Genomic DNA, 56639 nt, shown 5'->3' on the forward strand with positions numbered 1-56639 from the left:
ATGGTCGGGACGGAGTGATTCGAACACTCGACCCCTAGCACCCCATGCTAGTGCGCTACCGGACTGCGCTACGCCCCGACTAGGCGTGAAACTCGCTCTTCGTCTCGAAGAACGCTCAAGAATATATCGCAAGCTTTTGAAAACTGGAAGTATTTAAAAGCAGGAAATTATTTCTTGAGAACCACCAGAACGTCTTCGAGCTCGGCGATCATCTGGCGGATCATTTGCTTGTATTGGGTGGTGTCGTCTTTGGCTTCATCGCCGGACAGACGCAGACGTGCGCCGCCGATGGTGAACCCCTGATCGTAAAGGAGCGCGCGGATCTGCCGGATCATCAGCACGTCCTGTCGCTGATAATACCGGCGGTTTCCGCGGCGTTTGACGGGGTTGAGCTGAGGAAACTCCTGCTCCCAATAGCGCAGCACGTGTGGTTTTACCGCACACAGCTCGCTGACTTCACCGATGGTGAAGTAGCGTTTGCCCGGGATGACGGGTAGTTCGTCGTTATGACTTGGTTCCAGCATAAGCCTCAACTCGGGCCTTCAACTTCTGCCCTGGACGAAAGGTGACCACACGGCGAGCCGTGATCGGGATTTCTTCCCCCGTTTTCGGGTTGCGGCCAGGCCGCTGGCGTTTGTCCCGAAGGTCGAAATTGCCGAAACCCGACAATTTGACCTGCTCGTTGTCTTCGAGAGCGTGCCTGATTTCCTCGAAAAACAGCTCCACCAATTCCTTGGCTTCCCGCTTGTTCAGGCCCAGCTCTTCATACAGACGTTCCGCCATCTCAGCTTTCGTCAAAGCCCCCATACGTCACTTCCTTAACGTGGCGTTCAACCTTTGTTCGAGCGAGGTGAGGATATTTTGCGTCGTCGAATTCACCTCATCGTCATTAAGAGTGCGCGATGGATGCTGCCAGGTCAAGCCGACTGCAAGGCTTTTTCTATCAGGATCAATGCCTTTACCCTGATACACGTCAAATAGCCTGAGGTCTGTCAGCCATTCGCCTGCATTTTCACGGATTACGTCCAGTACAGCCGAGGCTGCGACGTCTTTGTGCGCAATCAGTGCCAGGTCACGACGCACTTCAGGAAAGCGCGACAACTCATGGAATTTCGGCATTTTACCCAAAGCGACTTCAGCCAGAATCAGCTCGAAGACGAAGACCGGACGGTCGAGACCCAGGGATTTCGACAACTCAGGATGAATCGCGCCGATAAAGCCGACTTCACGCCCTTCCCGCTCGATGCGTGCGGTCTGACCAGGATGCAGTGCAGGATGTTTACCCGGTGCAAAAGTGAACTGATCCAGCGCACCAGCAAAGCCCAGCACCGCTTCTACGTCAGCCTTGACGTCGAAGAAGTCAACGGTGTCGCGACCTTGCGCCCAGCCTTCCGGCAGACGGCTGCCGCACACCACACCGGCGATCATCGGCTCTTGTTTCAGACCTTCCAGCTGACCTACAAAGCGCAGACCGCTCTCGAACAGACGAACGCGATCCTGCTGACGGTTGAGGTTGTGCTGCAGCGCCTTGACCAGACCCGGCCACAGCGACGAACGCATGGCGGCCATGTCATTGGAGATCGGGTTCGCCAACAACAGCGGCTCAACGCCCGGGTTGAACAGCTCGAACTGCTTCGGATCGATGAAACTGTAAGTGATTGCTTCCTGATAACCACGAGCGACCAGCAGACGACGCAGTTCCGGCAGATCGCTGCGCGCTTCGGCCTTGGCCTGTGGCGCCAGACGAGCTTGCGGGTAACGAACCGGCAGGCGGTTGTAACCGTACAGACGTGCCAGCTCTTCGATCAGATCGACTTCCAGGCTGATATCGAAGCGATGGCTCGGCACTTCTACGCGCCACTGCCCTGCTCCGTCGGCGGAAACCTTCAGACCCAAAGCGCTGAGCAGACGCTCGACTTCGGCGGAATCCATTTCCATGCCCAGCATCTGGGTAATGCGCTGCGCACGCAGAGTGATCGGCGCGATCGACGGCAGGTGCTGCTCGCTGACGGTCTCGATGATCGGGCCGGCTTCGCCACCGGTGATTTCCAGCAGCAGGCCAGTGGCGCGTTCCATGGCTTCACGGGCCAGTTGCCAGTCCACACCGCGCTCGTAGCGGTGCGAAGCATCGGTGTGCAGACCGTAGGAACGAGCCTTGCCCGCCACAGCGATCTGGTCGAAGAACGCACTCTCAAGGAATACATCGCGAGTGGTCGCGGATACGCCGCTGTGCTCGCCACCCATCACGCCGGCAATCGCCAGAGCGCGAGTGTGGTCGGCGATCACCAGCGTATCGCTGCGCAGGCTGACTTCCTGACCGTCGAGCAGCACGAGCTTCTCACCCTCTTCCGCCATGCGCACCCGGATGCCGCCATTGATTTCGGCGAGATCGAAGGCGTGCAGCGGCTGACCCAGCTCGAGCATTACGTAGTTGGTGATGTCGACTGCGGCATCGATGCTGCGCACTTCAGAGCGACGCAGACGCTCAACCATCCACAGCGGCGTCGGCTTGGACAGGTCAACGTTGCGAATGACACGACCCAGATAACGCGGGCACGCGGCAGGTGCCAGGACCTCTACCGAGCGCACTTCATCGTGCACCGCCGGAACGGTCATCACCACCGGGCGAGTGACCGGAGCGTCGTACAGCGCGCCGACTTCACGAGCCAGACCGGCCAGAGACAGGCAGTCGCCACGGTTCGGAGTCAGATCGACTTCGATGCTGGCGTCTTCCAGGTCCAGATAAACACGGAAATCTTCGCCCACCGGCGCATCAGCCGGCAGCTCCATCAGACCGTCATTGCCTTCGCCGATCTGAAGTTCGGCTTGCGAGCACAGCATGCCGTTGGACTCGACGCCGCGCAGCTTGGCCTTCTTGATCTTGAAGTCACCCGGCAGCTCGGCACCGATCATCGCGAACGGAATCTTCAGGCCCGGACGCACGTTTGGCGCACCGCACACGACCTGGAAAGTTTCCGCGCCATTGCTGACCTGGCAAACGCGCAATTTGTCGGCATCGGGGTGCTGCTCGGTGCTCAGCACCTCGCCCACCACCACGCCACTGAAAACACCGGCGGCCGGCGTAACGCTATCGACCTCAAGACCGGCCATCGACAGACGGGCAACCAGCGCGTCGCGATCTACCTGCGGGCTGACCCAGCCACGCAGCCATTGTTCACTGAATTTCATCCTGCTCTCCTAAGAATTCGTTACGACTAGCGAAATTGCGCGAGGAACCGCAAGTCGTTGTCGAAGAACAGACGCAAGTCGTTCACGCCGTAACGCAGCATGGCCAGACGCTCAACGCCCATGCCGAAGGCAAAGCCCGAGAACTCTTCCGGATCGATCCCGGACATGCGCAACACGTTCGGGTGAACCATGCCGCAGCCCATCACTTCCAGCCAGCCGGTCTGCTTGCAGACGCGGCAGCCTTTACCGCTGCACATCACGCATTCCATGTCGACTTCGGCGGAAGGCTCGGTGAACGGGAAGTACGAAGGACGGAAACGCACGGCCAGTTCTTTTTCGAAGAACACCCGCAGGAACTCTTCGATCGTGCCTTTGAGGTCGGCGAAGTTGATATCGCGATCGACCAGCAAGCCTTCGACCTGGTGGAACATCGGCGAGTGGGTGATATCGGAGTCGCTGCGGTACACACGACCTGGGCAGACGATGCGGATCGGCGGCTTTTTCGATTCCATGGTGCGGACCTGTACCGGCGAGGTATGGGTGCGCAGCAACATGTTGGCGTTGAAATAGAAGGTGTCATGCATCGACCGGGCCGGGTGGTGGCCTGGGATGTTGAGCGCCTCGAAGTTGTGATAGTCGTCTTCGACCTCAGGGCCTTCGGCGATGCCGTAGCCGATATGGGTGAAGAACTGTTCGATACGTTCCAGAGTCCGGGTTACCGGATGCAGACCACCGGAGGTCTGACCACGGCCCGGCAGGGTCACGTCAATGGATTCGGCAGACAGTTTGGCAGCCAGTTCGGCTTCCTCAAACAAAGCCATGCGCGCATTGAGAACGCCTGTAACACGCTCCTTGGCAACGTTGATCAGGGCGCCGACTTGCGGACGCTCTTCTGCCGGCAAATTCCCCAGGGTCTTCATCACCTGAGTCAATTCACCTTTTTTGCCAAGGTATTGAACCCGGATTTGCTCCAGGGCATTGATATCTTCAGCGCTTTGCACAGCCTCTAGTGCTTGAGAGACCAGCGCATCCAGGTTTTCCATGTACAGACTCCAGATACAAAATAGGGGAAGAGCTTGAAGGCTCTTCCCCTATTTATGACGTTTAACACCTGACCCCACAGAGGTGAGGCCGGGTGACTGTCGGGGGTACTTAAGCCAAGGTGGCTTTAGCTTTCTCGACAATCGCAGCAAACGCCGCTTTTTCGTTCACTGCCAGATCAGCCAGAACCTTACGGTCGATCTCGATGGACGCTTTTTTCAGGCCGGCGATGAATCGGCTGTAGGACAGACCGTTAACACGAGCACCAGCGTTGATACGAGCGATCCACAGAGCGCGGAACTGACGTTTTTTCTGACGACGGTCACGGTAGGCGTATTGGCCTGCCTTGATTACCGCTTGCTTGGCAACACGGAATACGCGGGAGCGTGCGCCGTAGTAGCCTTTAGCAAGTTTCAGAATTTTTTTGTGACGTTTACGGGCAATGACGCCACGCTTTACACGAGCCATGAGTTACTTCCTCTATTCTTGATCCAAAAATTAACGAAGGCGCAGCATGCGCTCGACTTTTGCCACGTCAGACGGATGCAGCAAGCTGCTACCGCGCAGTTGACGCTTACGCTTGGTCGACATTTTGGTCAGGATGTGGCTCTTGAAAGCGTGCTTGTGCTTGATACCGTTAGCAGTTTTCAGAAACCGCTTAGCAGCACCACTTTTGGTTTTCATCTTTGGCATGTTCGGATACTCCGCATTCAGTTGATAAACATAATCAGAAGGCCTGCCGTGCCCTGTTGATTACTTCTTCTTTTTCGGGGCGATGACCATGATCAGCTGGCGTCCTTCCATCTTAGGATGCTGTTCGACCGAACCGTACTCGAGCAGGTCTTGTTCAACCCGCTTGAGGAGTTCCATCCCCAGCTCCTGGTGGGCCATCTCACGGCCGCGGAATCGCAAGGATACCTTGGCCCTGTCCCCGTCACTCAGGAAACGTACCAGGTTGCGCAGTTTTACCTGGTAATCCCCTTCCTCCGTCCCTGGACGAAACTTGATTTCTTTTACCTGAATCTGCTTCTGGTTCTTCTTCGCCGCAGCAATCTGCTTCTTCTTTTCGAAGATCGATTTGCCGTAGTCCATCACCCGGCAAACCGGTGGGACTGCGTCGGCAGAGATTTCTACCAGATCAAGCTTGGCTTCTTCAGCAATACGAAGCGCTTCATCAATCGAGACGATGCCAATCTGCTCGCCATCAGCGCCAATTAACCGAACCTCGCGTGCCGAGATATTCTCGTTGATCGGGGCTTTCGGTGCAGCTCGTTTATCTTGTCTCATTTCACGCTTAATAATAATTACTCCGAATCTGGGCGACCACGCCGGGAAACCGCTTGCGCGAGAAACTCAGCGAACTGGGCGACGGGCATCGAGCCCAGGTCAGCACCTTCACGAGTACGCACAGCGACAGTCTGCATCTCGACTTCCTTATCCCCAATAACCAAGAGATATGGAACCTTGAGCAAAGTATGCTCGCGGATTTTAAAGCCGATCTTTTCATTTCTCAAGTCGGACTTGGCACGAAACCCGCTTTCGTTGAGAGTTTTTTCGACCTGAGCGACGAAATCTGCCTGTTTATCAGTGATATTCATGATCACTGCCTGGGTTGGCGCCAGCCACGCAGGGAATGCACCTTCGTAGTGCTCGATCAGAATCCCGACGAAACGCTCGAACGAACCGAGGATCGCACGGTGCAACATCACCGGGTGCTTGCGGCTATTGTCTTCGGAGACGTATTCGGCTCCCAGACGCACAGGCAGGTTGAAATCGAGCTGCAAGGTACCACACTGCCACACGCGGCCGAGGCAATCTTTCAGCGAGAATTCAATCTTCGGACCGTAGAACGCACCCTCACCCGGCTGCAGATCGTATGGCAGGCCAGCGCTATCAAGGGCTGCAGCGAGGGCTGCTTCGGCGCGATCCCACAGCTCGTCGGAACCAACGCGCTTTTCCGGACGAGTGGACAGCTTCATCTCGACATCGGTGAAGCCGAAGTCACGGTAAACATCCATGGTCAGCTTGATGAACGCAGCGGATTCAGCCTGCATCTGCTCTTCGGTGCAGAAGATGTGGGCGTCATCCTGGGTAAACGCACGCACACGCATGATGCCGTGCAGCGCACCCGATGGCTCGTTACGGTGGCAGGCACCGAATTCGGCCAAGCGCATCGGCAACTCGCGGTAGCTCTTCAGGCCCTGATTGAACACCTGCACGTGGCACGGGCAGTTCATCGGTTTGATGGCGTAGTCGCGGCTTTCCGACTCGGTAGTGAACATGTTGTCAGCGTAGTTGGCCCAGTGCCCGGACTTTTCCCACAGGCTACGGTCAACGACTTGCGGCGTCTTGATTTCAAGATAGCCATTGTCGCGCTGCACCTTGCGCATGTACTGCTCGAGTACCTGGTACAACGTCCAGCCATTCGGGTGCCAGAACACCATGCCCGGCGCTTCTTCCTGTGTATGGAACAGGCCCAGGCGCTTGCCGATCTTGCGGTGATCGCGCTTTTCAGCTTCTTCGATACGCTGGATGTAAGCAGCCAGTTGCTTCTTGTCTGCCCACGCGGTGCCATAAACGCGCTGCAATTGCTCGTTCTTGGCATCACCGCGCCAGTAGGCGCCGGACAGCTTGGTCAGCTTGAAGGATTTCAGGAAGCGGGTGTTCGGCACGTGCGGACCGCGGCACATGTCGACGTATTCTTCGTGGTAGTACAGGCCCATGGCCTGCTCGTTCGGCATGTCTTCGACCAGGCGCAGCTTGTAGTCTTCGCCACGGGCCTTGAACACTTCGATCACTTCGGCACGCGGAGTGACTTTCTTGATCACGTCATATTCTGTATCGATAAGCTGCTGCATGCGCTGTTCGATGGCCGCCATGTCGTCCGGAGTAAAAGGACGCTCGAAGGCGATGTCGTAATAGAAACCTTCGTCGATGACCGGCCCGATGACCATTTTTGCAGTCGGATACAGCTGCTTGACCGCATGGCCGACCAGGTGGGCGCAAGAGTGGCGAATGATCTCCAGCCCCTCTTCATCCTTTGGCGTGATGATTTGCAGCGTTGCGTCGCTGTCGATGATGTCGCTAGCGTCAACCAGCTTGCCGTTCACCTTGCCGGCCAGGGTGGCCTTGGCCAGGCCTGCACCGATGGATGCGGCGACCTCGGCTACGGAAACCGGGTGATCGAATGAACGTTGACTGCCGTCGGGAAGAGTAATAGTTGGCATGGCGCCTCCTCTCCTAGTGGTGACCCCTACCAAAGGTCACGTGGGTTGGGATGAGCCAGTACAAGATCCGGTCCAGGCCATTCAATGACGAACGCCTGCCTTACAGCGGCAGGAGCCTTGCGGCCAACCGGAAAACCGAACCAGAGTGACTGGGATTCAAATCAGAAAATTCGTGCGCGGCCGCAACCGGGACTGAAGGTCATCCGGAGCCTGCGAACGCCCGAGCCAGGCATGCTAGCACAGATGAATGGTCACCGATGCACTCTGGTTTTTACCAAGAGGCAAATCGTCTGTTTTATGCCAGAGTGCTGAACTTGATCGGCCTTTGGGCCCTCAGATAACAAGACATTGACCCACAAGGAGCATCCTCGCATGCGTCTTAATACCCTGCTTGCTGCAGTCGCCCCCCTCGTTTTGCTGCTGCCGCTGAGCGCCCACGCCGACTGGCCAAAGGGCGAGCGTGAGAAATACATGGCTCAGTGCACCCAGGCGGCCACTCCGCAAATCGGTGCCGCTGCCGCAAAATCCCACTGCGCGTGCGGTGCCGATGCCATCAAGTCTTATCCGGCCAGCGACATTCAGTCATTGATGGACAACAAGGCCACGCCTGAGCTGCAACAAAAAGCTCTGGGGCAAATTGCCAAATGCAAGGCCAACGTCCCGGCGAAAAAATGATGAAACAGGCCTTTTCACTGCCCCCAGCCCCGCTGAAAGGCATCTGATTCAGGCCTTTTCGTACGATTTATGCAGGTTTTACAGGTTTTTTTATTGTCTTTACTTTTCGCGAAAAGCCTTTTAAACCGGGGCCTCCAGCCGAAACAGGCAGTAAAGAAAACACGACTGATTGGCAAACAGCACGTCCGGGGGGCTACCAAAGCGAACATTTCGACTATGATACCCCGGTGTGCCCAGTTGGCCTGAGCAGCACAGTACTACTGAAAATATATGTTTCTTGGAGATACACCATGTCTAATCGCCAAACCGGCACCGTTAAATGGTTCAACGATGAAAAAGGCTTCGGCTTCATCACTCCTCAAGGTGGCGGTGACGACCTGTTCGTACACTTCAAAGCTATCGAAACTGACGGTTTCAAAAGCCTGAAAGAAGGCCAAACCGTCTCCTTCGTGGCTGAGAAAGGCCAAAAGGGTATGCAAGCTGCACAAGTTCGCCCAGAGTAATTTCCCGGCGCACTAAAAAAACCCCGTCCATGTGACGGGGTTTTTTATGGGTGATACAAAAGCTCGACAGATTCAGCCGCAGTTGACGCGGGTGACCACCAGGTTCTGATCGGTATTCAGGTTGAGGCGATCAGAGCGGTACTCCAAAGTAATCATGTCATTGGGCTTGAGGAACCGGGCGTTCTGCGCACCGGCTTTTTTGCGTGCCTGCTCCAACAGCTCCGGCGAAGCTTTCTTGCCGAGAGCGAATTCCGCTGCCGACGCCTCACAACGACCAAGGCCGGCCTCAGTCGTCACTGGATCCTTTTGCGACTCACTGGAGGTTGTGCTGCAACCCGCCAGCACAGCAACGGTCATCAGTGCACCCAGCGACGCGAACTTCCAAGGCATGAAGCCTCCTTATTTCAATTTTGAGCAGAGATCGTGCGACCGCCAATACGGCGTTTGGTTTCACGGTGAGAGCCATCCCCCTGCCCCACGATCGGAAAAACGCCGAGTGTGCCTGAGCAACGCCTGAAATCTCACCCCGTAAAACGTCACTGAATATTAATAAGGCTCAATAGACATCAATGTAGTCGTAAGGCGGATTCGGCCAATTGTCTTTGAGCGCATTGAAAATCTGCATGACCCAGACTTCGTCGCTGGCCGCGACATTTCCCACATACCCCGAGCCTTTTGCCCAGGTCTCCAAGCGAAACATCAGGCCATCGATGTCCTGGCCGCCAGTGACACCCGAAGAGATATAGGCAATCCCGCCCTTGGTCACGCGCAGTTGGGTATGTTCGTCATCACTGGCCGACGCCAGCATCCGGCGGACAGCATCAAGGGTCAGGCCATCGGGGCTATTCAGATCGATCTGCACAGCGCAATCCTTGTTTTCTGCGGAAACGACCAAGTGTCGCATAGCCCTGCGCTCATGCCTAAGTCGCAGTGCCAAACGCTCGACAAAATGGTTAACTCAAAAATCCGATCTCGCGACCGAGCCTTGCCATGACCACCGTAAGCATTAGCGCCGACATAAAGGCCACCTGGCCACAAGGGCACAGTTCCTATAGTCCGGGCAGTCCGGAGGAATTGGCATTGATCACTATCGATTTGCTGGTGAAGTCGCTGGGAACCCAGGGCGCGCAGTCATTCATTGCCCAGCTGTTCGAGAAATATCCCGATGACATCAAAGGGGCATCGGACACCGAGAGGGAGTAAAAGCCCGCAAGCTGGCACCTGCGGGCGTATCGCTTACTTCAGACGCTTGAGACGCTCGGTCAGCAGGTCGAAGAAGCCCTGGGCGTCACCGCTCTCCACCCAGAAAGCGTTCTTCGGCGCCTTCAGGCCGTCATACCAGTCGACAATGGTCTGGCCGAAGGTCGGGCCTTCACGGCTGTCGACCACCACATTCACCGAACGCCCCGTGAACAGCTCAGGCTTGAGCAGGTAAGCCACGACAGTGGCGTCATGCACCGGGCCACCCGGAATGCCGTAGTGCTCCATATCCCCTTTGATGTACTCGTTGAGGATGTCGCCAACAATCTTGCTCGCATTGTTGTTCAGCGCCGCGATCTGCTTCAGGCGCGCGTCACTGGTCAGGATCTTGTGGGTCACGTCCAGCGGCAGGTAAGTCAGTTTCACGCCGCTTTTGAGCACCACCTCCGCGGCTTGCGGGTCGGCGTACAGATTGAACTCGGCCACTGGCGTGATATTGCCGCCATTGAAGTGGGCGCCCCCCATGATCACTACTTCCTTGATTCCCTGAACAATCTCCGGCTCCTGGATCAGCGCCAGGGCCAGGTTGGTCTGCGGGCCGAGCATCGCAATAGTGATACTGTGCGGCTTGGCTTTTTTCAGGGTGTCGATCAGGTAGTTGACAGCATTGCCCTCGGCCAGGCCTTTTTTCGGTTCGTGCACCGTGACACCCGACAGGCCTTCCTTGCCATGGATGTTTTCGGCGTAGATCGGCGTGCGCATCAACGGTTTTGGCGCGCCGGCGTACACCGGAATCTCTTCCCGCCCTGCCCACTCACGGGCCAACCGCGCATTGCGCGAAGTCTTGTCCAGACGCACGTTGCCAGCGACGGTGGTCAACGCACGAATGTTCAAATCCTCCGGGGAGGCCAGGGCAAACAACAGGGCGACCACGTCGTCGGCGCCAGGGTCGGTGTCGATGATCAGGTCGATCTTTTCCGCCGCCTGGGCGCCGGTCGCGGTTATCACGGACAAAAGCAGCAGACTCCGAATCAATTGATGCATTTTTTGAGCATAGCGGTGCATGGCGCATTCCTTGTGCAGATGAAATCAAAAGGGGCGAACCCTGTTTAGAACGTAACACCGGCCACAAGCACGATGTTGCAGTACGGCTGACATTCACCCGTACGAACAATCGCTCGTGCCTGTCGGCTGAGTACCTTGAACTGCTCGTGACTGAGCAGGTCACGCCGCCCCAGCGAGCCTTCGTCATTCAGTTCGTCCAGCGTGGGCAGCGCAGTCGGTTGCTTGTCGAAAATCTCCTTGGCCAGTGCGTGGCTTTCCACCTGCATCTCGCTGAGCACGACTTTCAGGGTGCTGACGAAATCCGGCACGCCGTGCGTCAACGCCAAGTCGATCAACTCGACACCCGGCGGTACCGGCAGGCCGGCATCGCCGATCACGACCATGTCGCCGTGGCCGAGGGAAGCAATCAGCCGCGAAAGGGCGACATTGAGCAAAGGAGTCTTTTTCATGCGGGTTTGAATGCCTGTACGTCGGAGGTGGTAGGAATGGAGGGCTGGGCACCTGCCCGGGTGACCGACAGGGCTGCAGCGACTTGTCCGAAACGAATGGCCTCGTCCTCGGTTTTGCCGGTCGCCAGTGCAGCCGCAAATCCGCCGACAAACGTATCCCCGGCGGCAGTGGTATCGACAGCCTTCACTTTGGGTGCAGGAAAATGCCGGTAACCCGTGCCGTTGGCGAACAATGAGCCTTGAGCCCCAAGCGTGATGATGACCTTGCCGGCGCCCAGTGACATCAGGTGCGCTGCTGCTTTTTCAGCGGTCTCCAATGAGTCCACCGGCAAACCGCTGAGGGCGGCGGCCTCGCTCTCGTTGGGAATCAGGTAATCGATGGCGGCAAACCAGTCCGCCGGCAGCGGGCGACTGGCCGGCGCCGGGTTTAGGATGACCGTCTTGCCCAGTTCACGTCCGCGCTTCAGCGCATGGCCTACCGTGGCATCGGGGATTTCCAGCTGGCAGATGATCACGTCCGCCGCTTGCAGCACGGCATCGAACCGTTCGATGACCGTCGGGGTCATCGAACCATTGGCACCGGCCACGATGACAATTGCGTTCTGACTGTTGTCATCGACCACGATCAGCGCCACGCCACTGGAATCCTCCACCACGCTGACCGCCTGGCAATCGATCTGCTCGGCCAGCAACGCGTCGCGCAATTGCACGCCATAGTCATCGTTGCCGACACAGCCGACCATCGACACCCGCGCACCCAGTCGCGCGGCAGCTACGGCCTGATTGGCGCCCTTGCCCCCGGACACGGTAGTGAAGGAATGACCGATCAGCGTCTCACCGCCCCGGGGCAGGCGCGGCGCGCGGGTGACCAGATCCATGTTCAGGCTGCCTATTACCACTACATTTGCGGACATACATCACTACTCTTCAATTCGTTTCAGCGGTATTCGGTGAACACGCCGGACAGCGGTGCAGTCGATTCGCGCAGGACAATACTCGGGGTCACGATCCGCTGATCCGTCGCCAGACCCGGGGTGGCAATTCTTCGCAACAAAACTTCCGCGGCCATTTCCCCCAACTGAAGGATCGACTGGCCCACGGTCGTCAGCGCGGGATACACGTAACGGCTCATCTGGATATCGTCGAAACCGATCACCGACAGTTCGGCAGGCACGCGCACGTTGCGCTCCGCCGCGGCTCGCAGTACACCGATGCCGATCATGTCGTTACCGGCAAAGATCGCGCTCGGCGGATTGCGCTCAAGCAGGACGGAAGCCGCGTTGTAACCGCCAGTGCTGGTGAAGTCGCTTTCCAGCATGCGCGACGGGGACACCTCAACACCGGCCTCTTTCAGCGCGCGACAAAAACCGGCCTGACGCATTTGCGCAACACTGGTACTGGCCGGACCACCGATCGTGGCGATATCGCGATGACCAAGTTCAAGCAGATGCCGCGTCGCAAGGTAGGCGCCATATTCGTGATCGATGCGCACCAGGTCGGCGTCCACGCCTTCGAGACCACGGTCGACAATCACCATCGGTGTCTTCACGCCGGCCAGTCCTTGTGCCAGACCGCTGTCGCCACCCGCAGACGCGACGATCAAACCGTCGATGCGCTTTTCGAGCAGCACCCGCAGGTAGCTGCGCTGCTTGTCCGGGTTGTCGTCGGAGTTGCAGAGAATTACGCAGTAACCGTTACGCTCGCAGTAATCCTCGATCCCTCGCGCCAGTTCGGCGAAGTACGGGTTGAGGCTGTTGGGCACCAGCAAACCGATGGTGGCGGTGGTTTTCGCTTTCAGCGATCGGGCCACTGCGCTCGGCACATAGTCGAGACTCTTGATCGCCGCCTCGACCTTGAGCCGCACCTCTTCGCTCACCGGTCGGGTCTTGTTTACTACGTGGGACACGGTCGTGTAGGAAATTCCTGCAAGTGCCGCCACATCCTTGATCGTTGCCATTTATCAGCCCCGTCGACTTGCGCGTTGACTGCGATAGGTGTCGAGCACCACGGCGATCACGATCACCGCACCGGTGATGATGCGCTTGGTCGGTTCGGTCGCGCCAATCTGCGCCAGACCGGCCGCCAAGACAGAGATGATCAACACGCCGAAAAAGGTGCTGATTACCGAACCACGTCCGCCCATCAGGCTGGTGCCGCCGATCACCACGGCAGCGATCACTTGCAGCTCAAGGCCGGAACCGGCGTTCGGGTCGGCCGCTTCCAGCCGGGAAATCTGGAACAGCGCCGCAATACCGGCGAGCAGCCCCATCAGACTGAAGACCAGGATCTTGTAGGGTTTTGGATTGATCCCCGCCAGACGCACCGCTTCTTCGTTGGTGCCAATGCCGATCAGGTAGCGACCGAACACAGTACGGGTCAGAACGGCCTGGGCAATAAAGATAACCAGCAAGGCAATGATGAACGACGGCGAAATGCCGAAGGCGATCGGGTTCGACAGCCAGGCGAAGGAGTCACCGATGTAAGCCGTACGCGACCCCGTCATCTGATAGGCCAGACCACGGGCCATTTCCAGAACCCCCAGAGACACGATGAACGACGGAATTCGCCACGCCACGGTAATCGAACCAGTTACCGTGCCAGCCAACGCCGCGACAGCCATACCCAGCAAGGCCGCCGGCAGTACGCTCCAGCCCCAGCCAAGAATCGCCACGCTGACAGTGGAGGCCGCGAGTGCCAGTACCGAGCCCACCGACAGATCGATCCCGCCGATGATCAGGACGAAGGTCATGCCCACTGCCAGCACCATCAGGTCGGGAATCTGGTTGGCCAGGGTGCTGAAGGTGTTGTATGACAGGAAATGGCTGCTCATGATCGAGAACAGCGCAATCATTGCCAGCAACGCACCGGCGAGCCCCAGATAAGTCCCGAGGCCGTAGAAATTGCCACTGGATTTGCCGGCGGAAGATGCAGTTTTCATGGGAGATCCCTAGGCGCTGCTTCGTTGAGCAACGCATCACGTTTCTGGTAGCCGGCGAATGCGGCGGCAAGCAAGTCATCCTGGGTCCAGCTGTCGCGCTCGAAGGTGTCGATCAGACGTCCCGCCGACAACACGCCGATGCGGTCGCAGATCAGCATCAGCTCACGCAAATCGCTGGACACCACGACCAGCGCCTTGCCCTGCCGGGTCAGTTCGCCGAGCAAGGCATAAATATCGAATTTGGCGCCGACATCGATACCGCGAGTCGGCTCGTCGAACAGCAGCACCGAACAGTCGCGTTCGAGCCAGCGCCCAATCACCACCTTTTGCTGATTGCCGCCGGACAGCTCGGACACCAGCTGCGTCGGACTGGAACTGCGGATGCGCATGGCGTCGATCTGCCGTTGCGCGAGCTTCGTTTCATCGCCATTGTTGACGAACCCGCCGCTGGAAATTTCCGGCATGTTGCCCAAGGCAATGTTGGCGCTGATCGATTGGCTCAGCAGCAGGCCTTCGCCCTTGCGATCCTCCGTGATCAAGGCGATGCCATTGCGCACCGCATCCACAGGCGAACGAATGCTTACCGTTTTTGCCGGCGAACCGAGCGCCACCGTGCCGCTGTCCGGGACGTCGGCTCCGAAGATCAGCCGCAAAAGTTCGGTGCGCCCAGCCCCGATCAGCCCCGAAATGCCAAAAATCTCGCCGGCGCGAACCTCAAAGGAAACGTCGCGAACCTTGTCGGAGCGGGTCAGGCCTTTGACCGTCAGGGCCGGCGGGCCGATATTGCGAGCCCCCAGATCGATATGCTCGCCCAGCTCGCGACCGACCATCAGGGTGACCAGTTGCTCGCTGTTGTAATTGGCCATCGGTTCGACGCAAACCAGGTTGCCGTCACGCAACACAGCAATGCGCTGAGCGACCCTGGCCAGTTCTTCGAGGCGGTGGGAGATGTAGATGATCGAGACGCCACGCGCCTGCAACCGGCTGATCTGCTCGAAGAGCATCTCAACTTCACGGGCGGTCAGCATCGCGGTCGGTTCGTCGAGGATCAGCACATGACAATCGCCGATCAGGTTTCGGGCGATCTCGACCATTTGCTGGTGACCGATGCCCAGCTCGCCGACCAGTGTGTCCGGGTCGATGGCATCGAGACCGACTTGAGCCATGGCTTCGATAGCGGCTTTGCGCAGTTGCTTGCGACTGATCCAGCCACCATTGCTCGGCAGGTTGTCGAGAAAAAGGTTCTCCGCCACCGAAAGCGTCGGCAGCAGATTGAGCTCTTGCATGACCATGCGCACACCCAGTTCTTCAGCCTGCGTGCGACTGCCGGGGCGATAATCCTTGCCCTGGAACTGCATCTGGCCGGTGGTAGGGGTGACCAGGCCACCGATGATCTTCGACAGGGTGCTTTTACCTGCACCGTTCTCACCGGTCAGTGCCAGCACTTCACCGCGCATCAACGTCAGATCGATGCCGGTCAGTACCGGTTGCGCATAGGTCTTGCCGATACCGCTGACCGAGAGGACAGCGATCGGAGCGGAAACTGACATAAAAATCTCCATGCGCTCGCCCGGACGGACGAGCGCCATTGTGTCGCCAAAGGACTTACTTGGTGACCAGCTCGACAGGCGTTTCGATCACGCCATTCGCACCGCTGTCGACTTTCTCGCCCTTGATGATTTTCAGCGCGGTCTCGATACCGAACACCGCTTGCTTCGCAGCGTACTGGTCGGCGGTCGCCAGAACGCGACCGTCCTTCAGCATGGGCTTGATGGCATTGATATTGTCGTAACCGACAACCTGCACCTGACCGGCCTTGCCTGCAGCGCGCACGGCGGAAACGGCACCCACGGCCATGCTGTCGTTACCGGCCAGCAGCGCCTTGACGTCCGGGTATTCGCTGAGAATCGAAGCGGCCACCTTGTTGCCCTTGTCGATTTCCCAATCGCCGGACTGCAGGGAGACAACCTTGATCTGTGCAGCCTCCATCGCATCCTTGAAGCCAGCGGTACGCTGCTGGGCGTTGGTCGTCGTGGAGACACCTTCAATGATGCCGACTTCGTCACCGGCTTTCAGTTGTTTGGCCAGGTACTCACCCACCAGACGCGCGCCTTTGCGGTTGTCCGGGCCTACGAAAGGAACGCTGATGTTCTTGCTTTTGATCACAGCCGGATCGAGTTGGTTGTCGATGTTGATCACGGTGATACCGGCATCGACGGCCTTCTTGATCACTGGCACCATCGCCTTGGAATCAGACGGTGCGATAACCAGCGCGTTGACCTTCGCCAGAATCATCTGCTCGACAATGCGCGTCTGCCCCGCCGTATCGGTTTCGTCCTTGATGCCGTTGGAGATCAGGTCGAAATCGGCGGAATGTTCTTTCTGGTAGGCCTTGGCGCCGTCCTCCATGGTCAGGAAGAATTCGTTGGCCAGAGATTTCATGACCAGGGCGACTTTGGGTTTTTCAGGGGACTCGGCGAAAGCCGAAGAGACAGGCAGTGCGGCGGATGCGGCAGCCAGCATGGCGACAGCAAGAAGACGTCCAGCGAATGGCAGCTTCATGGGTTCACTCCGATCTTATGATTATTGTGAGCAACGCTTGCGCTGGCGTAAGCTCGCTGCACCCCACGACGAAATCAATTCACCGCGAAGACCGCGCAAACGTTTGCGTAGACCGAACTATGCGAATCCTGTCGACATTTGTCAACGACTGAAAATCTGCTTTTTTTGTAGGGCGAATCATAGTCATCGCCCCTTTTCCTACGCAGTCGTGTTGATCACACCGCCACTGCCAGACCCCTTGGCCATCTCGCGAACCAGATTGCCGGCCACTTCCATGAGTGCAGCGTTGGTGTCTGCGATCTGCCCCTGAATCGACATCACCACAGTTGTCTTGGCTTCTTCGGTCGGATAACTCGCTGCCTGCGCGGCAGCCAATTGCTGTTGCTGCTCCTGCAATTGCTGCTGCAATTCCTTCATGCGTTTGAGCAGTATTTTTATCGTGATGCTTTGATTGCCACTGCTCTCGGCCGGCGCCTCTTCCTGCACGGGTCCGCCACCGGTTCTGACTTGCTTCGTATCGCCAGCGTCTTTGCCCAGCGCTTCGGCCGCTGCTTGCTCGTTGGCCTCGCTCAGGGCATTGATCGTAGCGGCTGTTTTTCCGCCGATGGTAACCGCGCCGGGATTTGGCAAACCGATAGTCAATGACATTTGAACTCCTGAAAAATTGGATCCCTATCAAGGCGCATCGGCCAGTGCGCCGCTTTCTTTAGCACAGATCCGAAAACTGGCCAGCCCCCCCTGTGGACGGAGCTCGTAATCCTTTTCGGTGAGCCGAACGAGAAAACATCCCGCGTTCGGAAACCCGGATGAGCGAGGGAACTTCACAACCACGCATCGAATAAATCTTGATTTAAATCATAAGGTTAAACATTTTTCTCACGCACAGTACGACTGGTACAGATCCTGCTCCCTTCCTGCACCCCTGGCATTCAGATCGGCCCGGGGCGCATCTAGATGAACCTGCATCAGCACCGTCTCACTACTAGAGAGAAAAATAATGACATCTGCTTTGAAGAGTTTCGTTCCGGGCGCTTTGGCCCTCCTCCTGCTCCTGCCAACCGCCCTCCAGGCAAAAGAAGCTGAAACCCAGGCCAAACTGGCCAACGTAGTGGTACTGGCTACCGGCGGCACCATTGCCGGCGCGGGCGCCAGCGCTGCCAACAGCGCGACCTATCAGGCTGCGAAAGTGGGCATCGAACAATTGATCGCCGGCATTCCCGAGCTGAGCACGCTGGCCAATGTGCGTGGCGAGCAGGTCATGCAAATCGCCTCGGAAAGCATCACCAACGAAAACCTCCTGCAACTGGGTCGTCGCGTTTCCGAACTGGCCGACAGCAAAGACGTCGATGGCATCGTCATCACCCACGGCACCGACACCCTGGAAGAGACCGCGTACTTCCTGAACCTGGTGGAAAAAACCGACAAGCCGATCATCGTCGTCGGCTCCATGCGCCCGGGCACCGCCATGTCGGCAGACGGCATGCTGAACCTGTACAACGCCGTGGCCGTCGCCAGCAGCAAAGAGGCTCGCGGCAAAGGCGTACTGGTGACGCTGAACGATGAAATCCAGTCGGGTCGCGATGTCAGCAAAATGATCAACATCAAGACCGAAGCCTTCAAAAGCGCCTGGGGCCCACTCGGCATGGTAGTTGAAGGCAAATCCTACTGGTTCCGTCTGCCGGCCAAGCGCCACACCATGGACTCGGAATTCGATATCAAAAACATCAAGAGCCTTCCTGATGTAGAAATCGCCTATTCCTACGGCAATGTCAGCGACACAGCCTACAAGGCTCTCGCCCAGTCCGGCGCCAAGGCGATCATCCATGCCGGTACCGGCAACGGCTCGGTTTCCTCCCGCGTGGTTCCGACCCTGCAAGCGCTGCGCAAGGACGGCGTGCAGATCATTCGCTCGTCTCACGTCAATGCCGGTGGTTTCGTTCTGCGCAACGCCGAACAGCCTGACGACAAATACGACTGGGTGGTTGCTCACGACCTGAACCCACAGAAAGCCCGCATCCTGGCCATGGTTGCCTTGACCAAGACCAACGACAGCAAAGAGCTGCAACGGATGTTCTGGGAATACTGATCTGCCTTCGACCGATCCATTGCTGATCGGGCACTGACTTCACCCTTCGTCAACTTGACGAAGGGTGAAGCTTGCGCCTCCTCCAAAGAAAAATTTCACCTGAGTGACATCAAAACCGGAAAACCGCTGTCAGAGGATTTTCTTGAATTTTAGGCAGTTGCGAAAATGCCTACAGTTAAATACTGTATGCACGTACAGCTTAATAAGGATAACCTCGTGGCCACTTCCCCTGATGCTCCTGACGCTTACGAACGCATGGGCATGCGCGTTCAAAAAATCATCAACTCCCCTACCGCACAAAAAGCCAAAGCCGCGCTGATCTTCCGCCTTCCAGACGAGCCGGCGGATGAATGGGAGCGCTTGCTGGAAGAGATCGACGAGAACGACAACGTCACCCTCGCCTACCGCGACGATGGCGGTGTACAGATTTTCTGGGTTGTGCCGAAGGAAGATTGATTCAATGATTCTGCGTTTTGCTGCTGTGCTGTTGCTGTTCATTTCCCTGGGCGCGCACGCTGGCGCACCGCGTACATTCACCGAAGCCAAGAAGGTCGCCTGGAAACTGTACGCCCCACAATCCACCGAGTTCTATTGCGGGTGCAAATACACCGGCAACAAGGTCGATCTGGCCGCCTGCGGCTATGTCCCACGCAAGAACGCCAAACGTGCATCCCGCATCGAATGGGAGCACATCGTTCCCGCGTGGCAGTTCGGCCATCAACGTCAATGCTGGCAGGAAGGCGGTCGCAAGAATTGCACCCGCTATGACCCGAGCTATCAGAAAGCCGAAGCCGACCTGCACAACCTGGTGCCGAGCATCGGCGAGGTGAATGGCGACCGCAGCAATTTCAGCTACGGTTGGTTGCCGGTCGAAAAGGGTCAGTACGGCTCATGCCTGACTCAGGTCGACTTCAAGACGAAGAAGGTCATGCCCCGCCCTTCGATCCGCGGCATGATCGCCCGCACCTACTTTTACATGAGCAAACAATATGGTTTGCGCTTGTCGAAGCAGGATCGGCAATTGTACGAAGCCTGGGACAAGACTTATCCAGTGCAAGACTGGGAACGCCAACGCAATCAGAGCGTGGCGTGCGTGATGGGACGCGGTAACGAATTTGTCGGCCCGGTGAACCTGAAAGCCTGCGGTTGATTGCCTGATCAAAAGAAAAGGCCTTGAGCGATAAACTCAAGGCCTTTTTTGTGCTCAACCGCCGGACTTGTTGAAACGCCAGTAGCCCATCAGATTGAGCGACTCGCGAGGGATGCCGCGCTCCTTGATCAGGTATTTGCGCAGACTCATGACCGCAGCGGATTCGCCGGCGATCCAGCCATAGAATCCCTCGCTGGCCGTATCGGCGATCTCCCAAAGAATTTCTTCTTCGATGTCGACATCCGCCAGTTCGACCGCTTGCCCAACCGGCGATGCATCGACAGGCAACGTCGCCTGCCGCACGGCTTCCACCATCAACGTACCTGCAACTGCCTGATCGCGAATCAGCCATTGCACCAAAAGCCCGGGCCAGTCAGGAACCGCCAACATGTCTTCACGACTGTCGACCTCAAAAAACGCCTGGGTCTGCGGCGGTTCAGCCAGTGTCGCCAGTTCTTCCAGAATCCCCATGGCGGCCGGCAAGGCGGTGGCATCGGCGACCAGCAAAAGTTGCTTGAGCGTTTGCGGAGGCTTCCATTCAAATCCCCCTGCCTCTTGTGCCGAGAATCGGCTGTCGGGGGCCAGAATCTGCATCGACTCGCCGGGCTGGGATCGCAAGGCCCAACGGGAGGCTGGACCGGTCTCGCCGTGCAGTACGAAATCGATATCCACTTCGCCTGCTTCGGCACGCAAGTGGCGGATGGTGTAGGTGCGCATCGCCGGGCGACGATCGATCAGCATCGAGCGGAAACGGGCGTACCACCCCTCGCCCTGAGAAAGCCTGGCGGGTGAACCGTCGACTGCCGGGAAAAACAGCTTCACTCGCTGATCCGGCGCCCAGGTCGCCATCTCGGTGACCGTGGGGCTTGCGAGCGTGATCCGCATGAGATGCGGGCTCAACTGCTGCTTGTGACGCAAAACGACGTCGAACAATTTGTAAGGATTGGCGGAGGCCATGCGGAGCTCCTTCTGGGTATCTTCAGTGACTCCTTGAAAAACGAATCACGCCGGACACCCTTTAGTCAGCTCCGCCGAATGGATCCTTATTGCGCCGCCGGGCGCTCGATCACCAGCGTTTCGATGTTCTGCTTCTTCGCCTTGACCAGCGCTGCATTCACATCTGCCTGACGCGCCTCGGCGTCAGCCTTCGAATTGAAAGGGCCGAGGAGGATCCGGGTCTTGCCGCTGGCGTCCTTGACGACACTGGCCACAAAGGCATGCTCGATCAGCCAGCCGCTGAGGTCGCTGACCGCCTGAGGGGTTTCACCGCGCACTTCGAGATCCCACTGCGGGCCCACCGCAGCAGGCGCCGCTACCACCGCCGGTTTCGCTTTTTGCGCATCCACACTCTTGCCTTCGCCACATCCTGCCAATGCCAGTGCCGCGACTACCCAGACCAATTTGCGCACAACGCTTCCCTCTGATTTTTCAAAGCGGCGATCTTAACATTCGAGAATACTTTCGGAGCCCCGCAAAATGGGCACAAAAGGACGAGATTGATGCTGACAGCCCCTGTATAGTTACGCGCTGGGAATTAATGCCGCTGCTGCGCGTCAGAAAGAGGCACCCAGACTTTAAGACTTCGCACTAATCTATACGTACCACCGACCTCTGCACTGTCTGAATCAGGTGCCCTACAAAGCAATCAAGGAGAAGACCATGCTGATACTCACCCGCAAAGTCGGTGAAAGCATAAACATTGGTGATGACATCACGATCACCATTCTCGGCGTCAGCGGCCAGCAAGTTCGAATCGGCATCAACGCTCCGAAGAACGTTGCAGTGCACCGGGAAGAGATCTACCAGCGCATCCAGGCTGGCCTGACCGCTCCGGACAAGCCACAAACGCCCTGAGCCCTACCGCAGTCAGTAGCCAGTTCGTTTGCCTGCGCGCAATGACTGGCTAAAGATTCAAGCGCCGTATTGCCATCCCCCACTTCCCTGGTGACGGCGCGTGCCACGCCCCTTCCCGCCTCACCCTTCTCGCGACCGATACTAACCGTCATTCAAAGGGTTGGCTGTCGGATATTTCCGAATAGCGAATGGGAATCTCGCCCGCCTAGCCGAATGTAACGCCACGCGCCATTCCGGTAGCCGCCACGACCATCAATATCAATAGCAGCGCTTCGGTATGACTGGTCCGCGCGAACACCTTGGCACGCCCCAAGTCAGGGATAGCGCCGCGCGCCTTGGCCACGCGCCATTTGATCAGGGTGATCATCGGCACGAGTTCCAGAAGCAGAATCAGCACAAACAACGTCATCTTCAGATGGAAAAGCGGCTGATGCAGGTAGTAGTCGGCTCCCTTCTCATAACCGGCAAAGGCGCGCATGCCGCCGGTGATGAGCAGCACCAGCGCCGAGAGCCCCCAGAGATTGTCGGCAAGCAATACGCGCCCGACTTCACCCGAGCCGGACGCCAGGCGACTGAAGGCCGTCCCACGCGTCAACACCGCCCAGAAGCCCATGGCAAATGCCAATAGATGAATCGCTGCAAGAAACCAGTGAACCAGCATTGATGAACTCCTGTCCGGCAGAGGCGAAATCAGCCTGACAGTAGTAGTCGAAAAAGTGTGGACTTGCCTGTCACCCCCTCCCGGAAAAACGGAAGCGGGCGAGACGAGAGACTGGCAGAGGCGCGGGAAAGGCAAATCGCGGGCAAAAAAAATCCCAAGCAGCTGATGGAAGCTTGGGATTTAAAAATGCATAAACCGTGGTGGTGAACGCGGGGCGGATATTACTGATTTATTCGTCTTGTAACAACGTATTTTTGATAACCGAATGGTTAATAAAATCCGTAACCCCTTAAATATCCACACTATTTAAAAGGATGCTCACGAAAGTCGGCGACGAATGGATCAAAATCCTTCGCAGTCAATACGCGCATGGCTCAAGAATTTTACAAAAATGAGTTCAGGATCCCCCGGGTCAAGGTTCTCCACCATTCCGCTATGCTGATATCCAAGATTTATCAGCAGCTGCCGCATCGGCAAGTTGGACGCATTGGTCGACGTGAAGATCTTGCCTGCAACAGCGTGATGCTCCAGACCACTCACGATTTGCCGACCCACGCCGGAACGCCTGCTCGCACTGGAGACGACCACGAGGGATATGAACCACTCACCGAAAAAGCTTCGATCCAAACAGCCGTAGCCGAGAAGAACGCCAGGATTGTCAGTCTCACAGACAACCCAGCACTCATGCGCCCCAACCGACCTCGCGATACACGCTCGACGGCAGCTATCTTTTTCAGCGACAGGATCAATCTTCAACAGGCTTTCGATGTCGCCTGGACAGGCGCGCCTGAATTGGCGACTCATGAATACCCCCCCTGCAAATGTGCCGAAGTGTAGCTGCGGTCGACCAAACGGAAATTTGCAAAGGTTCTGAAAATCGCAGACAACAAAAAAGGGCCCACCTTTCGGTGAGCCCTTTCAGACCGCCCAGCAGAGCGGATTTTGTTTGGTAGGCGCGATTGGACTCGAACCAACGACCCCCACCATGTCAAGGTGGTGCTCTAACCAACTGAGCTACGTGCCTGCTGTGAGGCGGCATTCTACGGAATTCCGGAGGGGTGTCAACACCTTTTTTTCACCTAACCCTATGAATATGCAAAATATTTAATTTCGACCCGCCGCGAGAAGATTTCCTGGTGGCTGGCGGAGGTTTTTCAACTGGGGTAGGATCGCCGCACTCGTAAAATATATTAAACAGAGGCTGCAGGATGGCGAACACCCCTTACCCAGAGTCTTATTACGCTGCATCGGCCAACGCCGCACCACCACGTCCTGCCCTGCAGGATGACGTGGAGACGGATGTCTGTGTGATCGGCGCTGGTTATACGGGACTTTCCTCGGCGCTGTTCCTGCTGGAGAACGGTTTTCGCGTGACCGTGCTGGAAGCCGCCAAGGTCGGCTTCGGCGCCTCGGGGCGCAATGGCGGGCAAATCGTCAACAGCTACAGCCGTGACATTGATGTAATCGAACGCAGCGTCGGCCCGAAACAGGCGCAACTGCTCGGGCAAATGGCGTTCGAGGGCGGCCGGATCATTCGTGAGCGCGTCAGCAAGTACAACATTCAGTGCGACTTGAAAGACGGCGGTGTATTCGCAGCCATTACTGCCAAGCAGATGGGCCACCTGGAATCGCAGAAACGCTTGTGGGAACGCTTCGGCCATACCCAACTGGAACTGCTCGATCAGCGCCGCATCCGCGAAGTGGTTGCCTGCGATCAGTACGTCGGCGGTATGCTCGACATGAGCGGCGGCCACATCCACCCGCTTAACCTGGCGCTGGGCGAAGCTGCTGCCGTGGAATCCCTTGGCGGCACCATCTACGAACAGTCACCGGCGGTGCGCATCGAACGCGGCGCCAATCCGGTCGTGCACACGCCGCAGGGCAAAGTCAGGGCCAAATTCATCATCGTTGCCGGCAACGCCTACCTCGGCAATCTGGTGCCGGAGCTGGCGGCCAAATCGATGCCATGCGGCACTCAGGTCATCACCACCGAGCCACTGGGCGATGAGCTGGCGAAATCCCTGCTGCCGCAGGACTACTGCGTCGAGGACTGCAACTACCTGCTCGACTACTACCGCCTCACCGGCGACAAGCGCCTGATCTTCGGCGGCGGTGTGGTGTATGGCGCGCGGGATCCGGCGAATATCGAAGCCATCATCCGCCCGAAAATGCTCAAGGCCTTCCCGCAGCTCAAGGATGTGAAGATCGACTACGCCTGGACCGGCAATTTCCTGCTGACCCTGTCGCGCCTGCCTCAGGTCGGACGCCTGGGCGACAACATCTATTACTCCCAGGGCTGTAGTGGCCACGGCGTGACCTACACGCACCTGGCCGGCAAGGTATTGGCCGAGGCACTGCGCGGACAAGCCGAGCGTTTCGATGCCTTTGCTGATCTGCCGCACTACCCTTTCCCCGGCGGGCAACTGCTGCGCACACCGTTTGCCGCATTGGGCGCGTGGTACTACGGACTGCGCGACAAGCTCGGTTTCTGACGCGCGAAAAAAAGGGCCGCTGAATAGCGGCCCTTTTTACATCCAGCATCAATCACAACTGATCCCGCGCAATCCCGCTGCGAATCCGCAGAATGTCTGCGAGCACCGCCAGAGCAATTTCCGCCGGCGTCTTGCTGCCCAGGTTGAGGCCGATCGGCGCATGAATTCGCGCCAGCTCGCTCTCCCCCAGACCGCCAACCCTACGCAAACGCTCGAAGCGCTTCTGTGAAGTCTGCAACGAACCCATCACGCCGATGTAAAACGCCTCGGTGCGCACAGCTTCCATCATCGCCAGATCATCGATGCGCGGATCATGGGTCAAGGCCACCACCGCGGTATCACGGTGGCAACCGCCATCGGCGATGAACACCGACGGCAATTGCCGGCGGATCTCCACGCCATTGAGCACCACGCCTTCCAGCACCTCATCACGCGGGTCGCAGAGAATCACTTCAAAGCCGAGACCGACAGCGAACTCCGCACAGGCCTGCGCCACGCTGGAATACCCCGCCAGCAGCAAACGCTGAGCAGCACCGATGCGGATCCGTACCCGGTCGATTTCACGCTCGATTCGCGCGCCCTGCTCGCGATCTGCAAACAGGCTGCGCGCGCCAGTGGCCAGATCGACCTCGCGAATCAATCGGCGCTGCCCGAGCAACGCCGATTCGAGTTCGCGCAGGTGCGCCTGCACATCGCAACTGGCGTCAAATTTCTCTACCAGCACATCGAGAATGCCTCCGCACGGCAGGCTGACCCGCGAACGCGGATCGTCACCTTCGCCATAACGCACGACGTTGATCGCATCGAGAAACGCACCTTCGGCGACGCGCTCGAGAAAATCGTCCTCGACGCAACCACCGGACAGCGACCCGATCCACTGCCCGCCGTCGTTCACCGCCAGCAGCGAACCTGGCGCGCGAGGTGCCGAGCCGTAGGTGGTCAGCACGGTGCAGAGCCAGATGCGTTGCCCCGCCGTCGACCACTCCAGCGCCCGTCGAACCACTTGCAGATCGAGATGCTGCATGATCAGTGCGCCTTGTGCTCAACGGACGGCGCATCAGCCTGCAGCTTCTGCACATCACCAACCGCCAGCTCGGCCGACTGACCACCCCAACCCTGACGCAGGTAGTTCAGCAGATCGGTCAGTTGTTCGGCACTGAGCTTGTCGGCAAAACCCGGCATCGACTGCATGTGCTCGAACCCGGCGAATTTCTGTTCGCCGATGCCATCCTCGATCACGCGCAACAGGTTGCGCGGGTCTTCCAGACGCAACGTGGTGTTGCCGCGCATGGCCACCGCGATGTGCGGTTTGCCCTCGCCACCGGCCGCGTGACAGCCGGCGCAGACGTTCAAGTATTCCTGACGGCCGCGCTGGGCGCTGACACTGAGTTTTTCCACCGGCACTTCGGTCAGTTCTTTCGCCGCCGGAGGCTTATCGCCCAGCAGGAAAGTCGCCATCGCCGCCAGATCCGGATCATTCAGGCCCTGGGTGCTGTTGTGGAACACCGGGAACATCTCGTTGAACATCGTGCCCTGGGCGCTCATGCCGTGCTTGAGGAACGTGCTCAGGTCCTGATGGTTCCAGCCGCGTGCCGCCAAGTCGGTTGCCAGCAGGCTCGGCGCCAGATAGCCGTTAAGGATGCCGCCGGTCAGGCGCTTATCCAACTGCATCGCGCCCGGCAGGCCGCGTGGCGTATGGCATTCGCCGCAATGGCCTAACACTTCGACCATGTACTGGCCGCGTTTCCAGGCGTCGCTTTTGCCTTCGGCAGGCTCCAGCTTCAAGGCGTTGCCGTACATCATGTTCCAGCCGATCAAGCCCGGACGCACGTTGAACGGAAAGCTAAGGCTCGTCACCGGCGCGGCACGCTCGATTGGCTCGATGGTTTTCAGATACGCGTGAATCGCATCCGAATCCGCACGCGGCATCAAGTGATACGAGGTGTACGGCATCGCCGGGTACAGGTTCGCGCCGTCACGGCGCTTGCCTTCAGTCAGCGCAGCGAAAAACTCGTCGTCGTTGTACAAACCGATGCCGTGCTCTTTGCTTGGAGTGATGTTGGTACCGTAGATCCTGCCGAACGGCGACACGATCGGCAGCCCGCCGGCATACGGCGCACCACCCGGCGCCGTGTGGCAGGCCATGCAGTCAGCGGCGCGGGCGAGGTATTCGCCGCGCTTGACCTGATCATCCGCGTGCACCGCCAACACAGGCGCAGCCAGCCCGACCGCCAGGGTCAGGCGGGTCAGTAGTTGCTTCATGCTTAACCCTCCTTGACCAGGCCGAGATCGGTCAGCACGTTGCGGGTGGCGTTGTAATAACGCACGTACCCGGTGCAACGACAGATGTGATGGCCGAGGCTGTCCTCGATAACTTGCTCCAGTTTGCTTTTGACGATTGGCTGGCGTTGCAGCTTTTCCACCAGCACGGTCGCGGCGTTGACGAACCCCGGCGCGCAGTAGCTGCACTGGAAGGCGAATTCGTCGACGAAACGCTGCTGGATCGGGTTCAGCTCGGTGACCTGGCCTTGCTCGTCACGCTTGGCGTGGCCTTCGATGGTGCGGACTTTCTTGCCCTCGAAATAATGCGCGCCGGTGATGCAGGTGCGCACTTCTTCGCTGGTGCCATCCGGGTTGTCGACGATCACCACGCAGGCGTGGCAGATGCCCTGGCCGCAGCCCAGGCGCGAACCTGTGAGGTTTTTGTATTCGTGCAGGTAATCGATCATCGGCAGGTCATCAGGGATGTCCACCGGGCCGACGAATTGACCGTTGAGGGTCAGTTGAAGCGGACGGTTAGCCATTGAGGGCCTCCTTGATGCGCGCAGCAGTGATTGGCAGATCGCGAACACGTTTACCGATGGCGTGGGCCACGGCGTTACCGATGGCGCCGACCACCGGGATCATCACCACTTCGGCGATGCCTTTGGACGGGTCGCTCGGGGACAGCGGTGGCAGGATTTCCGACGTCTGCTTCCATACCGCCACATGGCGCGCCATCGGCAGGCGATAACGGTTGAAGTTCCAGTCACCCTCCCCCGGCCCGCCTTCGTACAGCGGCATCTCTTCCATCAAGGCGTGACCGATACCCATGGCGATCCCGCCTTCGAGCTGGCCACGAACCAGTTCTTCGACCAGCACCCGGCCGCACTCCAGCCACGAGTGATGGTTGAGCACTTCGACTTCCGCCGAACCTTTGTTGACCTTCAACTCGACCAGCGTTGCCACCGGGCTGTAGTAGGTCACGGCGGCGTTGTTCAGTTGAACCACCGGATAGGCGATGTTCTGCCGATCCAGCAGGTGGAAACCGGCGCTGGTCATCTGCGCCTTTTTCGCTTTCGGGGCGCCGTCGCCGTACTTCACCGCCAGACCGTCGAGCGGCAGACGCTCGCGCACGCCATCGATGCTGTATTCGGCCTCGGCCCAGCTCCAGCGGTTGAAACCGTGAACCGTGGCGCCAGTGACCAGACCGCGCTCGTGAGCACGCTTGGCCAGCTCTTCGAAGGTCAGTGGCTGCATGCCGTTGGCGGTCAGTTTTCCGTCGACCCAATGCGCATCTTCGCGACGCACCACGTAAGGGTTGGCCTGGCCGCCGTACGGACCCTGACGCCAGATCTCCAGCGCCGCCGGCCACAGACCGTGGTTAAACAGCACACGCGCCGCTTCACGGGTGGCGTGGCTGAAGTAGTAGGCGGAGTTGGTCGCGGACGAAGCCGATGCCAGCTTGCCGACCCAGCGCGGATTGCGCAGGAAGTTGTCCTGCTCGGCCTGGCTCATGATGTAAGGGTTGCCAGCGGTGACCAGCTGCATCTCATCCCACTCGGTTTCGCCGGTCTTCACGTCGTGAGCCGCACTGCCGAGGAAGTCAGCCACCACCAACGCTTGCGAGGTGGACATGCCAGTGCCGATCTCGATACCGATGTGACGCAGGGAAATGCGCCCCTCAGCGGTGAACTCGATGCTGGCCATCGGTGCTTCGGAACCGGTGCCGAAGTCTTTCTGGCAAATGGCAAAACCCACGCCATACCAGTTGTTCGGGTCTGCCGCTTCGCGCTGTTTCTTGATCGCGTCGCGGTTTTTCCAGACTTCGTGCAGCGAAGCCTTGTCGAGAATCTCGTGCAGGCGCAACGCACCGGCCGGGATCGCGCCCTGGGTGTTTTTCATCCCTGAGCGCAGCGCGTTCTTGCGGCGCAGATCGATGGCATCGACACCAAGGCGATCGGCGATTTCGTCGACCATCATCTCGGTGGAAGCCATGCTCTGCAGGGTGCCGTAGCCGCGCATCGAACCCGCTTCAACCGCTCGGGAATGGTAAGCGGTGACCTGCAGGTCGTTCTGCGGCATGTAGTAGATCGACTGCGCCGCCGTGGCGCCAACGGCCGCCACCGACGGGCTGTAGTTGATCCGCCCGCCACCGTCGACGCTCATTTCGGCGCGGAAAATTTTGAAACTGTGATCGGTCTTGTCCACTGCCAACTGGTAGCGGATGTCGAACGGGTGGCGCTTGATGCCGCTCTGGAACTGCTCGTAGCGGTCGTTGGCCAGGCGAATCGGTACACCCGCGCCGTACAACGCCGCCAGGGCCGCGTAGTAGACGAAAATGTTGTGGTCCTTGGAACCGTAACCGACGGTGTAACCCGGGTGCATGTTCAGGTTCGCCAGGCCGAAACGCGACGGCCCGATCATCTTCGCGGTCTCGGTGGCGGTTTCCAGCGGGCATTGGGTGGCGACGACGAAATGCAGGGTCTTGGTCGCCGGGTCGTACCAGCCGTTGCCGTTGTCCGGCTCCATCGCAGCAGGTTCGATCGACGGAGTTTTGTAGCGCTCGTCGAACACCAGCCAGTTGTCCGGCGGGGTATCGATCTCTTTTTTCATGCGATCGGCGTAGAACAGGCCGCGCTCGGTCAGGTTGCCGTGCAGGTTCGGCTGGGAATTCCACACCGGACGACGGTTCTTCAGCATCGGGAACAGGATCGAGTCCTTGAGGCTGGCGAACTCGTCTTCGTCCGCCGACGTCGGGCCACCGACGCGCACATAGCGGAAACTGCCATAGGGATCGCCTTCGTAGAACGGCACTTTTGCGCCGTAACGAATCGCTTTGTCATTGAATTTGAGTTTGTTCTTGGCCTGACGGAACCGCTCGAAGTCGTTCCAGATCAGGATCGCGACCGGGTGACCGATGAACATCGGCACCTTGCCTTCCGGCAGCAGAGGATCCGGTGCGTGCTCTTCAGGGAACACGATGCCGTCCTTGTCCAGGTCGGCAGCGGTAACGATCCGATCAGGCTGCAGATCGGCGCCGAGCCACGACAGGTCATAGCCTTCGTAGATACGGTCAGCCTTGATGGTTTTCAACAACATGGCGTGGCCTTGCTGCTGGGGCCAACCCGGCATGTCCTTGGAACGGATGTCGCGAGCAAACACTTTGCTGCCGCAGACCTTGGACAATGCATCGTTACGCTGGCGTGCCTTGCCGTTGCTGCCGAGCCATTGCTCGGACGGCACAGTCACGCTGTTTTCCATCAAGGCAGCCAGCGCCTGACTGCTGAGCGGCGTGAGCGTGACACTCACACCCGCCACCAGCCCGCCCTGAAGGAACGAGCGCCGGGATATTTCACGGTTGGACATGGATCATCCTCTGGACGGTTATGGATCCGCCCTTCTGGTTATCTACTGGGAATCTCGAGTCTTGCAGAAGCCCTTTTTGACGAAGCAAAGGGCGTGATGACAGTGCAAAGCTGACCGAAAGGTTAACTTTATAGGTTTCTGAGCTCGCAGCAAACAACCAGTTACAAAAATTTGACTAAAGAATCAAAAAATCAATGCGGCATTGCATCGCAGCGACTCGGAGACGCAGGTAGATTGCCCGGCAGCATCGAACGAGCCACGGCCAGGGTTCGTCGCCGGCTACAAGGGAGGAATTTGGGAGAGGTCAAATTTCAGACACAAAAAACCCCGGTCTTTCGACCAGGGTCTTTGCTATCGATTCCGAATCAACCAGAGGTTGCTTTCGGTGTTTCAAGGCGTTCAGTGGTCCTTGAAACAGATATGGCGCAGCGGACGGGACTCGAACCCGCGACCCCCGGCGTGACAGGCCGGTATTCTAACCGACTGAACTACCGCTGCGTATCGCTTTGAGCTGACGCTCAAGTAACTCGTTTGACTGAAAGCTTCGGTGCTTTTCAATCGCGAACCAGACAGTGCCTGACTCGTTAAATATGGCGCAGCGGACGGGACTCGAACCCGCGACCCCCGGCGTGACAGGCCGGTATTCTAACCGACTGAACTACCGCTGCGCGTCGGTGCAGGCACTTTCAGCCTACGCTCTTGCTTACGCAAGTCTCTCGGGAGTGGTGGGTGATGACGGGATCGAACCGCCGACATTCTGCTTGTAAGGCAGACGCTCTCCCAGCTGAGCTAATCACCCGTTTGCATCTCCGAGGCCGCGAAATTTACGCAGGTAGCGAACCTAAGTCAATAGCAGGATTGAAGTTTTTCTAAAAAAGACGAAATTGCTTCATTCCGTATAAATCATCTTCTTGGTCATGCCGCCATCGACCACGAATTCCTGCCCGGTCACAAACCCCGCATTCTTCGACAGCAACCACGCCACCATCGCCGCGACATCCTCGACCGTCCCTACCCTGCCCGCAGGATGCTGGGCATGATCGGTGTCGGTCAGCGGCTCCGCGCGCCGGGCAGATGGATCCCGCGCATCGATCCAGCCCGGACTGACCGCATTGACGCGAATCTCCGGCCCGAGGCTGATCGCCAGCGCGTGAGTCAACGCCAGCAAGCCACCCTTGCTCGCCGCGTACGCCTCCGTATCAGGTTCCGACTGCGCCGCACGGGTCGAGGCCAGATTGACGATCGCCCCGTTGTGCGCACGCAGATACGGCGCACAGTGCTTGGCCAGCAACATCGGCCCACCGAGGTTCACCGCCAGCACCCGATTCCAGTACGCCAGATCGAGACTTTCCAGCGTGATGTTGTGTGGATCGGCCACTGCAGCGTTACACACCAGCGCATCCAGACGACCAAACTGCCCCAGCACCTCAGCGACACCCAACGCCACCTGACTTTCGTCCGCGACGTCCATGGCGATGAACCAGGCGTTCTCGCCGAGCACCTTCGCCACTTTCGAACCCCGCGCACGATCCAGATCCGTCAACACCACCTGCCAGCCTTCGCTGATCAGCCATGCCGCGATGCCCAGACCGATCCCCCGCGCGGCACCCGTGACCAATGCAACGCGGCCATGGGTGCCGATCTTTGGCGTAGACAACTCGATCACAACGCCGCCAGACCGCGCGACAGGTCGGCTTGCAGGTCAGCGACATCTTCCAGACCGACTGCGATGCGGATCAGGCTGTCACGAATGCCGGCAGCCTCACGCTCCTGCGGCGCCAGACGGCCGTGGGACGTAGTGCTCGGGTGGGTGATGGTGGTTTTGCTGTCACCCAGGTTGGCGGTGATCGAGATCAAACGGGTCGCATCGATGAAGCGCCAGGCGCCCTCTTTGCCGCCCTTCACCTCAAAGCTCACCACCGCGCCGAAGCCTTTCTGCTGACGCTGAGCCAGCTCGTGCTGCGGATGGCTCTTGAGGCCGGCGTAATGCACCTTCTCGATACCGTCCTGCTGCTCCAGCCATTCGGCCAGTTGCTGGGCGTTGGCGCAGTGTGCCTTCATCCGCAGGTTCAGGGTTTCCAGACCTTTGAGGAAGATCCAGGCGTTGAACGGGCTCAGGGTCGGCCCGGCGGTACGCAGGAAACCGACGACTTCTTTCATCTGCTCGCTGCGACCGGCAACCACACCGCCCATGCAACGGCCCTGTCCATCGATGAACTTGGTGGCCGAGTGCACAACGATGTCTGCGCCGAGCTTTAGCGGCTGCTGCAAGGCAGGCGTGCAGAAACAGTTGTCGACTACCAGCATCGCACCCTTGGCGTGCGCGATTTCCGACAGCGCGGTGATATCCACCAGTTCAGCCAACGGATTGGACGGCGACTCGACGAACAGCAATTTGGTGTTGGACTTGATCGCTGCGTCCCAGGCCGACAGATCGGCCAGCGGCACGTAATCGACTTCCACGCCAAAACGCTTGAAATACTTCTCGAACAGACTGATGGTCGAACCGAACACGCTGCGCGACACCAGCACATGATCGCCGGCGCTGCACAGGCTCATTACCACCGCCATGATCGCGGCCATGCCGGTCGCCGTAGCCACCGCTTGCTCGGCGCTTTCCAGCGCGGCAATGCGCTCTTCGAACGCGCGAACGGTCGGGTTGGTGTAACGCGAGTAGACGTTGCCCGGCACTTCCCCGGCAAACCGTGCGGCGGCGTCAGCGGCGGTACGGAACACGTAGCTGGAAGTGAAGAACATCGGATCACCGTGCTCGCCTTCCGGCGTACGGTGCTGACCGGCACGTACGGCCAGGGTATCGAACGCTACGCCTTCGAGGTCGCTGTCCAGCCGACCGGCATCCCATTCCTGACTCATGCTGTCACTCCTTGCCCTGTTCTCGGTAAATAAAAGTCTTTTGCCAGATACAAAACCGGCCCCTAGGGGCCGGTTGAAACTCAGTTGTTGTACAGATCGATGATCGCACTGACCGCCTGGGTCTTGACCTTCGAGGCATCGTTACGTGCCTGTTCGATCTTGTTCAAGTAAGCCTCGTCGACATCGCCAGTGACGTACTTGCCGTCGAACACTGCGCAATCGAAGTTTTCGATCTTGATCTTGCCGCCACCGACCGCTTCGATCAAGTCAGGCAGATCCTGATAGATCAGCCAGTCAGCACCGATCAGATCAGCCACGTCCTGGGTCGAACGGTTGTGCGCGATCAGCTCGTGAGCGCTCGGCATGTCGATGCCGTAAACGTTCGGGAAGCGAACAGCCGGAGCCGCCGAGCAGAAGTAGACGTTTTTCGCGCCGGCTTCGCGGGCCATCTGGATGATCTGCTTGCAGGTAGTGCCACGAACGATCGAGTCGTCGACGAGCATCACGTTCTTGCCGCGGAATTCCAGCTCGATGGCGTTGAGCTTCTGACGTACCGATTTCTTGCGCGCGGCCTGGCCGGGCATGATGAAGGTACGACCGATGTAGCGGTTCTTGACGAAGCCTTCGCGGAATTTCACGCCCAGATGGTTGGCCAGCTCCAGCGCGGCAGTGCGGCTGGTGTCCGGAATCGGGATGACCACGTCGATGTCGTGCTCTGGACGCTCGCGCAGGATCTTCTCCGCCAGCTTCTCACCCATGCGCAGACGGGCCTTGTAGACCGACACGCCGTCGATGATCGAATCCGGGCGCGCCAGGTAGACGTGTTCGAAGATGCACGGGGTCAGGGACGGATTGGTCGCACACTGACGAGTGTGCAGCTTGCCGTCTTCAGTGATGTAGACCGCTTCGCCTGGTGCCAGGTCGCGAATCAGGGTGAAGCCGAGCACATCCAGCGAAACACTTTCGGAGGCGATCATGTACTCGACGCCTTCGTCGGTGTGACGCTGGCCGAACACGATCGGGCGGATGCCGTGCGGGTCACGGAAACCGACGATGCCGTAACCGGTCACCATCGCCACGACAGCGTAGCCACCGACGCAACGGTTATGCACGTCGGTCACGGCGGCAAACACGTCTTCTTCGGTCGGTTGCAGCTTGCCGCGCTGGGCCAGCTCGTGAGCGAACACGTTGAGCAGCACTTCCGAGTCGGAGCTGGTGTTGACGTGACGCAGATCGGATTCGTAGATCTCTTTGGCCAACTGTTCAACGTTGGTCAGGTTACCGTTGTGCGCCAGGGTGATGCCGTAAGGCGAGTTGACGTAGAACGGCTGAGCCTCGGCCGACGTCGAGCTGCCGGCAGTCGGGTAACGGACGTGGCCGATACCCATGTGGCCGACCAGGCGCTGCATGTGACGCTGTTGAAACACGTCACGCACCAAGCCATTGTCCTTGCGCAAGAACAACCGGCCATCATGGCTGGTCACGATACCGGCAGCGTCCTGGCCGCGGTGCTGGAGCACGGTTAGCGCGTCATACAGCGCCTGATTGACGTTCGACTTACCGACGATACCGACGATGCCACACATGCGACGCAACCCCTACTTAATGGATCTGAACTGAACAACACTCACTGAGGCGTTTTGGCCGACGGCAAGAGTTGCTCCTTGAACGGAATATCAGCGGGTACGCTGATTCCGCTGGCAAGCCACTGACTGCTCCACCCGAGAATCAGGTTCTTGGACCAGTCTGCGACCAATAGAAACTTTGGCACGAGCTGTGATTCTTTCCACCACCCGTCCTGCTGTACCGGCCCCAGGCTCAACAGCCCGACCGCCACGACCACCAGCAACACGCCACGCGCAGCGCCGAAGGCCATGCCGAGGAATCGATCGGTCCCGGACAACCCGGTGACGCGAACCAACTCGCCGATAAGATAATTGATCATTGCGCCCACGATCAGTGTGGCGACAAACATGATGGCACAGCCCGTGATCACACGAGCCGACGGTGTTTCGATGTATCCGGCGAGGTACTCGGACAGTGAGCCACCGAACATCCAGGCAACAGCTCCTGCGATGATCCAGGTCACCAGCGACAATGCTTCTTTGACGAAGCCGCGGCTCAAACTGATCAAAGCGGAGATGGCGATGATTGCAACGATCGCCCAGTCAACCCAGGTAAATGGCACAGTGCAGCCTACAGACGGATAAGGCGGCGCATTTTAGCAGAGCGCATGGCTGTCGGTAAGCTGCGATTTTCAGTGCATTTCTATCGAAGTGATAGATATCAGCCGCGTTCAGGCTGGAAGCGCACCACAAACCCCTTGAGGTTCTGCTGGCGGCTCAACAGATCGCGCAGACGATCGGCTTCGGCGCGCTCGATCAACGGACCGACGAACACCCGGTTCTTGCCATCGGCAGAACGGATGTAAGCGTTGTAGCCCTGACTGCGCAGGGTTTTCTGCAGGCTTTCAGCGCTGGCGCGGCTCGATAGACTGGCCAGTTGCACCGACCAGCTCACCGACAGACCATTGGCATCGACGCGGCTTTGAGTGGTGTCCGGCTTGGCAGACAGCGCAGCGATCGGCTGGGCTGGGGCTGTGGTTGGCTTGACCACAGGAGCGGGAGCGGGAGCGGGAGCCGGCGCAACCGGTTTGGCTACCGGCGCCGGAGCCGGGGCTGGCGCGGCGGAAGCAATAGGTGCCGTTGGCACAGCCTGCTCGGCGACTTCGTCATCGCTTGGCACTGGCTCTTGCGGGAGAACCTGCGGCTCAGGTACGGCCACGGTTTCCATCTGGATCTGCGCCACGGCGGGCGCTTGCGGCGCAGCCGGCGCTTCGACAGTCACCTGACGCTGTTCATCCTGACGGGAAAATAGCATCGGCAGGAAAATCACCGCCAGCGCCACCAGCACCAGGGCACCGACCATGCGCTGCTTGTACGCTTTATCCAGCAAAGCCATTTGCCGCTTCCTCCGTGGAGCGCCGAGACAGCCATTCGAGGGCCTCGGCGACACAATAAAATGATCCGAACAGCAAGATCTCGTCGTCGCTGGTGGCCACTGCACACTGCCCTTCCAGCGCAGCCGCCACACTGTCATAAGACGTGACCGAGGCGCCAAGGTTCTGCAATGCCTGATTCAATTCATCCACCGGACGCGCACGTGGCGAATCCAGCGGCGCCACCGCCCAGTGCTGGACGCTGGCATTCAATTCACCGATGACGCCGTCCAGATCCTTGTCCGCCAGCAGGCCGAACACCGCCAGACGCTTGCCGACCGGCGGACGAGCCGCCAGACGCCGCGCCAGATACTCCGCCGCATGCGGGTTGTGTCCAACGTCCAGCAACAGGTTCAGACGTTTGCCGTTCCATTCGAACGAGCGACGATCGAGACGACCGACCACACGAGTCGCCCGCAACGCCGCAACAATCTGTTCGGCATCCCATGGCAAACCGAGCAGCAGATAAGCCTGCAACGCCAACGCGGCGTTTTCCATCGGCAGATCAAGCAGCGGCAAATCACGCAGTTCGACGACCTGACCGTCAGCATCGGTACCGCGCCACTGCCAGAATTGATCCGTGATACCCAGATCGAAATCACGCCCGCGCAGGAAGAACGGGCAAGCAAGCTCGCGCGCCTTGTCCAGCAGGGGTTGTGGAGGATTCAGATCGCCGCACAGTGCAGGTTTGCCCTGACGGAAAATCCCGGCCTTCTCGAAGGCCACGGATTCGCGGGTATTGCCCAGGTAATCGGCATGATCGACACCAATGCTGGTGACCAGCGCGATATCGGCATCGACCACGTTGACAGTGTCCAGACGCCCGCCCAGCCCGACTTCCAGCACCACCGCATCGAGCCCGGCCTGTTGAAACAGCCAGAACGCCGCCAGGGTGCCCATTTCGAAGTAAGTCAGGGAAGTGTCGCCACGCCCCGCTTCTACCGCCGCGAAGGCTTCGCACAACTGCGCGTCAGTGGCTTCGACGCCATTGAGCTGCACCCGCTCGTTGTAACGCAGCAGGTGCGGAGAATTGTAGACACCGACGTTCAGGCCCTGCGCCCGCAGCAAAGAAGCCACGAAAGCGCAGGTCGAACCCTTGCCGTTGGTGCCGGTAACCGTGATCACCCGTGGCGCCGGCTGGCCCAGTCCCATGCGGGACGCTACCTGTTGCGAACGCTCCAGCCCCATGTCGATGGCCGATGAATGCAACTGTTCAAGGTAGGCGAGCCACTCGCCAAGGGTGCGCTCGGTCATACGTTGGCAGGCACCGGCGGAACGACGATCGGCTCGATCGGCGCAGCAACGAATTTAGGCGTCGGTTTGCCGGTCAGTTGCGCCAGCAGGTTACCCAGACGCGGACGCAGTTCGCGACGGTCGATGATCATGTCGATCGCACCGTGCTCCAGGAGGAACTCGCTGCGCTGGAAGCCTTCCGGCAGCTTTTCGCGCACGGTCTGCTCGATCACGCGCGGGCCGGCGAAGCCGATCAGGGCTTTCGGCTCGCCGACGATCACGTCGCCCAGCATCGCCAGACTGGCGGAAACGCCGCCGTAAACCGGGTCGGTCAGTACGGAGATGAACGGAATGCCTTCTTCGCGCAGGCGCGCCAGCACGGCCGAGGTCTTGGCCATCTGCATCAGAGAGATCAGGGCCTCCTGCATGCGCGCGCCACCGGAAGCGGAGAAACAAACCATCGGGCAACGGTTTTCCAGCGCGTAGTTGGCGGCGCGCACGAAGCGCTCACCGACGATGGCGCCCATGGAACCGCCCATGAAGCTGAATTCGAACGCCGAAACCACGACCGGCATGCCCAGCAGGGTGCCGCTCATGGAAACCAGTGCGTCTTTCTCGCCGGTCTGCTTCTGGGCAGCGACCAGACGATCCTTGTACTTCTTGCCGTCACGGAATTTCAGACGGTCAACCGGCTCCAGGTCGGCGCCCAGTTCAGTACGGCCTTCGGCGTCCAGGAAGATGTCGATGCGCGCACGTGCGCCGATGCGCATGTGGTGGTTGCACTTGGGGCAAACGTCCAGGGTCTTTTCCAGCTCCGGACGATACAGCACAGCCTCGCAGGACGGGCATTTGTGCCACAGACCTTCAGGGACCGAGCTCTTCTTGACCTCGGAACGCATGATCGAAGGGATCAGCTTGTCTACCAACCAGTTGCTCATGCTTTCTTTCTCCAGTACCGGCGGCCCGAACGCTCTGGTTCGCGGCCCCGCGTATGCCCTTCAGCTAAATTCATGTGTGGCGATGATCGGCCGGACTGCCGGGTCAGCGGAACTGACCTGCGTACACCCCGAAAAGACCCTCAGCCTCTTTTCTACAGAGCTGTGGACGGCGGCAGTCTGCCAGCCGTCACATCAGCGTACGGCGTTGATGAATGCACGAATCTTTGCGTGATCCTTGATGCCCTTGCTCGCCTCTACCCCGCCGCTGACATCCACGGCATACGGCCGCACCCGGGCGACCGCATCGGCGACGTTCTCCGGCGTCAGGCCGCCGGCCAGAATCAACGGCTTGCTCAAACCCTGCGGAATCAGTGACCAGTCGAACGCCTCGCCGGTTCCACCGGGCACGCCTTCGACATAAGTGTCGAGCAACACGCCGCTGGCGCTCGGGTAGGCATCGCAGGCAGCGGCAATGTCATCGCCCGCCTTGACCCGCAAGGCCTTGATGTACGGCCGGTGCCAGCCTTCACACTCGGCGGCGGTTTCGTCGCCGTGGAACTGCAGCAGATCCAGCGGCACGGCATCGAGGATTTCCCCGAGCTCGCAACGGCTGGCATTGACGAACAGCCCGACCGTGGTCACGAACGGCGGCAATGCGGCGATGATCGCCCGCGCCTGCTGCACGGTCACGGCCCGGGGACTTTTAGCGTAGAACACAAAACCGATGGCATCGGCCCCGGCCTCCACGGCTGCCAACGCATCTTCTATGCGGGTAATCCCGCAAATCTTGCTGCGAACGGCTGACATGTCGATAAAAACCCCAAGGCAAATCCGAGAAAGTCCCGGATGGTAACAAATGCGTTCGAGGGCGTCAGCCGTCAAGTTCCGCGAAACCCGTAAGGAAATGTGGCCCGATGAAACGCTCCGGCAACGGGAACTCGTCGTGGTACTCGACCTGCACCAGATACAGGCCGAACGGATGCGCCGTAACTCCGCCGGAACGCCGCTCGCGGCTCTCCAGCACTTCTTTCATCCACTCTACTGGCCGCTCGCCGGCACCGATGGTCATCAGCACGCCGGCGATGTTGCGCACCATGTGATGCAGAAACGCGTTGGCGCGGATGTCCAGAACGATCATTTTGCCGTGACGGGTCACGCGCAGGTGATGCATCTTCTTGATCGGCGACTTGGCCTGGCACTGGCCGGCACGGAAGGCACTGAAATCATGAGTACCGATCAGGTACTGCGCGGCCTCGGCCATGCGCTCGACGTCCAGCGGACGGTGATTCCAGGTGATTTCTTCATTGAGATGCGCCGGGCGGATCTGATCGTTGTAGATCACGTAGCGATAGCGCCGGGCAATCGCCTTGAATCGCGCATGGAAATGCGCCGGCATGACCTTCGCCCAACTGACGCTGATGTCGTGGGGCAGATTGATGTTGGCGCCCATGACCCAGGCTTTCAGCGAACGGTCGACCTGGGTGTCGAAATGCACCACCTGCCCGCAGGCATGCACACCGGCGTCGGTGCGCCCGGCACATTGCAGTGAGATCGGCGAGTCGGCGACCTTCGACAGGGCTTTTTCCAGGGTTTCCTGCACGGTGAGTACACCGGTGGACTGGCGCTGCCAGCCGCTGTAGCGCGAGCCCTTGTATTCAACGCCCAGCGCGACGCGGAAAAAGCCTTCGGGTGCCATTTCGGCGGCCGGGTTATCTATGTTTGCCAAGTCGGTACAGCCTGCTGATCTACGAAGGCGGGCATTATAAGGCGGTGGGACGGGGAAACCAGACCCAAACAAAAACGGCAGCCTCATGGGCTGCCGTTTTGTTTACCGCTGAATGCCGACTCAGGCCAGATGCGACAGCATTTCGCTCGCTTCGCTCTTCTGCTTGTCGTTCCCCTCACTGATGACCTCATTGAGGATGTCGCGCGCGCCGTCGTTGTCGCCCATGTCGATGTAGGCCTGAGCCAGATCGAGCTTGGTCGCAGCTTCGTCAGTACCGGACAGGAAGTCGAAGTCATCCTCGCCCAGATCATTGCCCAACGCTGCGTCAGCCTCGGTGAAGCTTGGCTCGTTGATGCTGCTCGACAGGCGATCCAGCTCGGCGTTGACGTCGTCCAGTTCGGCGGCGAACGCATCCGGCTCGGCTGACGTCGCGTCCATTTCGTCAGCCAGGGACAGGTCGAAATCGGCTGGCAGCTCCAGATCATCCTGCGGCACGTCGGCCACGGCCGGGGTTTCGACCAGCGGCAGATCCTTCACGCCCTCGTCAAGATCCAGCAGGAAATCATCATCTGCCAGCTCGACCGGCGCAGGCGCAGGATCGGCACCGAGATCCATATCCAGGTCGAAATCCGACAGGTCGTCGAGGTTTTCCTTGATATCGGTCTGCTGTTGCAGCACCGACTCGAAGCTCAGATCGTCGTCAGTCGGGAACGCATCCAGCTCGACCGGCGCTTCCGGCTCGACAGTCGCCACAGGCTCTACTGGCGTGATGTTATCCAGATCGTCGAGGCTCAGGTCGAAAGCACTGTCGAGTTCGTCATCTGCCGCGGCAGGCGCTTCAGGCTCGTCGAGCAGCAGCTCCTTGACGTATTCCGCGTCCAGCTCGGCAGCCATGGCCGCAGCCGCCAGACCGCTGGCCGCGACGACCGCCATGGCCGGGAAGCGGCTTTTCAGCTCTTCGACCTTGGCGAAGTTGTCGCCATTGGCGACCAGTTGACGCTCCTGGCCGACGAACGCGTCACGGTCGCCCTGACGGCCGTAGACTTCCATCAGTTTCAGACGCAGATCGCTGCGCTGCGGCTCCAGGCTCACGCCCTCCTCCAGCAGCGCGGCCGCTTGATTCAGGCGACCGCCGTCGATGTGCGACTGCGCCTTGTCCAGCACGTCGTCGGAACGCTCGGCGGCCGGCGCCACCAACGGCGCGGCGATCGGCTCGGCCATCACGACTGGCGCCACTACAGCAGCAGCGGCTGGGGCTGGGGCTGGGGCTGGGTTCAGCTTGACGCTGGCGGCTGGCACTTCCAGACCTTCGAAGCTGCTTTCCGGCAGATCGAGATCCTGGGAGAACGATTGCTCCTCCAGCGCACGGGCCATGCGCAGGTGTTTTTCGGCTTCCTGCTGCGCCTTGCGGCGGCGGGCCAGCAGCAACAGCAGGAGCAGCAGAACCACCGCACCGCCACCGACCAGACCCAGCAGGATCGGATTGGTCAGCAGTTCGTTGAAGGTTTTCTCGTCATCGGCGGCGGGCGTGGTTTCAACCACAGGCTCGACAACCGGCTCGACTGGGGCCGGAGCAGCAGCCTCAGGCGCAGGTGTGGCCGGGGCAGCCTCTGCCGGAGTGGCCGGCGGCGTGGCCGCCAGTTCCGCGGTGATCGCCGGCACCACTGGCGCAGTGGCGGCGGTCGCGGGAGCAGCACCCGAACCTTCGGCCTGCATCTTCGCCAGTTGATTGTTTTTCAGTTCGATCAGGCGTTGCAGCTTGTCCAGCTGGCTTTGCAGATCGGCCATGCGGCTTTTCAGTTCTTCGTTGTCACGACGGGTGGTGTCGAGACTTTCCTGAGTGACCGCCAGTTTGTTGCTCAGGGCCTTGGCATCGCCGGCGGGGCCCTTACCACGCGCCTTGGCGCTTTCGGCGGACACCAGGCTCAGGTTGTCCTTGGCGTTCTGCGCAGCGCCGGTATTGGCACGGCCACGATTGGTCGCATCGAGTTGCTGCTGACCGGTGCCCGGCTTGGCCACATAACGACGGCCCTGACGCCAGGCTTCGTTCTGCGCGGCCACTTCGGCAATCGCTTTGGACTGCGGCAGTGCGGTGCTTTGCACCTGATCGGGCAGACGCAGCACCTGACCGGTTTTCAGGCGGTTGATGTTGCCGCCGATGAACGCGTCCGGGTTCAAGGCCTGGATCGCCAGCATGGTCTGCTGCACCGAACCGCCGGTGCGCGCCTTCGCGGCGATTTCCCACAGGGTGTCGCGCGGCGTTGTGGTGTGGGTCGAATGGGTGGCGCCGGTGGTCGGTGCGGTGATGGTTTGCGCTGGCGCGGGTTGAGCGGCGGCATCGGCGGTCTGCGGCGAAAACTTCGACGGATCCAGCAGCACGCTGTAGTCACGCAGCAGGCGGCCGTTCGGCCACATTACCTGCACGAGGAATTTCACCATCGGTTCCGACAGCGGTTTGCTCGAGGTAACGCGCAGCACACTTTTGCCGCTGGCGTTGAGCACCGGGGTGAACGTCAGATCATTGAGGAAGGCCTGGCGATCGACGCCGGCCTTGGCGAAATCTTCCGGCGAGGCCAGGCTCGGCACCACTTCGGCAGCGGTCAGATCCTTGACATCGAGCAGCTCGATTTCCGCTACCAGCGGCTGGTTCAGGGTCGACTTCAGGGTCAGCTCCCCGAGCCCGAGGGCATGCGCCATACCGGAGGACAGCGCCGAGGCGGCCGCTATTGCTAACACCAGTTTGCGAACTTGAACCATAGCCTCTTCCTTTGTTTGAACGTTCCTCGGCCAGCGAGAAGATGTTGATAGTCGCTGCCGTAAGGCATTGCGCGCGACGACGACAGCATGCCGCGCGCGATCATTTCTTTGATGCCCCGGAAAGTCCCGGAGGGTGACACGTTGCCAACTGCTCCGGCCAAGCATAGCGCCCGGCTAGAATCAGTCGACAAATTGTTGCCAAGTATCTTTTACAGCAGGTCTTTTATCAACAACTCGGCGACCTGCACGGCGTTGAGGGCCGCACCTTTGCGTACGTTATCTGACGTCAGCCACAGATTAAGTTCCGACGGTTCGTCGACACCGGCACGCACCCGCCCGACGTAGACCACGTCCTGCCCCACCGCGTCACCGACGGCGGTCGGATAATCACCGGCCTCGACCAGCTCGATGCCCTCGGCATCTTCCAGCGCAGCATTGACCTTTTCCAGGTCGACCGCGCTCGCTGACTGCAAGGTCACGCTAAAGCTATCGCCAAAAAACACCGGGGCTTGAACGCAAGTTGCGGAAATCTTTAATAAAGGCTTGGCCAACACCTGACGCAGCTCGCGCACCAGGCGTTTTTCCAGCAGCGTATGACCTTGCGCATCCGGTGTGCCGACCTGGGCCAGCAGGTTGAAAGCCATCTGCCGGTCGAAGAATGTCGGCTCCAGCGGACGCATGTTCAGCAGCTCGGCGGTCTGGCGCGCCAGCTCGGTCACGGCTTCGCGGCCCTGGGCGGAAACCGCCAGATTGGCGGTGACATGCACGTATTGCAGTTCGATCAGATCGAGCAGCGGCGCCAACACCACGGCCAAAGTAGTGGCCGACGGGCTTGGACTGCTGACCTGGAACGGCACTTTCAAACCGGCCAGCACATCGGCATTGGCTTCCGGCACCACTTGCGGCGCCTGATCCGCCGGCAAGGCGCCGGACAGATCAACCAGCGAGCAACCCGCCGCGTGAGCGCGGGCGGCGTAACTCAGGGTGATGGCCGGGCCGGCGGCGAAGAACGCCAGTTTGACCTTGCTGAAATCGAACTCGTCGACTTCACGCACGCGCACGTTCTTGTTGCGAAACAGCACCGAGCTGCCGGCGGATTCGCTGCTGGCCAACAGGTGCAGCGTGCCGACCGGGAAGTCGCGTTCTTCGAGGATCTGCACAAGGGTTTCGCCGACAGTACCGGTGGCACCGATCACGGCAATATCAAGGGTCTGGGTCATGTGCTACCTCTGGCGAAACGGGGGAGCGGCACTTTACCGGGTGAGTCGCACGCAGGCAATTCGCGCCCGCCGCGAAGAGCGGACGCGGAGCGTCCATGGCTGCATTCCCACGCAGAGCATGGGAACGATCAACAGGTACAAAAAAACCCGCGCCTCTTGCGAGGCGCGGGTTCTCTCATTGCATCAAGCGATCAACGCTCAAGCAGGATCCGCAGCATGCGACGCAGCGGTTCGGCCGCGCCCCACAGCAGTTGGTCGCCGACGGTGAAAGCACCGACGAACTGCGAACCCATGTTCAGCTTGCGCAGACGACCAACCGGTACGTTCAGGGTGCCGGTGACTTTCGTCGGGCTCAGCTCCTGCATGCTGATATCGCGGTTGTTCGGCACCAGTTTGACCCAAGGGTTGTGCTGGCTGATCAGCCCTTCGATGTCGGCGATCGGCACGTCCTTGTTCAGCTTGATGGTCAGCGCCTGGCTGTGGCAACGCATGGCGCCGATGCGCACGCAGATGCCGTCGACCGGGATCGGGCTCTTGAAGCGACCGAGGATCTTGTTGGTCTCGGCCTGGGCCTTCCACTCTTCGCGGCTCTGGCCGTTCGGCAGTTCCTTGTCGATCCACGGGATCAGGCTGCCGGCCAGCGGTACGCCGAAGTTTTCGGTCGGGTACGCGTCGCTGCGCATGGCTTCGGCCACACGACGGTCGATGTCGAGGATCGCGCTGGCAGGATCGGCCAGTTGATCGGCGACAGCGGCGTGGGTCGCGCCCATCTGCTTGATCAGTTCACGCATGTTCTGCGCGCCGGCACCGGAGGCCGCCTGATAGGTCATGGCGCTCATCCACTCGACCAGACCGGCCTCGAACAGACCACCCAGGCCCATCAGCATCAGGCTGACGGTGCAGTTGCCGCCGATGTAGTTCTTGGTGCCCGCATCGAGCTGCTGGTCGATGACCTTGCGGTTGACCGGATCAAGGATGATTACGGCGTCGTCGTTCATCCGCAGGCTCGAGGCCGCGTCGATCCAGTAACCCTGCCAGCCGGCTTCGCGCAGCTTCGGGAATACTTCGCTGGTGTAGTCGCCGCCCTGGCAGGTCAGGATCACGTCAAGGGTTTTCAGCTCTTCAATGCTGTAAGCGTCCTTGAGCGGAGCAATGTCCTTGCCCACGGACGGGCCTTGGCCATCGACATTGGAAGTGGTGAAAAACACCGGCTCGATAAGATCGAAATCCTGCTCTTCCAGCATCCGCTGCATGAGCACGGAACCGACCATGCCGCGCCAACCGATCAGACCTACACGTTTCATCGCAACTACACCTTCTTGAAAAGTGGGCCGCTGCTTTGTATTGAATTTCGCAGCGGGCCCGAGAGATTACAGATTCCGCAGCGCGGCGACTACTGCGTCACCCATTTCCTGCGTACCGACTTTAGTGCAACCGGTCGAAAAGATGTCGCCGGTGCGCAGACCCTGATCCAGCACCACGCTGACCGCTTTTTCGATGGCATCGGCCGCTTCGTGCAGATTGAAGCTGTAACGCAGCATCATCGACACCGACAGGATGGTCGCCAGCGGGTTGGCAATGCCTTTGCCGGCGATGTCCGGTGCCGAGCCGTGGCAAGGCTCGTACATGCCCTTGTTGTTGGCATCCAGCGAGGCCGACGGCAGCATGCCGATGGAGCCGGTGAGCATCGACGCTTCGTCGGACAGGATGTCGCCGAACATGTTGTCGGTGACGATCACGTCGAACTGCTTCGGCGCACGCACCAGCTGCATGGCGGCGTTGTCGACGTACATGTGGCTCAGTTCAACGTCCGGGTAATCCTTGGCCACCTGCTCGACCACTTCACGCCACAGTTGGCTGGACGCCAGCACGTTGGCCTTGTCCACCGAGCACAGCTTCTTGCCACGCACGCGGGCCATGTCGAAACCGACACGGGCGATACGGCGGATTTCGCTTTCGCTGTACGGCAGGGTGTCGTAGGACTGGCGCTCGCCGTTTTCCAGGGTGCGGGTGCCGCGCGGTGCGCCGAAGTAGATGCCGCCGGTCAGCTCACGGACGATCAGGATATCCAGGCCGGCAACAATTTCCGGCTTCAAGCTCGAAGCCTCGGCCAGTTGCGGGTACAGGATCGCCGGACGCAGGTTGCCGAACAGGCCCAGTTGCGCACGGATTTTCAGCAGACCGCGCTCAGGGCGGATGTCACGCTCGATGGTGTCCCATTTCGGGCCGCCGACGGCACCCAGCAGCACGGCGTCGGCGGCACGGGCGCGATCGAGGGTTTCGTCGGCCAGCGGCACGCCGTGCTTGTCGATGGCGGCGCCACCGATCACGTCATGGCTCAGCTCGAAGCCCAGGCTGTACTTGTCGTTGGCCAGCTCCAGCACCTTGACCGCTTCGGCCATGATTTCCGGACCAATACCGTCGCCTGGGAGAATCAGAATCTGCTTGCTCATGCTTTCCTCGTGTCTTCAGTCGGTGCGCCATCGACGGGCGCGCCCGGAAAAATACTTATCGTTTCAGGATTACTTTTCAGCCCAGAGCACCAGTACGTCTGTACTGAACGAACCATCGGCCTCAATCTCAAAATATTCGCGCACTTCGTTGCCCATCGACTGCTGCAACTGGCGGATCGCGGCACGCATCACTTCGGGTGTGCGCATGCGCTCGACCCAGCTGTTGTACTCCAGACGCAGGCGCTGACGCGTGGTGCTGCGGGTGTGCAGACCGGCCTCGCTGACCTGGCGCAACCACTCACCGGCCGAATAATCGCGTACATGGCTGGTATCGCGCAGCACTTCGACGCTCTGCAAATAGGTGTCGAACAGCGGACTGCCCGGCGACAGCACATCGATGAACGCCGCCACGCCACCCGGCTTCAGCACCCGACGCACTTCGCGCAAGGCCACACCGAGATCGCTCCAATGGTGCGCCGAATAGCGGCTGAACACGAAGTCGAATTCGCCATCGGCAAACGGCAGACGCTCGGCGGCGCCGTTGACCGTGGACACATTGCTCAAACCGCGATCAACAGCAGCGGCGGCCACCACGTCGAGCATCTGCTGCGACAGGTCGTAGGCCACCACTTCTTTCACCAACGGGGCAACGTGAAAACTCACGTGCCCGGCGCCGCAACCCAGGTCCAGCACCCGCGCCTCGCCCTGCCCCGCCAACTCAGCCTGCAGCAGCGCAAATTCAGTGCCTTGAGCGTGAACGGCGCTGCTCAGGTAGGCGGCGGCCTGTTCACCGAATTGCTTCTGTACAACCTGACTGTGCTGGGCGGTGCTGGTCATGGGTACGTCCTTTTCTGGGTTTCAACCTTTCAGATTCACGCGTCGCGGAACAACCACGGCTGGCTAGCGCGATGTTTGGCTTCGAACGCGGCAATCGCATCGCCGTCCTGCAAGGTCAAGCCGATGTCGTCCAGGCCGTTGAGCAGGCAGTGTTTGCGGAAAGCGTCGATCTCGAAGCGGTAGACCTTGCCGTTCGGGCTGGTGACGGTCTGCTCGTGCAGATCGATCTGCAACTGATAGCCCGGCGCGGCTTCGACCTGCTTGAACAGCTCGTCGACTTCGGCATCGCTCAAGATGATCGGCAGCAAGCCGTTCTTGAAGCTGTTGTTGAAGAAGATGTCGGCATAGCTCGGCGCGATGATGCTGCGGAAACCGTATTCTTCCAGCGCCCACGGCGCGTGTTCACGGCTGGAGCCGCAGCCGAAGTTCTCGCGGGCCAGCAACACGCTGGCGCCTTGATAACGCTCGGCGTTGAGCACGAACTCCTTGTTCAGCGGACGCTTGGAGTTGTCCTGATACGGCTGACCCACATCGAGGTAACGCCACTCGTCGAACAGGTTCGGGCCGAAACCGGTGCGCTTGATCGACTTCAGAAACTGCTTCGGAATGATCTGGTCGGTGTCGACGTTGGCACGATCCAGAGGCGCGACGAGACCAGTGTGCTGGGTAAAAGCTTTCATGCTGCGCTCCTTTAGATCAATTCACGAACGTCGATGAAACGACCGTTCACCGCCGCCGCAGCGGCCATGGCCGGGCTGACGAGGTGGGTACGGCCACCGGCGCCCTGACGGCCTTCGAAGTTACGGTTGGAGGTCGAGGCGCAATGTTCGCCGGACTCCAAACGGTCCGGGTTCATCGCCAGACACATCGAGCAACCCGGCTCGCGCCATTCGAAACCGGCTTCGAGGAAGATCTTGTCCAGACCTTCGGCCTCGGCCTGGGCCTTCACCAGACCCGAGCCCGGCACCACGATGGCCTGCTTGATGGTCGACGCAACCTTGCGGCCCTTGGCGATCACCGCCGCAGCGCGCAAGTCTTCGATCCGCGAGTTGGTGCAGGAGCCGATGAATACGCGGTCGAGCTGGATGTCGGTGATTGCCTGATTGGCGGTCAAACCCATGTATTTCAAGGCACGGACGATCGAGTCGCGTTTGACCAGATCCATCTCTTTAGCCGGGTCCGGCACGTTCTGATCAACGGCCAGCACCATTTCCGGCGATGTGCCCCAGCTGACTTGCGGCTTGATCTGCGTGGCGTCGAGCTCGACCACGGTGTCGAAATGCGCGTCGGCGTCGGACACCAGGTCTTTCCAGGACTCGACAGCCAGATCCCACTCGGCGCCTTTCGGTGCGAACGGACGACCCTTGACGTAATCCACGGTCTTCTGATCCGCCGCCACCAGACCCACGCGGGCGCCGGCTTCGATGGACATGTTGCAGATGGTCATGCGGCCTTCGATGGACAGGTCGCGAATCGCGCTGCCAGCGAATTCGATGGCATGGCCGTTACCGCCGGCGGTGCCGATCTTGCCGATCACCGCGAGGACGATGTCCTTGGCGGTCACGCCGAACGGCAATTGGCCTTCGACGCGCACCAGCATGTTCTTCATTTTCTTGGCGACCAGGCACTGGGTGGCGAGCACGTGCTCGACCTCGGAAGTACCGATACCGTGAGCCAGGGCGCCGAACGCGCCGTGGGTCGAGGTATGCGAGTCGCCGCAGACCACGGTCATGCCCGGCAAGGTCGCGCCCTGCTCCGGGCTGATCACATGAACGATGCCCTGGCGCACATCGTTCATCTTGAATTCGACGATGCCGTACTCATCGCAGTTGTCGTCGAGGGTCTGAACCTGCAAACGCGAGACCTGGTCGGCAATGGCTTCGATGCCGCCCTTGCGCTCCGGGGTGGTCGGTACGTTGTGGTCCGGGGTGGCGATGTTGGCATCGATGCGCCACGGCTTGCGTCCGGCCAGACGCAGGCCTTCAAAGGCTTGCGGCGAGGTCACTTCGTGGATGATGTGACGATCGATATAGATCAGCGCCGAGCCATCGTCGCGCTGCTTGACCAAATGCGAATCCCAGAGCTTGTCGTAGAGCGTTTTGCCGGCCATCAGACGGTTCCTCATCAGCTTGTTTCTATGCCCTGGGCTTATCAATAACCCTTTGGCTTGTGAGGCCGATCCTATGGGGTTAGATTAAATAACTCAAATTCATATTTTTTATGCTTTGGATAACCAACTGGAATACGAACATGGACCTGGCCAACCTCAATGCTTTTATCGCGATTGCCGAGACCGGAAGCTTCTCCGGTGCCGGCGAACGGCTGCACCTGACGCAACCGGCGATCAGCAAACGCATCGCCGGCCTGGAGCAGCAATTGAATGTGCGGCTGTTCGACCGGCTCGGTCGTGAAGTGGGCCTGACCGAGGCTGGTCGGGCCCTGCTGCCACGGGCTTACCAGATTCTCAACGTGCTCGACGACACGCGCCGCGCCCTGACCAACCTGACCGGCGAAGTCACCGGCCGCCTGACCCTGGCCACCAGTCACCACATCGGTCTGCACCGTCTGCCGCCCTTATTGAGGGAATACACCCGCCGCTACCCACAGGTGGCGCTGGATATTCAGTTTCTCGATTCGGAAGTGGCCTACGAGGAAATTCTCCACGGCCGGGCGGAACTGGCGGTCATCACCCTCGCGCCGGAGCCGCATACGCTGGTCAAGGCCACGCCCGTCTGGGACGACCCGCTGGATTTCGTGGTCGCCCCGGAACATTCATTGATCAGCAACGGCGCCGTCACATTGGCGGACATTGCCGGCCATCCGGCGGTTTTCCCCGGCGGCAACACCTTTACCCACCATATTGTCCAACGGCTGTTCGAGGCTCAGGGCCTGACGCCGAACATCGCCATGAGCACCAACTACCTGGAAACCATCAAGATGATGGTGTCGATCGGCCTGGCCTGGAGCGTTTTGCCGCGCACCATGCTCGATGAACAGGTGGCGCGCATACCTTTGCCGGGCATACAGCTCAGTCGCCAGCTAGGCTATATCCTGCACACTGAAAGGACGCTGTCGAATGCTGCACGGGCGTTTATGGCCCTGCTGGACGCTCAAATCGATCTGCCAGGGACTCTCGGCTAACTTGTGCTACTCCTATAGAGCTGCCGCCCCTGTGCCAAACGCCCAAATCAGCTCAAGGCCCCTTAACAATGCCGAAATCTGTTGACCGTATTCCGCCGATGCCGCGTATTCAGGCCATTGATCCACGGCGATCCGAGCAGAGCTGGGAGAGCGCGCCGCAATTGCTCGCGGCGCTCAACGGTGCCCGGCTCGGCGCCTGGTACTGGGATATCGAGCGCGGGCAGATCAGTTGGTCACGCGGCACTCAGGCCTTGTTCGGCTTTGATCCTCGGCAACCGCTGCCCGAAGACCTGGAATACCTCGATCTGCTGCCGCCGGAAGACCGGGCGAAAACCATCCGCGCCTTTCACGCGGTGATTGCCGGCGCACCGCTGGAGCAGGCAATGCACCACCGCATTCGCTGGCCCGACGGCAGCCTGCACTGGCTGGAAATCAACGGCAGCCTGCTCCCCGACAAACACGGTCGCCCCCGAATGATCGGGGTGATCCGCGAAATCACCCACCAGCGGCAACGGGAACAGGCGCTCAGCAGTTCGGAGAAACGTTTTGCGACACTGTTTCATCTGTGCCCGAACATGGTGCTGCTGACCCGCCAGGAAGACGGCCTGATCAGCGAGGCCAACCAGTATTTCGAAAGTCTGTTCGGCTGGCCGGTACAAAGCGCCATCGGGCGCACCACCCTGGAACTGGGCCTGTGGGTGCATCCCGAGCAACGGGCGGAGCTGGTCAAGAAAACCAAGGCCAAGGGTGAACTGGTCAGCATGGAGGTGCAGTTCCGCGCCAGCAACGGCCAGATCCACGACGGCATCCTCAGCGCGCAAAAGGTCGAACTCGAAGGCCAGCCTTACCTGCTCAGCACCTTTCTCGACACTACCGAACGAAAAGCCGCCGAACATGCCCTGAAAGACAGCCAGGAACGCCTCGACCTGGCGCTGGATTCGGCGCAACTCGGCACCTGGGACTGGCACATTCCCAGCGGCATGCTCTACGGCTCGGCCCGCGCTGCGCAATTACACGGCCTGGAGCCGAAACCGTTCCATGAATCCTTCGAAGAGTTTTTCGAGGGCGTCCCCGGCGAAGAACGCGACAGCATGCGCGACGCCTATCGCAGTCTGCGCGAAGGCCCGGCCGGCAATTATCAACTGACTTACCGCGTGCAACTGCCGGACGGCAGCTCGCGTTATCTGGAAAGCCGCGCCCGCCTCTATCGCGACGACAACGGCGTACCGCTGCGGATGGCCGGCACCCTGCTGGACATCACCGATCAGGTCGAGCGCGAACAACGGTTGGTGGCTTCGGAAGAGAAATTCGCCACGCTGTTCCAGGTCAGCCCCGACCCGATCTGCGTCACGCGCCAGGAAACCGGGGAATTCATCGAGATCAACTCCAGTTTCTCCCAAACCTTCGGCTGGAGCGCCAGCGATGTGATCGGCCACACCGCCGAAGAAATCGGCCTGTGGGACGCCTCGGCGAAAAGCCTGCAACGCATCGAACGGGTGATCCGCGAACAGGGCCTGAGCAATGTTGCGATCATCGTCCAGCACAAGGACGGCCAGTCGCTGACCTGCGTGATTTCCAGCCGTCAGATCAGCGTCGGTAACCAGCCGTGCATCGTCACCACGTTGCGCGACATCACCCAGCAACAGCGCTCGGAAGCGGCGCTCAAGGCCAGCGAAGAGAAGTTCGCCAAGGCGTTTCACTCCAGCCCCGACGCGATCACCATCACCGAGCGCGACACCGGGCGCTATCTGGAGGTCAACGACGGTTTCTGCCGCCTCACCGGCTACCGCGCCGACGAAGTGGTGGGCAAAACCGTGTATCAGGTCGGCATCTGGGCCGAGGAAAAACAGCGTTCGGCACTGCTCGCCGAGCTACAGATCAAGGGCCGCGTACACCATCAGGAAATGCTCGGGCGCAACAAGCGTGGCGAGATCCTGACAGTGGAAGTCTCGGTCGAACCGATCACTCTCAACGAAACCGCGTGCCTGTTGCTCACGGCCCGGGACGTCAGCCTGCTGAAGAACGCCGAAGCGCAGATCCGCCATCTGGCGTATCACGACCCGCTGACCAACCTGCCCAACCGCGCACTGCTGATGGATCGCCTGAGCCAGCAGATCGCCCTGCTCAAGCGCCACAACCTGCGCGGGGCGCTGCTGTTTCTCGACCTGGATCACTTCAAGCACATCAACGACTCGCTGGGGCACCCGGTCGGCGACACGGTGCTGAAAATCATCACCGCACGGCTTGAAGCCAGCGTGCGCATGGAAGACACCGTGGCGCGGCTCGGTGGCGATGAATTCGTGGTGCTGCTCAGTGGCCTGGAGGGCACGCGCAACGAAGTCAGCGCTCAGGTGCGCGAGTTGGCCGACACCATTCGCGAGTTGCTGTCGGAGCCGATGTTCCTCGACGGCCAGCGCCTGCAAGTGACGCCGAGCATCGGCGTGGCGCTGATTCCCGATCACGGTTCGACCCCGACCGACCTGCTCAAACGCGCCGACATTGCGCTGTACCGCGCCAAGGATTCGGGGCGCAACACCACGCAGATGTATCACAACACCATGCAGAAAGCGGCCAGCGAACGGCTGCGCATGGAGACCGACCTGCGTCTGGCGCTGGCCCGGGGCGAATTCGACGTGCATTACCAACCGCAAATCGACGCCCAGGACAACCGCATCATCGGCGCCGAAGCCCTGGTACGCTGGAATCACCCGGAACTCGGCGCGCAATCGCCTACCGAATTCATCAAGGTGCTGGAGGACAGCGGACTGATTCTGGAAGTCGGCACCTGGATCCTCGACGAGGCGTGCGAAGCCTTCAAACAATTGATCGCCGAAAAGCTGATCGACCCTCTGGCCTTCAGCCTGTGCGTGAACATCAGCCCCCGGCAGTTCCGCCAGAACGACTTCGTCGAGCGCATCGAACACAGCATGAGCAGCCACGGTCTGCCCTGCTCGCTGCTGAAACTGGAAATCACCGAAGGCATCGTCATCCAGAACCTGGAAGACACCATCAGCAAAATGCGCCGCCTGAAAAAACTCGGCGTGAGTTTTGCCATGGACGATTTCGGCACCGGCTATTCATCGCTGACGTACCTGAAACGACTGCCGGTGGACACGCTGAAGATCGATCAGTCATTCATCCGCGACGCCACCACCGACCCCAACGACGCCGAAATCATCCGCGCCATCGTCGCCATGGCCCGCAGCCTGGAACTGGAAGTGATCGCCGAAGGCGTGGAAACCCCGGAACAGCTGGCCTTCCTTCAGGGGTTGGGCTGCCATTTGTATCAGGGTTATCTGCACAGTCGGCCGTTGCCGCTGGAGGGATTGAAGGGATTGCTGGAATGACCCGACACCTGCGATTGCTTGTCGCAAGTATTGACCCAGGCCGGTAATTGCCAGGGTTGGCGGCAACCTGTAGGGTCGCGTTTTTTCGCGCTGTTTCGAGATCGATCATGCAGGATGCATCCCTCCCCCGCCCGGCCCTGCTGGGCATTGACCTTGGCACCACCAACAGTTTGATCGCCGTCTGGCAGGACGGTCAGGCCCGATTGATCCCCAACGCCCTCGGCGAGGTGCTGACCCCGTCGGTGGTCAGCCTCGATGAAGACGGGACCATTCTGGTCGGCAAGGCTGCACGCGCACGCCTGACAACCCACCCGGAACGTACAGCCGCCGCGTTCAAGCGCTTCATGGGCAGCGACAGGCAGATCGACCTCGGCACACAAACCTTCAGCCCGGAAGAGTTATCGGCATTGGTACTTGGCTCACTCAAGCAGGACGCCGAGGCTTTTCTCGGCCACCCGGTGGCTGAAGCGGTGATTTCCGTGCCGGCGTATTTCAGTGACGAACAACGCAAACGCACCCTGTTCGCCGCCGAACTGGCGGGCCTGAAGGTCTCCCGACTGATCAACGAGCCGACCGCCGCCGCGATGGCGTATGGGCTGCACGAACAAAAATTCGAACGCACGCTGATCTTCGATCTGGGCGGCGGGACGTTCGATGTCACGGTGCTGGAATATGCATTGCCGCTGATTGAAGTGCATGCGTCCACCGGTGACAACTTTTTGGGGGGCGAAGACTTTACCGATGCACTATTGAATGCCTGTCTGAAAAACTGGCAATTGACCCCGTCGATGATAGATCCGCAAGGCATGGCCAGCCTGGGCGATGCCCTGGAACAACTCAAATGCAAACTCGGCGAAGGCACTCAATCGTTGAACTGGCGCCATGCCGACAAACTGTACGAGTGGTCGCTGGACGAACCCGCTGCCGTGAAGATCTGGGAACCATTGCTGGCGCGGCTGCGCGCGCCGATCGAACAGGCCCTGCGCGATGCGCGCCTGAAACCACGGGATCTTGACAGTCTGGTGCTGGTGGGTGGGGCAACGCGGATGCCTGCGGTACAACAGATGGTCGCGACCCTGTTCGGACGCCTGCCCTACCGGCATCTTGATCCCGATACCCTCGTTGCACTGGGTGCGGCCACGCAAGCGGCCTGCAAGGCGCGCGATGGCGCGATCGAAGAGCTGATCCTGACCGATGTCTGCCCTTACACGCTGGGCATCGCAACCATGCGTGGCAAAGGCATCGACGGCGCCTTTTCGCCGATCATCGAACGCAACACCATCATCCCGACGTCACGGGTAGAGCGCTACCACACAACCCACCCCCGACAGGAGCTGCTGCGCATTGCCGTTTATCAGGGTGAGCGGCCGTGGGTACGTGACAACATCCTCATTGACGCTTTCGATGTCACCTTGACGCCCACCGATAACATTCAGGAGCTGGACGTACGCTTCAGTTACGACATCAACGGCTTGCTCGAAGTCGATGTCACGATGCTCGAGACCGGCGAACGCCACAGCCACAGCATCGATCGCAGTCCCACCGGGCTGGATGAACAAGCGCGCAGAGACAGCCATAACCGACTGTCGACGCTGAAGGTCCATCCACGCGATGCATTACCCAACCGCACACTGCTGGCCCGTCTGGAGCGGGCATGGATGCAAAGTCTGGGCACGCAGCGCGAACACATTGCCGAGTGGCTGCACAACTTCACCACGGTACTCGCCGGACAGCAGCCGGCAGAGATCGCCAGCCACCGCTCAGAGCTCAACAAGGCTCTGGACCAGCTGCGCCTCTAGCCGTTGAGTCGCCGCAGAGCAGCCTGCAGACCACCGGACAGCATCTCGCCAGCGCCGCTGTCCGGTGGCACGCCATATCGGTTGGGCAACTTGTCACCGGGAAAGCCGAACAGCAGCAGCGGCAGGAACGGCAAGATCGGCGACAAGGCCATGAATATCAGCAACGTGGGCAAACCTCGACCCATGTCGTGCAAACGACGCAGAGTGGCGCCGAATAACAACAGAACACTGAGTAACAGAATCGGAATGCCAAAGAACGTGGCACCGCTGATCAGAGCTGCCACCGGCGCAATCACTACACACCCCAGAACCTGAGCGATAAAAGCCTTGCGCCCCAGCCGCGACCCCAGGCGCCAGATCGCCCCAGCAGGCACCGGCTGAATATCACTTTTGGCCAGCATCAAACGCTCCGACCAGGACAGCAAGGCACACAGCGCCAGGCGCAAGCCGATACTGTTCTTCACGTCATCCTTGCCCTGCTGCAATTGGCGCAGCACTCGCGTTTTCGGCACTCCGGCAGCGCCATAGCGAACCATGGCCTTGAGCGCATCGAGAGACTCGTACGCCAACAATTTGTCGACCCCGAAATCCGTCAA

Annotated in this window: 54 protein-coding genes and 5 tRNA genes (1 of these 59 running past the window's edge); 11 read left to right on the plus strand and 48 right to left on the minus strand. The window is 59.8% G+C overall.

All coding sequences use genetic code 11. From position 1 onward, the window contains the following. Position 1: 1 nt before the first annotated feature. The 9 genes from ACM6JM_RS21780 to thrS all read right to left on the minus strand — a co-directional run bounded on the left by ACM6JM_RS21780 (position 2) and on the right by thrS (position 7457). A tRNA-Pro gene (locus ACM6JM_RS21780) sits at positions 2-78 on the minus strand. A gap of 89 nt (positions 79-167) precedes the next feature. Then, positions 168-524 carry a MerR family transcriptional regulator gene (locus ACM6JM_RS21785; protein WP_003179985.1) on the minus strand — a complete coding sequence of 119 codons (357 nt, stop codon included), beginning with the start codon at positions 522-524 and terminating at the stop codon, positions 168-170. Beyond that, positions 505-807, minus strand: a complete 303-nt coding sequence (gene ihfA / locus ACM6JM_RS21790; protein WP_002553164.1) for an integration host factor subunit alpha — start codon at positions 805-807, stop codon at positions 505-507. Before ihfA ends, ACM6JM_RS21785 begins: the two co-directional genes overlap by 20 nt. Before the next feature lie 3 nt (positions 808-810). After that, positions 811-3189: a phenylalanine--tRNA ligase subunit beta gene (pheT, locus tag ACM6JM_RS21795; RefSeq protein WP_414882474.1), complete on the minus strand. Its 2379-nt coding sequence runs from the start codon at positions 3187-3189 to the stop codon at positions 811-813. Between the two features lie 26 nt (positions 3190-3215). After that, positions 3216-4232: a phenylalanine--tRNA ligase subunit alpha gene (gene pheS, locus ACM6JM_RS21800; RefSeq protein ID WP_011333387.1), complete on the minus strand. Its 1017-nt coding sequence runs from the start codon at positions 4230-4232 to the stop codon at positions 3216-3218. Between the two features lie 109 nt (positions 4233-4341). Beyond that, positions 4342-4698, minus strand: a complete 357-nt coding sequence (gene rplT / locus ACM6JM_RS21805) for a 50S ribosomal protein L20 (protein WP_002553161.1) — start codon at positions 4696-4698, stop codon at positions 4342-4344. Positions 4699-4728: 30 nt separating this feature from the next. Then, positions 4729-4923 carry a 50S ribosomal protein L35 gene (gene rpmI / locus ACM6JM_RS21810; RefSeq protein WP_002553160.1) on the minus strand — a complete coding sequence of 65 codons (195 nt, stop codon included), beginning with the start codon at positions 4921-4923 and terminating at the stop codon, positions 4729-4731. 60 nt (positions 4924-4983) lie between these two features. Continuing rightward, a complete protein-coding gene (gene infC / locus ACM6JM_RS21815) occupies positions 4984-5535 on the minus strand; it encodes a translation initiation factor IF-3 (RefSeq protein ID WP_169432615.1) in 552 nt (183 codons plus the stop codon). After that, positions 5535-7457 (minus strand): threonine--tRNA ligase, encoded by a 1923-nt coding sequence (thrS, locus tag ACM6JM_RS21820; RefSeq protein ID WP_039771550.1) that lies wholly within the window; start codon positions 7455-7457, stop codon positions 5535-5537. The genes infC and thrS overlap by 1 nt, the downstream gene beginning before the upstream one ends. A 372-nt stretch (positions 7458-7829) precedes the next feature. Between thrS and ACM6JM_RS21825 the strand changes: the two genes are divergently transcribed. Together ACM6JM_RS21825 and ACM6JM_RS21830 are read left to right on the plus strand one after the other, a co-directional pair. Next, complete coding sequence (locus ACM6JM_RS21825) at positions 7830-8132, plus strand: hypothetical protein (protein ID WP_039771551.1); 303 nt, start codon at positions 7830-7832, stop codon at positions 8130-8132. A 290-nt stretch (positions 8133-8422) separates the two neighbouring features. Next, positions 8423-8635: a cold-shock protein gene (locus tag ACM6JM_RS21830; protein ID WP_007956027.1), complete on the plus strand. Its 213-nt coding sequence runs from the start codon at positions 8423-8425 to the stop codon at positions 8633-8635. Positions 8636-8707: 72 nt separating this feature from the next. Here ACM6JM_RS21830 and ACM6JM_RS21835 read toward each other — a convergent pair whose 3' ends face one another. Both ACM6JM_RS21835 and ACM6JM_RS21840 read right to left on the minus strand, forming a co-directional pair. Continuing rightward, on the minus strand, positions 8708-9025 hold the full coding sequence (locus ACM6JM_RS21835) for an I78 family peptidase inhibitor (protein ID WP_039771553.1): 318 nt from the start codon (positions 9023-9025) through the stop codon (positions 8708-8710). Positions 9026-9191: 166 nt separating this feature from the next. Continuing rightward, on the minus strand, positions 9192-9497 hold the full coding sequence (locus ACM6JM_RS21840; RefSeq protein ID WP_414882475.1) for a hypothetical protein: 306 nt from the start codon (positions 9495-9497) through the stop codon (positions 9192-9194). A gap of 128 nt (positions 9498-9625) precedes the next feature. Between ACM6JM_RS21840 and ACM6JM_RS21845 the strand changes: the two genes are divergently transcribed. Then, entirely contained in the window at positions 9626-9838 is a 213-nt protein-coding gene (locus ACM6JM_RS21845; protein ID WP_039771555.1) for a hypothetical protein, read from the plus strand. A gap of 33 nt (positions 9839-9871) precedes the next feature. Here the strand turns inward: ACM6JM_RS21845 and ACM6JM_RS21850 are convergent, their stop codons facing one another. From ACM6JM_RS21850 to ACM6JM_RS21885, 8 genes are all read right to left on the minus strand, one after another. Then, on the minus strand, positions 9872-10900 hold the full coding sequence (locus tag ACM6JM_RS21850) for a nucleoside hydrolase (RefSeq protein WP_039771556.1): 1029 nt from the start codon (positions 10898-10900) through the stop codon (positions 9872-9874). 44 nt (positions 10901-10944) lie between these two features. After that, positions 10945-11349, minus strand: coding sequence for a D-ribose pyranase (rbsD, locus tag ACM6JM_RS21855; RefSeq protein ID WP_039771558.1), 405 nt, complete (start codon positions 11347-11349; stop codon positions 10945-10947). After that, positions 11346-12263, minus strand: a complete 918-nt coding sequence (gene rbsK / locus ACM6JM_RS21860; protein WP_414882476.1) for a ribokinase — start codon at positions 12261-12263, stop codon at positions 11346-11348. Before rbsK ends, rbsD begins: the two co-directional genes overlap by 4 nt. A gap of 23 nt (positions 12264-12286) precedes the next feature. After that, positions 12287-13306, minus strand: coding sequence for a LacI family DNA-binding transcriptional regulator (locus ACM6JM_RS21865; RefSeq protein WP_103386625.1), 1020 nt, complete (start codon positions 13304-13306; stop codon positions 12287-12289). A 3-nt stretch (positions 13307-13309) separates the two neighbouring features. Next, positions 13310-14287: an ABC transporter permease gene (locus ACM6JM_RS21870; RefSeq protein WP_179692049.1), complete on the minus strand. Its 978-nt coding sequence runs from the start codon at positions 14285-14287 to the stop codon at positions 13310-13312. Beyond that, a complete protein-coding gene (locus ACM6JM_RS21875) occupies positions 14284-15837 on the minus strand; it encodes a sugar ABC transporter ATP-binding protein (RefSeq protein ID WP_103386624.1) in 1554 nt (517 codons plus the stop codon). The genes ACM6JM_RS21870 and ACM6JM_RS21875 overlap by 4 nt, the downstream gene beginning before the upstream one ends. 55 nt (positions 15838-15892) lie before the next feature. Beyond that, positions 15893-16849, minus strand: coding sequence for a sugar ABC transporter substrate-binding protein (locus tag ACM6JM_RS21880; protein ID WP_007956008.1), 957 nt, complete (start codon positions 16847-16849; stop codon positions 15893-15895). Positions 16850-17047: 198 nt separating this feature from the next. After that, on the minus strand, positions 17048-17497 hold the full coding sequence (locus ACM6JM_RS21885; RefSeq protein ID WP_039771565.1) for a hypothetical protein: 450 nt from the start codon (positions 17495-17497) through the stop codon (positions 17048-17050). Between the two features lie 349 nt (positions 17498-17846). Between ACM6JM_RS21885 and ACM6JM_RS21890 the strand changes: the two genes are divergently transcribed. From ACM6JM_RS21890 to ACM6JM_RS21900, 3 genes are all read left to right on the plus strand, one after another. Continuing rightward, a complete protein-coding gene (locus ACM6JM_RS21890; protein WP_007956004.1) occupies positions 17847-18935 on the plus strand; it encodes an asparaginase in 1089 nt (362 codons plus the stop codon). Between the two features lie 186 nt (positions 18936-19121). After that, a complete protein-coding gene (locus tag ACM6JM_RS21895; RefSeq protein WP_371855269.1) occupies positions 19122-19391 on the plus strand; it encodes a DUF1654 domain-containing protein in 270 nt (89 codons plus the stop codon). Positions 19392-19395: 4 nt separating this feature from the next. After that, positions 19396-20085: an endonuclease gene (locus ACM6JM_RS21900; protein ID WP_414882477.1), complete on the plus strand. Its 690-nt coding sequence runs from the start codon at positions 19396-19398 to the stop codon at positions 20083-20085. A gap of 54 nt (positions 20086-20139) precedes the next feature. Here the strand turns inward: ACM6JM_RS21900 and ACM6JM_RS21905 are convergent, their stop codons facing one another. Both ACM6JM_RS21905 and ACM6JM_RS21910 read right to left on the minus strand, forming a co-directional pair. Beyond that, entirely contained in the window at positions 20140-21042 is a 903-nt protein-coding gene (locus tag ACM6JM_RS21905; RefSeq protein WP_039771571.1) for a siderophore-interacting protein, read from the minus strand. 86 nt (positions 21043-21128) lie between these two features. Continuing rightward, on the minus strand, positions 21129-21494 hold the full coding sequence (locus ACM6JM_RS21910) for a hypothetical protein (protein ID WP_039771573.1): 366 nt from the start codon (positions 21492-21494) through the stop codon (positions 21129-21131). A 250-nt stretch (positions 21495-21744) separates the two neighbouring features. On the opposite strand from ACM6JM_RS21910, the gene csrA reads away from it, so the two are divergent. Further along, positions 21745-21939, plus strand: coding sequence for a carbon storage regulator CsrA (csrA, locus tag ACM6JM_RS21915; RefSeq protein ID WP_003179932.1), 195 nt, complete (start codon positions 21745-21747; stop codon positions 21937-21939). 205 nt (positions 21940-22144) lie between these two features. On the opposite strand, the gene ACM6JM_RS21920 is transcribed toward csrA, so the two are convergent. The 3 genes from ACM6JM_RS21920 to ACM6JM_RS21930 form a co-directional block, all read right to left on the minus strand. Beyond that, on the minus strand, positions 22145-22600 hold the full coding sequence (locus tag ACM6JM_RS21920) for a DUF2214 family protein (RefSeq protein WP_414882478.1): 456 nt from the start codon (positions 22598-22600) through the stop codon (positions 22145-22147). A 342-nt stretch (positions 22601-22942) separates the two neighbouring features. Further along, a complete protein-coding gene (locus ACM6JM_RS21925; protein WP_080770655.1) occupies positions 22943-23404 on the minus strand; it encodes a GNAT family N-acetyltransferase in 462 nt (153 codons plus the stop codon). 143 nt (positions 23405-23547) lie between these two features. Further along, positions 23548-23624: transfer RNA gene (locus ACM6JM_RS21930), tRNA-Val, on the minus strand. Between the two features lie 184 nt (positions 23625-23808). Between ACM6JM_RS21930 and ACM6JM_RS21935 the strand changes: the two genes are divergently transcribed. Then, entirely contained in the window at positions 23809-25092 is a 1284-nt protein-coding gene (locus tag ACM6JM_RS21935) for an NAD(P)/FAD-dependent oxidoreductase (RefSeq protein WP_414882479.1), read from the plus strand. A gap of 52 nt (positions 25093-25144) precedes the next feature. Here the strand turns inward: ACM6JM_RS21935 and ACM6JM_RS21940 are convergent, their stop codons facing one another. The 23 genes from ACM6JM_RS21940 to leuC form a co-directional block, all read right to left on the minus strand. Further along, positions 25145-26116: an XdhC family protein gene (locus ACM6JM_RS21940; protein ID WP_414882480.1), complete on the minus strand. Its 972-nt coding sequence runs from the start codon at positions 26114-26116 to the stop codon at positions 25145-25147. Between the two features lie 2 nt (positions 26117-26118). Further along, positions 26119-27354 carry a c-type cytochrome gene (locus ACM6JM_RS21945; RefSeq protein ID WP_414882481.1) on the minus strand — a complete coding sequence of 412 codons (1236 nt, stop codon included), beginning with the start codon at positions 27352-27354 and terminating at the stop codon, positions 26119-26121. Positions 27355-27356: 2 nt separating this feature from the next. Further along, positions 27357-27896, minus strand: coding sequence for a (2Fe-2S)-binding protein (locus tag ACM6JM_RS21950; protein ID WP_414882482.1), 540 nt, complete (start codon positions 27894-27896; stop codon positions 27357-27359). After that, positions 27889-30720: a xanthine dehydrogenase family protein molybdopterin-binding subunit gene (locus ACM6JM_RS21955; RefSeq protein ID WP_039771586.1), complete on the minus strand. Its 2832-nt coding sequence runs from the start codon at positions 30718-30720 to the stop codon at positions 27889-27891. The genes ACM6JM_RS21950 and ACM6JM_RS21955 overlap by 8 nt, the downstream gene beginning before the upstream one ends. Positions 30721-31141: 421 nt before the next feature. Further along, positions 31142-31218 (minus strand) — tRNA-Asp (locus tag ACM6JM_RS21960). A gap of 93 nt (positions 31219-31311) precedes the next feature. Next, a tRNA-Asp gene (locus ACM6JM_RS21965) sits at positions 31312-31388 on the minus strand. Positions 31389-31443: 55 nt separating this feature from the next. Then, positions 31444-31519 (minus strand) — tRNA-Val (locus tag ACM6JM_RS21970). Between the two features lie 90 nt (positions 31520-31609). Further along, a complete protein-coding gene (locus tag ACM6JM_RS21975) occupies positions 31610-32386 on the minus strand; it encodes an SDR family oxidoreductase (protein WP_007956470.1) in 777 nt (258 codons plus the stop codon). Next, on the minus strand, positions 32383-33594 hold the full coding sequence (locus ACM6JM_RS21980; protein ID WP_085667869.1) for an O-succinylhomoserine sulfhydrylase: 1212 nt from the start codon (positions 33592-33594) through the stop codon (positions 32383-32385). The genes ACM6JM_RS21975 and ACM6JM_RS21980 overlap by 4 nt, the downstream gene beginning before the upstream one ends. 80 nt (positions 33595-33674) lie before the next feature. Next, positions 33675-35180 carry an amidophosphoribosyltransferase gene (gene purF, locus ACM6JM_RS21985; RefSeq protein ID WP_007956466.1) on the minus strand — a complete coding sequence of 502 codons (1506 nt, stop codon included), beginning with the start codon at positions 35178-35180 and terminating at the stop codon, positions 33675-33677. Positions 35181-35221: 41 nt separating this feature from the next. Beyond that, entirely contained in the window at positions 35222-35782 is a 561-nt protein-coding gene (locus ACM6JM_RS21990; protein ID WP_103386621.1) for a CvpA family protein, read from the minus strand. A 98-nt stretch (positions 35783-35880) separates the two neighbouring features. Continuing rightward, positions 35881-36555, minus strand: a complete 675-nt coding sequence (locus tag ACM6JM_RS21995; protein ID WP_074687691.1) for an SPOR domain-containing protein — start codon at positions 36553-36555, stop codon at positions 35881-35883. Continuing rightward, positions 36539-37846 carry a bifunctional tetrahydrofolate synthase/dihydrofolate synthase gene (gene folC, locus ACM6JM_RS22000; RefSeq protein WP_085667871.1) on the minus strand — a complete coding sequence of 436 codons (1308 nt, stop codon included), beginning with the start codon at positions 37844-37846 and terminating at the stop codon, positions 36539-36541. The genes ACM6JM_RS21995 and folC overlap by 17 nt, the downstream gene beginning before the upstream one ends. Next, a complete protein-coding gene (accD, locus tag ACM6JM_RS22005; RefSeq protein ID WP_039771593.1) occupies positions 37843-38763 on the minus strand; it encodes an acetyl-CoA carboxylase, carboxyltransferase subunit beta in 921 nt (306 codons plus the stop codon). The genes folC and accD overlap by 4 nt, the downstream gene beginning before the upstream one ends. Positions 38764-38955: 192 nt before the next feature. Beyond that, positions 38956-39570, minus strand: coding sequence for a phosphoribosylanthranilate isomerase (locus ACM6JM_RS22010; RefSeq protein ID WP_039771595.1), 615 nt, complete (start codon positions 39568-39570; stop codon positions 38956-38958). 64 nt (positions 39571-39634) lie between these two features. Further along, positions 39635-40459, minus strand: a complete 825-nt coding sequence (gene truA, locus ACM6JM_RS22015; RefSeq protein ID WP_039771597.1) for a tRNA pseudouridine(38-40) synthase TruA — start codon at positions 40457-40459, stop codon at positions 39635-39637. Positions 40460-40609: 150 nt separating this feature from the next. Then, on the minus strand, positions 40610-43246 hold the full coding sequence (locus ACM6JM_RS22020; RefSeq protein WP_414882483.1) for a FimV/HubP family polar landmark protein: 2637 nt from the start codon (positions 43244-43246) through the stop codon (positions 40610-40612). Between the two features lie 209 nt (positions 43247-43455). Next, complete coding sequence (locus tag ACM6JM_RS22025) at positions 43456-44466, minus strand: aspartate-semialdehyde dehydrogenase (RefSeq protein WP_074687688.1); 1011 nt, start codon at positions 44464-44466, stop codon at positions 43456-43458. A 191-nt stretch (positions 44467-44657) separates the two neighbouring features. Then, complete coding sequence (gene asd / locus ACM6JM_RS22030) at positions 44658-45770, minus strand: aspartate-semialdehyde dehydrogenase (protein ID WP_414882484.1); 1113 nt, start codon at positions 45768-45770, stop codon at positions 44658-44660. A 66-nt stretch (positions 45771-45836) separates the two neighbouring features. Next, positions 45837-46919, minus strand: coding sequence for a 3-isopropylmalate dehydrogenase (leuB, locus tag ACM6JM_RS22035; protein WP_039770158.1), 1083 nt, complete (start codon positions 46917-46919; stop codon positions 45837-45839). Between the two features lie 69 nt (positions 46920-46988). Further along, complete coding sequence (locus ACM6JM_RS22040; RefSeq protein WP_115077206.1) at positions 46989-47756, minus strand: class I SAM-dependent methyltransferase; 768 nt, start codon at positions 47754-47756, stop codon at positions 46989-46991. Between the two features lie 35 nt (positions 47757-47791). Then, positions 47792-48436, minus strand: a complete 645-nt coding sequence (leuD, locus tag ACM6JM_RS22045; protein ID WP_007956446.1) for a 3-isopropylmalate dehydratase small subunit — start codon at positions 48434-48436, stop codon at positions 47792-47794. An 11-nt stretch (positions 48437-48447) separates the two neighbouring features. Further along, positions 48448-49866, minus strand: a complete 1419-nt coding sequence (gene leuC / locus ACM6JM_RS22050; RefSeq protein WP_011333350.1) for a 3-isopropylmalate dehydratase large subunit — start codon at positions 49864-49866, stop codon at positions 48448-48450. Positions 49867-50006: 140 nt separating this feature from the next. On the opposite strand from leuC, the gene ACM6JM_RS22055 reads away from it, so the two are divergent. The 3 genes from ACM6JM_RS22055 (at position 50007) to ACM6JM_RS22065 (ending at position 56043) form a co-directional block, all read left to right on the plus strand. After that, entirely contained in the window at positions 50007-50897 is an 891-nt protein-coding gene (locus tag ACM6JM_RS22055; RefSeq protein WP_007956444.1) for a LysR family transcriptional regulator, read from the plus strand. 68 nt (positions 50898-50965) lie between these two features. After that, entirely contained in the window at positions 50966-54244 is a 3279-nt protein-coding gene (locus ACM6JM_RS22060) for a bifunctional diguanylate cyclase/phosphodiesterase (RefSeq protein ID WP_039770156.1), read from the plus strand. Positions 54245-54351: 107 nt separating this feature from the next. Further along, a complete protein-coding gene (locus ACM6JM_RS22065; RefSeq protein WP_414882485.1) occupies positions 54352-56043 on the plus strand; it encodes an Hsp70 family protein in 1692 nt (563 codons plus the stop codon). Here the strand turns inward: ACM6JM_RS22065 and ACM6JM_RS22070 are convergent. After that, on the minus strand, positions 56040-56639 hold the 3' end of the coding sequence (locus ACM6JM_RS22070; RefSeq protein WP_414882486.1) for a J domain-containing protein. The gene runs 2097 nt beyond the window's last position; the window shows 600 of its 2697 coding nt (coding positions 2098-2697); its start codon lies beyond the right edge, outside the window — the gene reads right to left on this strand; it ends in the stop codon at positions 56040-56042. The two genes, ACM6JM_RS22065 and ACM6JM_RS22070, sit on opposite strands and share 4 nt — an antisense overlap.

It is taken from the genome of Pseudomonas sp. IT-P2, from assembly GCF_949767575.1.
GTDB lineage: Bacteria > Pseudomonadota > Gammaproteobacteria > Pseudomonadales > Pseudomonadaceae > Aquipseudomonas > Aquipseudomonas pharyngis.

Excerpts from the sequence above, each read along its gene's own strand:
- ACM6JM_RS21890 (WP_007956004.1), top strand. The coding sequence starts at position 17,847 with ATGACATCTGCTTTGAAGAGTTTCGTTCCGGGCGCTTTGGCCCTCCTC.
- ACM6JM_RS21950 (WP_414882482.1), bottom strand. The coding sequence starts at position 27,896 with ATGGCTAACCGTCCGCTTCAACTGACCCTCAACGGTCAATTCGTCGGC.
- ACM6JM_RS21875 (WP_103386624.1), bottom strand. The coding sequence starts at position 15,837 with ATGTCAGTTTCCGCTCCGATCGCTGTCCTCTCGGTCAGCGGTATCGGC.
- ACM6JM_RS22020 (WP_414882483.1), bottom strand. The coding sequence starts at position 43,246 with ATGGTTCAAGTTCGCAAACTGGTGTTAGCAATAGCGGCCGCCTCGGCG.
- purF (WP_007956466.1), bottom strand. The coding sequence starts at position 35,180 with ATGTGTGGCATCGTCGGTATCGTCGGTAAGTCGAACGTCAATCAGGCG.
- ACM6JM_RS22010 (WP_039771595.1), bottom strand. The coding sequence starts at position 39,570 with ATGTCAGCCGTTCGCAGCAAGATTTGCGGGATTACCCGCATAGAAGAT.
- ihfA (WP_002553164.1), bottom strand. The coding sequence starts at position 807 with ATGGGGGCTTTGACGAAAGCTGAGATGGCGGAACGTCTGTATGAAGAG.
- rbsK (WP_414882476.1), bottom strand. The coding sequence starts at position 12,263 with ATGTCCGCAAATGTAGTGGTAATAGGCAGCCTGAACATGGATCTGGTC.
- ACM6JM_RS21880 (WP_007956008.1), bottom strand. The coding sequence starts at position 16,849 with ATGAAGCTGCCATTCGCTGGACGTCTTCTTGCTGTCGCCATGCTGGCT.
- rpmI (WP_002553160.1), bottom strand. The coding sequence starts at position 4,923 with ATGCCAAAGATGAAAACCAAAAGTGGTGCTGCTAAGCGGTTTCTGAAA.
- ACM6JM_RS21825 (WP_039771551.1), top strand. The coding sequence starts at position 7,830 with ATGCGTCTTAATACCCTGCTTGCTGCAGTCGCCCCCCTCGTTTTGCTG.
- ACM6JM_RS21900 (WP_414882477.1), top strand. The coding sequence starts at position 19,396 with ATGATTCTGCGTTTTGCTGCTGTGCTGTTGCTGTTCATTTCCCTGGGC.
- thrS (WP_039771550.1), bottom strand. The coding sequence starts at position 7,457 with ATGCCAACTATTACTCTTCCCGACGGCAGTCAACGTTCATTCGATCAC.
- pheT (WP_414882474.1), bottom strand. The coding sequence starts at position 3,189 with ATGAAATTCAGTGAACAATGGCTGCGTGGCTGGGTCAGCCCGCAGGTA.
- leuC (WP_011333350.1), bottom strand. The coding sequence starts at position 49,866 with ATGGCCGGCAAAACGCTCTACGACAAGCTCTGGGATTCGCATTTGGTC.
- ACM6JM_RS21920 (WP_414882478.1), bottom strand. The coding sequence starts at position 22,600 with ATGCTGGTTCACTGGTTTCTTGCAGCGATTCATCTATTGGCATTTGCC.
- ACM6JM_RS21785 (WP_003179985.1), bottom strand. The coding sequence starts at position 524 with ATGCTGGAACCAAGTCATAACGACGAACTACCCGTCATCCCGGGCAAA.
- ACM6JM_RS21865 (WP_103386625.1), bottom strand. The coding sequence starts at position 13,306 with ATGGCAACGATCAAGGATGTGGCGGCACTTGCAGGAATTTCCTACACG.
- ACM6JM_RS21895 (WP_371855269.1), top strand. The coding sequence starts at position 19,122 with ATGCACGTACAGCTTAATAAGGATAACCTCGTGGCCACTTCCCCTGAT.
- ACM6JM_RS21995 (WP_074687691.1), bottom strand. The coding sequence starts at position 36,555 with ATGGCTTTGCTGGATAAAGCGTACAAGCAGCGCATGGTCGGTGCCCTG.
- ACM6JM_RS21940 (WP_414882480.1), bottom strand. The coding sequence starts at position 26,116 with ATGCAGCATCTCGATCTGCAAGTGGTTCGACGGGCGCTGGAGTGGTCG.
- ACM6JM_RS21870 (WP_179692049.1), bottom strand. The coding sequence starts at position 14,287 with ATGAAAACTGCATCTTCCGCCGGCAAATCCAGTGGCAATTTCTACGGC.
- ACM6JM_RS21935 (WP_414882479.1), top strand. The coding sequence starts at position 23,809 with ATGGCGAACACCCCTTACCCAGAGTCTTATTACGCTGCATCGGCCAAC.
- ACM6JM_RS21885 (WP_039771565.1), bottom strand. The coding sequence starts at position 17,497 with ATGTCATTGACTATCGGTTTGCCAAATCCCGGCGCGGTTACCATCGGC.
- ACM6JM_RS21845 (WP_039771555.1), top strand. The coding sequence starts at position 9,626 with ATGACCACCGTAAGCATTAGCGCCGACATAAAGGCCACCTGGCCACAA.
- ACM6JM_RS22060 (WP_039770156.1), top strand. The coding sequence starts at position 50,966 with ATGCCGAAATCTGTTGACCGTATTCCGCCGATGCCGCGTATTCAGGCC.
- ACM6JM_RS22040 (WP_115077206.1), bottom strand. The coding sequence starts at position 47,756 with ATGACCAGCACCGCCCAGCACAGTCAGGTTGTACAGAAGCAATTCGGT.
- ACM6JM_RS21830 (WP_007956027.1), top strand. The coding sequence starts at position 8,423 with ATGTCTAATCGCCAAACCGGCACCGTTAAATGGTTCAACGATGAAAAA.
- rbsD (WP_039771558.1), bottom strand. The coding sequence starts at position 11,349 with ATGAAAAAGACTCCTTTGCTCAATGTCGCCCTTTCGCGGCTGATTGCT.
- truA (WP_039771597.1), bottom strand. The coding sequence starts at position 40,459 with ATGGCACCCGAAGGCTTTTTCCGCGTCGCGCTGGGCGTTGAATACAAG.
- ACM6JM_RS21925 (WP_080770655.1), bottom strand. The coding sequence starts at position 23,404 with ATGAGTCGCCAATTCAGGCGCGCCTGTCCAGGCGACATCGAAAGCCTG.
- ACM6JM_RS21945 (WP_414882481.1), bottom strand. The coding sequence starts at position 27,354 with ATGAAGCAACTACTGACCCGCCTGACCCTGGCGGTCGGGCTGGCTGCG.
- ACM6JM_RS21905 (WP_039771571.1), bottom strand. The coding sequence starts at position 21,042 with ATGGCCTCCGCCAATCCTTACAAATTGTTCGACGTCGTTTTGCGTCAC.
- ACM6JM_RS21955 (WP_039771586.1), bottom strand. The coding sequence starts at position 30,720 with ATGTCCAACCGTGAAATATCCCGGCGCTCGTTCCTTCAGGGCGGGCTG.
- accD (WP_039771593.1), bottom strand. The coding sequence starts at position 38,763 with ATGAGCAACTGGTTGGTAGACAAGCTGATCCCTTCGATCATGCGTTCC.
- ACM6JM_RS21980 (WP_085667869.1), bottom strand. The coding sequence starts at position 33,594 with ATGAGTCAGGAATGGGATGCCGGTCGGCTGGACAGCGACCTCGAAGGC.
- ACM6JM_RS22065 (WP_414882485.1), top strand. The coding sequence starts at position 54,352 with ATGCAGGATGCATCCCTCCCCCGCCCGGCCCTGCTGGGCATTGACCTT.
- ACM6JM_RS22055 (WP_007956444.1), top strand. The coding sequence starts at position 50,007 with ATGGACCTGGCCAACCTCAATGCTTTTATCGCGATTGCCGAGACCGGA.
- leuB (WP_039770158.1), bottom strand. The coding sequence starts at position 46,919 with ATGAGCAAGCAGATTCTGATTCTCCCAGGCGACGGTATTGGTCCGGAA.
- ACM6JM_RS21850 (WP_039771556.1), bottom strand. The coding sequence starts at position 10,900 with ATGCACCGCTATGCTCAAAAAATGCATCAATTGATTCGGAGTCTGCTG.
- leuD (WP_007956446.1), bottom strand. The coding sequence starts at position 48,436 with ATGAAAGCTTTTACCCAGCACACTGGTCTCGTCGCGCCTCTGGATCGT.
- asd (WP_414882484.1), bottom strand. The coding sequence starts at position 45,770 with ATGAAACGTGTAGGTCTGATCGGTTGGCGCGGCATGGTCGGTTCCGTG.
- pheS (WP_011333387.1), bottom strand. The coding sequence starts at position 4,232 with ATGGAAAACCTGGATGCGCTGGTCTCTCAAGCACTAGAGGCTGTGCAA.
- csrA (WP_003179932.1), top strand. The coding sequence starts at position 21,745 with ATGCTGATACTCACCCGCAAAGTCGGTGAAAGCATAAACATTGGTGAT.
- folC (WP_085667871.1), bottom strand. The coding sequence starts at position 37,846 with ATGACCGAGCGCACCCTTGGCGAGTGGCTCGCCTACCTTGAACAGTTG.
- ACM6JM_RS21835 (WP_039771553.1), bottom strand. The coding sequence starts at position 9,025 with ATGCCTTGGAAGTTCGCGTCGCTGGGTGCACTGATGACCGTTGCTGTG.
- ACM6JM_RS22025 (WP_074687688.1), bottom strand. The coding sequence starts at position 44,466 with ATGACCCAGACCCTTGATATTGCCGTGATCGGTGCCACCGGTACTGTC.
- rplT (WP_002553161.1), bottom strand. The coding sequence starts at position 4,698 with ATGGCTCGTGTAAAGCGTGGCGTCATTGCCCGTAAACGTCACAAAAAA.